Annotated in this window: 51 protein-coding genes, 3 pseudogenes and 1 riboswitch (2 of these 55 running past the window's edge); of the genes and pseudogenes, 26 read left to right on the top strand and 28 right to left on the bottom strand. The window is 67.8% G+C overall.

Annotation, left to right across the window (positions count from 1 at the left end):
• The 4 genes from AC5ZH6_RS09115 to AC5ZH6_RS09130 form a co-directional block, all read right to left on the bottom strand.
• Positions 1–133 carry the start of an FAD binding domain-containing protein gene (locus AC5ZH6_RS09115; RefSeq protein WP_094602282.1) on the bottom strand. It extends 692 nt beyond the left edge of the window, so the window shows 133 of its 825 coding nt (coding positions 1–133); its start codon is at positions 131–133; its stop codon lies off the left edge, out of view.
• A gap of 8 nt (positions 134–141) precedes the next feature.
• Positions 142–1,506 (bottom strand): 8-oxoguanine deaminase, encoded by a 1,365-nt coding sequence (locus AC5ZH6_RS09120; RefSeq protein ID WP_271355435.1) that lies wholly within the window; start codon positions 1,504–1,506, stop codon positions 142–144.
• 17 nt (positions 1,507–1,523) lie between these two features.
• Complete coding sequence (locus AC5ZH6_RS09125) at positions 1,524–3,128, bottom strand: MFS transporter (protein WP_271355436.1); 1,605 nt, start codon at positions 3,126–3,128, stop codon at positions 1,524–1,526.
• A gap of 64 nt (positions 3,129–3,192) precedes the next feature.
• Positions 3,193–4,617, bottom strand: a complete 1,425-nt coding sequence (locus tag AC5ZH6_RS09130) for a short-chain fatty acyl-CoA regulator family protein (RefSeq protein ID WP_006367469.1) — start codon at positions 4,615–4,617, stop codon at positions 3,193–3,195.
• A gap of 119 nt (positions 4,618–4,736) precedes the next feature.
• On the opposite strand from AC5ZH6_RS09130, the gene prpD reads away from it, so the two are divergent.
• From prpD to AC5ZH6_RS09150, 4 genes are all read left to right on the top strand, one after another.
• Positions 4,737–6,248 carry a 2-methylcitrate dehydratase PrpD gene (prpD, locus tag AC5ZH6_RS09135; protein ID WP_006367468.1) on the top strand — a complete coding sequence of 504 codons (1,512 nt, stop codon included), beginning with the start codon at positions 4,737–4,739 and terminating at the stop codon, positions 6,246–6,248.
• Positions 6,248–7,177, top strand: a complete 930-nt coding sequence (gene prpB, locus AC5ZH6_RS09140; RefSeq protein ID WP_271355437.1) for a methylisocitrate lyase — start codon at positions 6,248–6,250, stop codon at positions 7,175–7,177. The genes prpD and prpB overlap by 1 nt, the downstream gene beginning before the upstream one ends.
• Complete coding sequence (locus tag AC5ZH6_RS09145) at positions 7,174–8,400, top strand: bifunctional 2-methylcitrate synthase/citrate synthase (RefSeq protein WP_496168954.1); 1,227 nt, start codon at positions 7,174–7,176, stop codon at positions 8,398–8,400. Before prpB ends, AC5ZH6_RS09145 begins: the two co-directional genes overlap by 4 nt.
• Positions 8,401–8,502: 102 nt before the next feature.
• Positions 8,503–11,892 (top strand): pyruvate carboxylase, encoded by a 3,390-nt coding sequence (locus AC5ZH6_RS09150; RefSeq protein WP_014359563.1) that lies wholly within the window; start codon positions 8,503–8,505, stop codon positions 11,890–11,892.
• Here the strand turns inward: AC5ZH6_RS09150 and AC5ZH6_RS09155 are convergent.
• Positions 11,889–13,163: a threonine/serine exporter family protein gene (locus tag AC5ZH6_RS09155; RefSeq protein WP_020171701.1), complete on the bottom strand. Its 1,275-nt coding sequence runs from the start codon at positions 13,161–13,163 to the stop codon at positions 11,889–11,891. The genes AC5ZH6_RS09150 and AC5ZH6_RS09155 overlap by 4 nt on opposite strands.
• A gap of 34 nt (positions 13,164–13,197) precedes the next feature.
• Positions 13,198–13,755 (bottom strand): helix-turn-helix domain-containing protein, encoded by a 558-nt coding sequence (locus tag AC5ZH6_RS09160; protein ID WP_020171700.1) that lies wholly within the window; start codon positions 13,753–13,755, stop codon positions 13,198–13,200.
• 45 nt (positions 13,756–13,800) lie between these two features.
• Here AC5ZH6_RS09160 and AC5ZH6_RS09165 point away from each other — a divergent pair.
• Positions 13,801–14,631: pseudogene (locus tag AC5ZH6_RS09165) on the top strand (DMT family transporter); the annotation flags it as partial.
• A 30-nt stretch (positions 14,632–14,661) separates the two neighbouring features.
• Here the strand turns inward: AC5ZH6_RS09165 and AC5ZH6_RS09170 are convergent.
• From AC5ZH6_RS09170 to AC5ZH6_RS09180, 3 genes are all read right to left on the bottom strand, one after another.
• Positions 14,662–15,294, bottom strand: coding sequence for a nucleoside/nucleotide kinase family protein (locus AC5ZH6_RS09170; protein WP_020171698.1), 633 nt, complete (start codon positions 15,292–15,294; stop codon positions 14,662–14,664).
• Positions 15,295–15,398: 104 nt separating this feature from the next.
• Positions 15,399–17,024: a 4-hydroxyphenylacetate 3-hydroxylase family protein gene (locus tag AC5ZH6_RS09175; protein ID WP_006367460.1), complete on the bottom strand. Its 1,626-nt coding sequence runs from the start codon at positions 17,022–17,024 to the stop codon at positions 15,399–15,401.
• Between the two features lie 44 nt (positions 17,025–17,068).
• Positions 17,069–17,656 (bottom strand): flavin reductase family protein, encoded by a 588-nt coding sequence (locus AC5ZH6_RS09180; RefSeq protein WP_006367459.1) that lies wholly within the window; start codon positions 17,654–17,656, stop codon positions 17,069–17,071.
• 122 nt (positions 17,657–17,778) lie between these two features.
• Here AC5ZH6_RS09180 and AC5ZH6_RS09185 point away from each other — a divergent pair, with 122 nt between their 5' ends.
• The 7 genes and pseudogenes from AC5ZH6_RS09185 to AC5ZH6_RS09215 form a co-directional block, all read left to right on the top strand.
• Positions 17,779–18,729: an AraC family transcriptional regulator gene (locus AC5ZH6_RS09185; RefSeq protein WP_496168958.1), complete on the top strand. Its 951-nt coding sequence runs from the start codon at positions 17,779–17,781 to the stop codon at positions 18,727–18,729.
• A gap of 61 nt (positions 18,730–18,790) precedes the next feature.
• Positions 18,791–19,323: pseudogene (locus tag AC5ZH6_RS09190) on the top strand (Uma2 family endonuclease).
• Between the two features lie 128 nt (positions 19,324–19,451).
• Entirely contained in the window at positions 19,452–20,966 is a 1,515-nt protein-coding gene (locus AC5ZH6_RS09195; RefSeq protein WP_496168959.1) for a SulP family inorganic anion transporter, read from the top strand.
• Between the two features lie 362 nt (positions 20,967–21,328).
• The gene (locus AC5ZH6_RS09200; protein ID WP_014359570.1) at positions 21,329–22,282 is read left to right on the top strand and encodes a LysR family transcriptional regulator; all 954 of its coding nucleotides are present in this window, start codon (positions 21,329–21,331) and stop codon (positions 22,280–22,282) included.
• Positions 22,283–22,510: 228 nt separating this feature from the next.
• On the top strand, positions 22,511–23,482 hold the full coding sequence (locus tag AC5ZH6_RS09205) for a putative oxygenase MesX (RefSeq protein WP_026920212.1): 972 nt from the start codon (positions 22,511–22,513) through the stop codon (positions 23,480–23,482).
• A gap of 26 nt (positions 23,483–23,508) precedes the next feature.
• The gene (locus tag AC5ZH6_RS09210; RefSeq protein ID WP_496168961.1) at positions 23,509–24,534 is read left to right on the top strand and encodes a methionine synthase; all 1,026 of its coding nucleotides are present in this window, start codon (positions 23,509–23,511) and stop codon (positions 24,532–24,534) included.
• Between the two features lie 7 nt (positions 24,535–24,541).
• Positions 24,542–24,625 (top strand): annotated as a pseudogene (locus AC5ZH6_RS09215) (DJ-1/PfpI family protein); the annotation flags it as partial.
• A 108-nt stretch (positions 24,626–24,733) separates the two neighbouring features.
• On the opposite strand, the gene metE reads toward AC5ZH6_RS09215, so the two are convergent.
• From metE to AC5ZH6_RS09235, 4 genes are all read right to left on the bottom strand, one after another.
• Entirely contained in the window at positions 24,734–27,022 is a 2,289-nt protein-coding gene (metE, locus tag AC5ZH6_RS09220; protein ID WP_496168962.1) for a 5-methyltetrahydropteroyltriglutamate--homocysteine S-methyltransferase, read from the bottom strand.
• A gap of 153 nt (positions 27,023–27,175) precedes the next feature.
• A riboswitch (cobalamin riboswitch) is annotated at positions 27,176–27,386 on the bottom strand.
• A 75-nt stretch (positions 27,387–27,461) separates the two neighbouring features.
• A complete protein-coding gene (uraH, locus tag AC5ZH6_RS09225; RefSeq protein WP_006367451.1) occupies positions 27,462–27,788 on the bottom strand; it encodes a hydroxyisourate hydrolase in 327 nt (108 codons plus the stop codon).
• A 36-nt stretch (positions 27,789–27,824) separates the two neighbouring features.
• The gene (gene uraD, locus AC5ZH6_RS09230; protein WP_014359575.1) at positions 27,825–28,346 is read right to left on the bottom strand and encodes a 2-oxo-4-hydroxy-4-carboxy-5-ureidoimidazoline decarboxylase; all 522 of its coding nucleotides are present in this window, start codon (positions 28,344–28,346) and stop codon (positions 27,825–27,827) included.
• A gap of 10 nt (positions 28,347–28,356) precedes the next feature.
• Positions 28,357–30,345: a solute carrier family 23 protein gene (locus tag AC5ZH6_RS09235; protein ID WP_006367449.1), complete on the bottom strand. Its 1,989-nt coding sequence runs from the start codon at positions 30,343–30,345 to the stop codon at positions 28,357–28,359.
• Between the two features lie 213 nt (positions 30,346–30,558).
• Here AC5ZH6_RS09235 and AC5ZH6_RS09240 point away from each other — a divergent pair, with 213 nt between their 5' ends.
• A complete protein-coding gene (locus AC5ZH6_RS09240) occupies positions 30,559–31,119 on the top strand; it encodes a nucleotidyltransferase family protein (RefSeq protein ID WP_006367448.1) in 561 nt (186 codons plus the stop codon).
• A gap of 5 nt (positions 31,120–31,124) precedes the next feature.
• On the opposite strand, the gene AC5ZH6_RS09245 is transcribed toward AC5ZH6_RS09240, so the two are convergent.
• From AC5ZH6_RS09245 to AC5ZH6_RS09265, 5 genes are all read right to left on the bottom strand, one after another.
• On the bottom strand, positions 31,125–31,526 hold the full coding sequence (locus tag AC5ZH6_RS09245) for a hypothetical protein (RefSeq protein WP_006367447.1): 402 nt from the start codon (positions 31,524–31,526) through the stop codon (positions 31,125–31,127).
• 13 nt (positions 31,527–31,539) lie between these two features.
• Complete coding sequence (locus AC5ZH6_RS09250; RefSeq protein ID WP_006367446.1) at positions 31,540–33,333, bottom strand: acetyl/propionyl/methylcrotonyl-CoA carboxylase subunit alpha; 1,794 nt, start codon at positions 33,331–33,333, stop codon at positions 31,540–31,542.
• Positions 33,334–33,547: 214 nt separating this feature from the next.
• A complete protein-coding gene (locus tag AC5ZH6_RS09255) occupies positions 33,548–35,041 on the bottom strand; it encodes a condensation domain-containing protein (protein ID WP_094602295.1) in 1,494 nt (497 codons plus the stop codon).
• A complete protein-coding gene (locus AC5ZH6_RS09260) occupies positions 35,038–35,493 on the bottom strand; it encodes a SufE family protein (RefSeq protein ID WP_006367444.1) in 456 nt (151 codons plus the stop codon). Before AC5ZH6_RS09260 ends, AC5ZH6_RS09255 begins: the two co-directional genes overlap by 4 nt.
• A 28-nt stretch (positions 35,494–35,521) precedes the next feature.
• Entirely contained in the window at positions 35,522–36,418 is an 897-nt protein-coding gene (locus AC5ZH6_RS09265) for a sulfurtransferase (protein WP_006367443.1), read from the bottom strand.
• Positions 36,419–36,603: 185 nt separating this feature from the next.
• Here AC5ZH6_RS09265 and AC5ZH6_RS09270 point away from each other — a divergent pair, with 185 nt between their 5' ends.
• Complete coding sequence (locus AC5ZH6_RS09270) at positions 36,604–37,599, top strand: neutral zinc metallopeptidase (RefSeq protein WP_496168964.1); 996 nt, start codon at positions 36,604–36,606, stop codon at positions 37,597–37,599.
• 28 nt (positions 37,600–37,627) lie between these two features.
• On the opposite strand, the gene AC5ZH6_RS09275 is transcribed toward AC5ZH6_RS09270, so the two are convergent.
• From AC5ZH6_RS09275 to AC5ZH6_RS09285, 3 genes are read right to left on the bottom strand one after another with little or no spacing between them, the layout of a single operon-like run.
• Positions 37,628–38,308 carry a Maf family protein gene (locus tag AC5ZH6_RS09275; RefSeq protein WP_006367440.1) on the bottom strand — a complete coding sequence of 227 codons (681 nt, stop codon included), beginning with the start codon at positions 38,306–38,308 and terminating at the stop codon, positions 37,628–37,630.
• A 4-nt stretch (positions 38,309–38,312) separates the two neighbouring features.
• Entirely contained in the window at positions 38,313–38,558 is a 246-nt protein-coding gene (locus tag AC5ZH6_RS09280) for an acyl-CoA carboxylase subunit epsilon (protein WP_006367439.1), read from the bottom strand.
• Complete coding sequence (locus AC5ZH6_RS09285) at positions 38,555–40,183, bottom strand: acyl-CoA carboxylase subunit beta (RefSeq protein WP_014359583.1); 1,629 nt, start codon at positions 40,181–40,183, stop codon at positions 38,555–38,557. The genes AC5ZH6_RS09280 and AC5ZH6_RS09285 overlap by 4 nt, the downstream gene beginning before the upstream one ends.
• A 121-nt stretch (positions 40,184–40,304) precedes the next feature.
• Here AC5ZH6_RS09285 and AC5ZH6_RS09290 point away from each other — a divergent pair, with 121 nt between their 5' ends.
• Positions 40,305–41,132: a biotin--[acetyl-CoA-carboxylase] ligase gene (locus tag AC5ZH6_RS09290; RefSeq protein ID WP_014359584.1), complete on the top strand. Its 828-nt coding sequence runs from the start codon at positions 40,305–40,307 to the stop codon at positions 41,130–41,132.
• A 25-nt stretch (positions 41,133–41,157) separates the two neighbouring features.
• On the opposite strand, the gene AC5ZH6_RS09295 is transcribed toward AC5ZH6_RS09290, so the two are convergent.
• Positions 41,158–41,784, bottom strand: coding sequence for a hypothetical protein (locus AC5ZH6_RS09295; RefSeq protein ID WP_094602296.1), 627 nt, complete (start codon positions 41,782–41,784; stop codon positions 41,158–41,160).
• A gap of 158 nt (positions 41,785–41,942) precedes the next feature.
• On the opposite strand from AC5ZH6_RS09295, the gene AC5ZH6_RS09300 reads away from it, so the two are divergent.
• Genes AC5ZH6_RS09300 through AC5ZH6_RS09310 form a run of 3 tightly spaced genes read left to right on the top strand, consistent with a single transcriptional unit; the run spans position 41,943 to position 44,583 of the window.
• Entirely contained in the window at positions 41,943–42,554 is a 612-nt protein-coding gene (locus AC5ZH6_RS09300) for a PH domain-containing protein (protein WP_014359586.1), read from the top strand.
• Positions 42,551–43,228 carry a response regulator transcription factor gene (locus AC5ZH6_RS09305; RefSeq protein ID WP_026920209.1) on the top strand — a complete coding sequence of 226 codons (678 nt, stop codon included), beginning with the start codon at positions 42,551–42,553 and terminating at the stop codon, positions 43,226–43,228. Before AC5ZH6_RS09300 ends, AC5ZH6_RS09305 begins: the two co-directional genes overlap by 4 nt.
• Before the next feature lie 14 nt (positions 43,229–43,242).
• A complete protein-coding gene (locus AC5ZH6_RS09310; protein WP_006367433.1) occupies positions 43,243–44,583 on the top strand; it encodes a sensor histidine kinase in 1,341 nt (446 codons plus the stop codon).
• Here AC5ZH6_RS09310 and AC5ZH6_RS09315 read toward each other — a convergent pair.
• The gene (locus tag AC5ZH6_RS09315; protein WP_006367432.1) at positions 44,555–45,115 is read right to left on the bottom strand and encodes a GtrA family protein; all 561 of its coding nucleotides are present in this window, start codon (positions 45,113–45,115) and stop codon (positions 44,555–44,557) included. The genes AC5ZH6_RS09310 and AC5ZH6_RS09315 overlap by 29 nt on opposite strands.
• A 78-nt stretch (positions 45,116–45,193) precedes the next feature.
• Between AC5ZH6_RS09315 and AC5ZH6_RS09320 the strand changes: the two genes are divergently transcribed.
• Complete coding sequence (locus AC5ZH6_RS09320) at positions 45,194–46,492, top strand: 5-(carboxyamino)imidazole ribonucleotide synthase (RefSeq protein WP_020171683.1); 1,299 nt, start codon at positions 45,194–45,196, stop codon at positions 46,490–46,492.
• On the top strand, positions 46,492–47,061 hold the full coding sequence (gene purE, locus AC5ZH6_RS09325) for a 5-(carboxyamino)imidazole ribonucleotide mutase (protein WP_006367430.1): 570 nt from the start codon (positions 46,492–46,494) through the stop codon (positions 47,059–47,061). Before AC5ZH6_RS09320 ends, purE begins: the two co-directional genes overlap by 1 nt.
• A 19-nt stretch (positions 47,062–47,080) precedes the next feature.
• Here purE and AC5ZH6_RS09330 read toward each other — a convergent pair whose 3' ends face one another.
• The 4 genes from AC5ZH6_RS09330 to AC5ZH6_RS09345 all read right to left on the bottom strand — a co-directional run bounded on the left by AC5ZH6_RS09330 (position 47,081) and on the right by AC5ZH6_RS09345 (position 51,202).
• Entirely contained in the window at positions 47,081–47,923 is an 843-nt protein-coding gene (locus tag AC5ZH6_RS09330; protein ID WP_006367429.1) for a dienelactone hydrolase family protein, read from the bottom strand.
• The gene (locus tag AC5ZH6_RS09335; RefSeq protein ID WP_496168965.1) at positions 47,920–48,294 is read right to left on the bottom strand and encodes a nitroreductase family deazaflavin-dependent oxidoreductase; all 375 of its coding nucleotides are present in this window, start codon (positions 48,292–48,294) and stop codon (positions 47,920–47,922) included. Before AC5ZH6_RS09335 ends, AC5ZH6_RS09330 begins: the two co-directional genes overlap by 4 nt.
• Before the next feature lie 80 nt (positions 48,295–48,374).
• Complete coding sequence (locus tag AC5ZH6_RS09340; RefSeq protein ID WP_020171680.1) at positions 48,375–49,088, bottom strand: TIGR03089 family protein; 714 nt, start codon at positions 49,086–49,088, stop codon at positions 48,375–48,377.
• Positions 49,089–49,144: 56 nt separating this feature from the next.
• Positions 49,145–51,202 carry an LCP family protein gene (locus AC5ZH6_RS09345; RefSeq protein WP_240524189.1) on the bottom strand — a complete coding sequence of 686 codons (2,058 nt, stop codon included), beginning with the start codon at positions 51,200–51,202 and terminating at the stop codon, positions 49,145–49,147.
• 253 nt (positions 51,203–51,455) lie between these two features.
• On the opposite strand from AC5ZH6_RS09345, the gene rfbD reads away from it, so the two are divergent.
• The 3 genes from rfbD to manB all read left to right on the top strand — a co-directional run bounded on the left by rfbD (position 51,456) and on the right by manB (position 54,552).
• A complete protein-coding gene (rfbD, locus tag AC5ZH6_RS09350) occupies positions 51,456–52,454 on the top strand; it encodes a dTDP-4-dehydrorhamnose reductase (RefSeq protein ID WP_496168966.1) in 999 nt (332 codons plus the stop codon).
• A gap of 71 nt (positions 52,455–52,525) precedes the next feature.
• Positions 52,526–53,425, top strand: a complete 900-nt coding sequence (locus AC5ZH6_RS09355) for a glycosyltransferase family 2 protein (RefSeq protein ID WP_170320156.1) — start codon at positions 52,526–52,528, stop codon at positions 53,423–53,425.
• Positions 53,426–53,481: 56 nt separating this feature from the next.
• On the top strand, positions 53,482–54,552 hold the full coding sequence (gene manB / locus AC5ZH6_RS09360; RefSeq protein WP_231387033.1) for a mannose-1-phosphate guanylyltransferase: 1,071 nt from the start codon (positions 53,482–53,484) through the stop codon (positions 54,550–54,552).
• Positions 54,553–54,646: 94 nt separating this feature from the next.
• Here the strand turns inward: manB and AC5ZH6_RS09365 are convergent, their stop codons facing one another.
• Complete coding sequence (locus AC5ZH6_RS09365) at positions 54,647–55,297, bottom strand: O-methyltransferase (protein WP_014359594.1); 651 nt, start codon at positions 55,295–55,297, stop codon at positions 54,647–54,649.
• 250 nt (positions 55,298–55,547) lie between these two features.
• Between AC5ZH6_RS09365 and sigE the strand changes: the two genes are divergently transcribed.
• From sigE to AC5ZH6_RS09380, 3 genes are all read left to right on the top strand, one after another.
• Positions 55,548–56,153 carry an RNA polymerase sigma factor SigE gene (gene sigE / locus AC5ZH6_RS09370; protein WP_006367420.1) on the top strand — a complete coding sequence of 202 codons (606 nt, stop codon included), beginning with the start codon at positions 55,548–55,550 and terminating at the stop codon, positions 56,151–56,153.
• 157 nt (positions 56,154–56,310) lie between these two features.
• Entirely contained in the window at positions 56,311–56,886 is a 576-nt protein-coding gene (locus tag AC5ZH6_RS09375) for a hypothetical protein (RefSeq protein WP_006367419.1), read from the top strand.
• Positions 56,887–56,889: 3 nt separating this feature from the next.
• Positions 56,890–57,303, top strand: the start of a protein-coding gene (locus AC5ZH6_RS09380; protein ID WP_094602298.1) for a S1C family serine protease. The gene runs 1,212 nt beyond the window's last position; only the first 414 of its 1,626 coding nucleotides appear in the window; its start codon is at positions 56,890–56,892; the stop codon falls past the right edge of the window.

The following is a 57,303-nucleotide window of genomic DNA, read 5'->3' on the forward strand; positions in this document are numbered from 1 at the left end:
CGACGCCGGTCGCGTCCACCTGCGGCTCGCTGAAGAACCATGTTCCGCCCGCGACGATCCGCTCGCCCGGCGCGAGCGCCAGGTCGTCGCGTGTGTGCGCGTGGCGATACGAGCTGATGGTGTTGAGGTCCACGACTCCTCCTATCCGGCCTTGTCCAGCAGGCGACGATGCTCGGCGGCGCAGTCGGCGGCCACCGCGTCGAGGTCGGCGGTCACCAGGTCGTTGTCGGTGACGATACGGCGCCCGCCCACCCAGGTGCCGCGAATCGGTGGGATGGCGCCCAGTACCAGGGCGGCGACCGGATCGTCGATGCCCGCGTGCGCTGGTCCACTCAGATCCCACAGCACGAGATCGGCGAGTTTGCCGACCTCGATCGACCCGATCTCCTTGTCGCGCCCGAGGACCCGGGCACCACCGAGGGTGGCCAACTCGATCGCGGTGCGGGTGGTCAGAGCGGTCGGACCACCACGGGCGCGCGCCATCAGCACCGCTTGATGCGCCTCCTCGAGCAGTCGCGCCGACTCGTTGGAGGCCGCGCCGTCGACACCGAGTCCGACGGGTACACCGGCATCGACGAGCTCGCGGGTGCGGCAGATCCGGTTGCCCAGACGGGCATTGGAGGTCGGGCAGTGCGCGACCCCGGTCGAGGTGGCGGCCAGACGTGCGATCTCGTCGTCGGCGAATTCGATGCCGTGGGCGAACCACACGTCGTCGCCGACCCATCCCACCGACTCCATGTACTGCAGCGGCGTGCAGCCGAAATGCTGGTCGCAGTAGGTGTTCTCGTCCGGCGACTCGGCCAGATGGGTGTGCATCCGCACGCCGAGTTCGCGTGCCAGCGAGGCGGACTCGCGGAGCAGGTCGGTGGTGACCGAGAACGGGGAGCACGGAGCGAGAGCGATCTGCAGCAGGGAACCGGGGCGCGGGTCGTGCCAGCGCGCGACGGCGTCGGAGCAGGCTTCGAGGATCTCGTCGATGCCCTGCACCACCGAATCGGGTGGCAGGCCACCGTCCTTCTCCGAGAGGTCCATCGACCCGCGGGTCGGATGGAATCGGACGCCGATGGTGGCCGCGGCACCGATCTCGGCGCCGAGGAGATCGCCGCCCTCACGGGGAAAGACGTAGTGGTGGTCGGTGGTGGTCGTACAGCCCGACATCACCAGCTGGCCGATCCCGCCCAGCGCGGCGGTGTGGACTGCGGTCTCGTCGATCCCGGCCCAGATCGGGTAGAGCGTCGTCAGCCACTGGAACAGCGTGTGATCGGCGGCGAGTCCCCGGGTGATCCATTGGTAGAGGTGGTGATGGGTGTTCACCAGGCCCGGGGTCAGCACACAGCCCCTGCCGTCGACGTGGGTCACCTCGGTGGGAAGGTCGTCGATCGGGTCGGCGGATACCGCGGCGATGGTGGCGCCGTCGATCAGCACCCACGCCGACGACAGCTCGCGGCGGTGCTCGTCAACGGTGATGACCTGTGCGTCGTGAATGAGGGTTCCAGCCACCGCCACACGCTACGACGATTCCGTTACGGCGATATTTCGCCGCGGATCTCATGGGCACGGTCGGTCTCATCGGTGCCAATGGTGCCTTCCGGGTCATCACGGCTCGACGGATCGCGACCACCGAGCGTGTCGATCGTTTCGATCTCGAGTCGACGCGATGCGGGGATGGCCATCGCCAGCGCTGCGGCGACGACACAGGCGACCAGCGAGACGATCGACGCGATGAGGTAGCCGTTGGTGTCGGGGACGACGATCGCGCCACCGGGTACCGAGATCTGCACCGCCGACCAGGTCAGCACCATGCCCACCACCGCGGCCGAGGTGGACGTACCGACCACACGCATGAGTGCGTTGACCCCGTTGGCCTCGCCGGTCTGTGCGACCGGTACCGCGCGCATGATCAGCGCGGGCATCGCCGAGTAGGCGATGCCGAGGCCCGCTCCGGTGAGGCAGGCGACGATGAGCATGATCCACCACGTGAATCCGCCGGTGAGCAGCAGGACGAGGAACACGACGTAGCCGAGGCCGATCACCAGGCCGCCGACGGCCAGCGAGACCCGCGGGCCCGCGCGGTCGGTCAGCCAGGCGCTGACATGGGAGAACACGAACATGAGGATGCCGCTGGGGGCGAGGACGAGGCTGGCCATCAGCATGTCGAAGCCCAGACCGATGGGTGCGCCGGCTGGGGCCATGAGGAGTTGGATGGGCATCAACTGCATGGAGTAGAACGCGAAACCGGTGGCCACCGACGCGGTATTGGTCAGCAGGACCGGCCTGTCGAGAGCGACCCGCAGGTCGATCAGCGGGGTGTTGCGGCGCCGCTCCCAGCGCCACCAGGTGGCGGCGACGAGCAGGAAGGTGATCAACACGCCGAGCGTCGTCGGCGAGGCCCAGCCCCAGCTCGCGCCCTTGGAGAGCGGAAGGAGCAGACACACGAGCATCGCCGCCAGACCGACGGCGCCGAGGAGATCGAAACGGCCACCGGCCCGGCCGCGACTCTCCGGGACGGTCAGGGCTATCCCGACCGCGGCCATGCCCGCGGCGCCGGCGCACAACCAGAACAGAGCGTGCCACCCGATGCTCTGGGCGATGAACGCACTCACCGGCAGTCCCAGCGCCCCGCCGATGCCCAACGATGCGCTCATCGTGCCGACCGAGGAGCCGAGGTGGCGGGCCGGCACGATATCGCGCATCACGCTGATACCCAGTGCGATGGTGCCGAATCCGAGTCCCTGCAGGCCGCGTCCGATGAGGAAGGGCAGCAGTGCACTCGACAGTGCGCACAGGATCGATCCGGCGGCAACGCATCCCATGCTGGCGAGCAGCATTCGCCGCTTGCCGTACATGTCACCGAGTCGTCCGCCGATGGGGGTGATGACCGCCCCGGCCAGCAATGTCATCGTGAGCGCCCAGGTGGTGTCCGACGGCGCGGCGTGTAAGAGGTCGGGCAATTGCGGGATCAGCGGCACGATGATCGTCTGCATCAACGCCACCACGATCCCGGCCGCGCACAGCACCGCGACGGCTGCGCGCGGGTGGGTCTGCGGATGGCCCGCGGACTCAGGACCCGCTGACCCAGATCTTCCTGACTCGTATCCCCCTGCGCGATTCGTCGCCGACACCAGCATCAACCTCCGCCGCTCACGCTATCCGACGCCGCCGAGCGAGCGATCGGTGGCATCGCCGGAGGAGTCACATGGGCGCCGGGCGGTAGGGGACGGCATCGCCGATGGTGGCATCGACGTGGATGGCCCGGCCGAGCTGTGGGAAGGCCCGCTGCGGGCAGGCCGGGCGGTCGCAGACCTTGCATCCCGCGCCGATCGGCACGGTCATCCGGGTGTCGGTCACATCGACGCCGGTCGAGTACACCAGTCGATCGGCGTGGGCGAGGTCGCAGCCCAGGCCGATCGAGAAGCCGGTGCGCGGGGCGAGGAAGCCGTGATGGTCGCCCGTGGTACGGGCGAGCCAGAAGTACGAACGGCCGTCGGGCATCTGCGACACCTGGGTCACGATGCGCCCCGGCGTGGCGAAGGCGTCATGCACCACCCACAGCGGGCAGCTCCCGCCGACGCGGGAGAAGTGAAACGCCGTGGCCGACTGCCGTTTCGAGATGTTTCCGGCCCGGTCGGTACGGACAAAGATGAACGGTATGCCGCGGCTGCCGGGGCGCTGCAGGGTCGAGAGCCGATGACAGATCGTCTCGAAGCCGACCTCGAAGCCCAGGCTCAGCAGTTCGATGTCGTAGCGGGCGTTCTCCGCGGCGGAGCGGAAGCGCTCGTAGGGCAGCAGTAGCGCTCCGGCGAAGTAGTTGGCGAGACCGATGCGTGCGACCGGAATCGTTGCAGTACTGAGGTTCTCGGCGCCGGCGAGGATGTCGTCGATGGTGGCGCCCTGATCCAGCAGCGCCAGCTGGGTGGCGAGCTGGAATGCGCGTTGCCCGGCGCTCAGGCGGCCGGCGAGATGAATCACCTTCTCGCCCGCGTCGAATCGGCGTTTGGGTACCGTGACGGCCGAATGCGGGTCGGCGTCATGGGTGATCGACACGCGGATGTCGAAGCGCCGCCGCATCACCTGCGCCAGTTGCAGATCGAGCCCGCCGATGTGCAGGTCCTCGTCGTCGAAGAGTCGCTCGGCGGCCTCGTCGAGTGCGCCGATGTAGTTCTTGCGGTCGTAGAAGAAGTCGCGCACCTCCTCGAACGGCATGGGCTCGTTCGCGATTCCCGGGTCGGTGATCCGGCCGCCGTAGGTTTCGAGTTCGGTTGTCGCGGCGGTGAGTCTGCGGTGCAGCGCCACCAGTGTTCGTCCGACCGCGGGCATGCGTCCGACGAGTTCGGTGATCTCCGCTCGCGTCACCTCGGCGGAATCGCTGTGCGCGCCGAGCGCCTCGGCGAGGTCGGCGACGAGCCGCGCATCGGTGTCGGTGGCGAAGTAGTCGGCGTCGAGTTCGAACTCGCGGGTGAGTGCGAGCAGGACGGGCACGGTGATGGGGCGCTGGTCGTTCTCGAGTTGGTTCACGTAGCTCGTCGATATCTCGATGCGCCGGGCCAGCGCGGCCTGCGAGAGGCCGCGCTCGTCGCGTAGTCGGCGCAGTCGTGCGCCCACGAACATCTTCGCCATGGCAGGCACAGTACCCGCCGTGGCGTTCACAACATTCGCAAGAACCCACGGAGATATCCACCTAATTACACATCTGCCAGGTCTTTCGCGTACCTGTCCCGTCTGCGTACGGTGCGAACATGATCAATCACGACGTGCGGACCCACCGCAGCTCCGAGGACTTCCCGCAAGCCGAGCATCTCGCGCAGAAGATCGCCGAGGTCGCCACCGACCCGGTCGCGGTGCCCGCCGAGACCGCGGAGATGGTCGTGAACCGCATCATCGACAATGCCGCGGTCAGCGCCGCCTCGGTGATCCGCCGCCCGGTCACCAGTGCTCGTGCACAGGCGTTGGCACACCCGCCTGCCGAAGGCGCCGCGGGTGCGGCCGTCTTCGGCGTCGACGGCCGGTATTCGCCGGAGTGGGCGGCCTGGGCCAATGGTGTGGCGGTGCGCGAACTCGACTTCCACGACACCTTCCTCGCCGCGGAGTATTCGCATCCCGGTGACAACATCCCGGCGCTGGTCGCGGTGGCCCAACACGTGGGTGCCTCGGGTGCCGATCTCATTCGAGGATTGGCCACGGCCTACGAGATCCAGATCGACCTGGTCCGCGGAATGTGCTTGCACGAGCACAAGATCGACCACGTCGCCCATCTCGGACCGTCCGTCGCGGCAGGTCTGGGCACCATGCTCGAGCTCGACGAGGAGACGATCTACCAGGCGATCGGACAGGCACTACATCTCACCACCGCGACGCGTCAGTCCCGCAAGGGCCTGATCTCCAGTTGGAAGGCGTATGCACCGGCACACGCCGGAAAGATCGCCATCGAGGCGGTGGACCGCGCGATGCGCGGCGAGGGTGCACCGGCGCCGATCTGGGAAGGTGAGGACGGCGTCATCGCGTGGCTGCTGGGCGGTCCCGACAAGACCTACCGGATCCCGCTTCCCGGCCCGGGGGAACCCAAGCGCGCCATTCTGGACAGCTACACCAAGGAGCATTCCGCGGAATATCAGAGCCAGGCTCCGATCGACCTGGCGCGGCGTATGCGTGAGCGCATCGGCAACCTCGACGACATCGAGTCGATCGTCCTGCACACCAGCCATCACACGCACTACGTGATCGGTACGGGCTCGGGGGATCCCCAGAAATTCGATCCGGCTGCCAGCCGGGAGACCCTCGATCACTCGGTGATGTACATCTTCGCGGTCGCATTGCAGGACGGCACGTGGCATCACGAGGCGTCCTACGCTCCCGAACGCGCCGCCCGCCCGGACACGGTTGCGCTGTGGCGCAAGATCTCCACGGTCGAGGACCCCGAGTGGACTCGCCGATACCATTCCACCGATCCGGCCGAGAAGGCGTTCGGCGCCAAGGCTGTGATCACTCTGACCAACGGTGAGGTGATCACCGATGAACTCGCGGTCGCCGACGCCCACCCGCTCGGCGCTGCGCCGTTCGCGCGAGCTGCCTACGAGGCGAAGTTCGCGGCGATGGCGCAGGGGGTGGTCGACGCGGAGGAGCAGCAGCGATTCCTGGTGGCTGCTGCCGGGCTCGGCGACCTCGGGGCGGGCGAGCTCGGCGCGCTGAATGTGCGCGTCGAGCCGACCGTTCTGGACAAGGCGCCGACCATCGGTTCGGGGATCTTCTGATGAGCGAGTCGACATCGGGACTGTTCTCGGCCCGCACGTGCGCGGGGGACAAGCGCAAGGCCCTGCGTGCCGCCCTGGCATCCGGCGAGTTGCAGCGCTGGCCCGGTGCCTTCTCGCCACTGGTGGCGAAACTGATCGCCGACATCGGCTTCGAGGGCATCTACATCTCCGGGGCGGTCCTCTCGGCGGACCTCGGTCTCCCCGACATCGGACTCACCACCCTGACGGAGGTCGCGGGGCGCGGTGCGCAGATCGCGCGTTCCACCGACCTGCCGAGTCTGATCGACGCCGACACCGGATTCGGTGAGCCCATGAGCGCGGCCCGCACCATCGCCACGCTCGAGGACGCCGGGCTGGCCGGGTGCCATCTCGAGGACCAGGTCAACCCCAAACGGTGCGGTCACCTCGACGGCAAGGATGTGGTGCCCACCGGCGAGATGCTGCGTCGGCTGCGCGCGGCGGTGTCGGCGCGTCGCGACGACGACTTCGTCATCTGTGCCCGCACCGACGCCGCGGGCATCGAGGGTCTCGACGCCGCGATCGAGCGGGCCAAGGCCTACGCCGACGCCGGCGCCGATCTGATCTTCACCGAGGCGCTGACCGATCTCGCTGAATTCGAGAAGTTCCGTGCCGCCGTCGACGTGCCGCTCCTGGCGAACATGACCGAGTTCGGCAAGTCCCGGTTGCTCACCACCGAGCAGTTGCGCGACGTCGGCTACAACGCGGTGATCTACCCGGTGACCACCTTGCGGATCGCGATGGGCGCAGTCGAGCGCGGACTCCGGGAGATCGACTCCGCGGGAACGCAATCCGGGCTGCTCGACGACATGCAACATCGCAGCCGACTCTACGGGTTGCTTCGTTACGCCGACTACAACGCCTTCGACTCCGAACTGTTCAACTTCACCTTGGAAGGAACCCGGCCGTGAGCCCGACCAGCAAGACCGCTTCCGCGTCTCCCCAGTCCACGTCCACCCAGTCCACGTCCACCCAGCCCACGTCCACTCAGTCCACTTCGACTCGGTCCGCCCCCGATCGATCAGCCCCGACGATCCACAAGGGCCTCGCCGGCGTCGTCGTCGACACCACCGCCATCTCGAAGGTGGTGCCCGAGACCAATTCCCTGACCTACCGTGGCTACGCGGTCCAGGAGCTCGCACAGCACTGTTCGTTCGAGCAGGTCGCTTATCTGCTCTGGCACGGTGAGTTGCCGACCGACGCCGAACTGGCGGCCTTCACCCAGCGGGAGCGAGCGCTCCGTCGGCTCGACCGTTCGACACAGGCTGTGCTGGCCCGCATTCCGGAGAACTGCCATCCGATGGATGTGGTGCGCACCGCGATCAGCTTCCTGGGCACCGAGGACCCCGACGAGGACAACGCGTCGCCGTCGGCGAATCTCGAGAAGGCACAACGCATGTTCGCGGTCCTGCCGACCATCGTCGCCGCCGACATGCGACGTCGCCGCGGCCTCGATCCGATTGCGCCGCATCACGGACTGGGCTATTCGGAGAACTTCCTGAATATGTGCTTCGGCGAGGTGCCCGATCCCGTGATCGTCCGGGCATTCGAGAAGTCGATGGTGCTCTACGCCGAACACAGCTTCAATGCTTCCACATTCGCCGCGCGTGTGGTCACCTCCACGCAGTCCGACATCTACAGCGCGGTCACCGCGGCGATCGGAGCACTCAAGGGATCGCTGCACGGCGGGGCGAATGAGGCGGTCATGTACGACATGATCGAGATCGATCGTCCCGAACGTGCACGGGAATGGTTGGAGGCCAAACTGTCTCGAAAAGAGAAAATCATGGGATTCGGCCATCGGGTGTACAAGAATGGTGATTCCCGCGTGCCGACGATGCAGGCTGCGTTCGAGGAGATCTCGCACCATCTCGGCGACACCCGGTGGCTCGCGATCTATCACGAGCTCGCCGACGAGATGTCGAGTCGCACCGGCATCAAGCCCAATCTCGACTTCCCGACCGGTCCGGCCTATCACCTGATGGGCTTCGACATCGCCTCGTTCACACCGATCTTCGTGATGAGCCGGATCACCGGGTGGACCGCACATATCGTCGAGCAGACCGCTGCCAATGCCCTGATCCGTCCGCTGTCCTCCTACGACGGACCGCCGCAGCGGGTTCTCATTGCTTAGGACTGGTTGCCCTGCTGGTGGGCTCCGCGGGATAAGGTCACCGTGGGGGCATGTGCATCGGGTCCATATGTGGCGGGACAACGACAGAAACGGATGAGCAGCATGTTCGACAAGGTTTTGGTGGCCAACCGCGGTGAGATCGCGATTCGGGCGTTTCGCGCGGCGTATGAGCTCGGTGCCCGCACCGTCGCGATCTTCCCGTACGAGGATCGCAATTCGCTGCATCGGTTGAAGGCGGACGAGTCCTATCAGATCGGTGTCCCCGGGCATCCGGTGCGCGCGTATCTCTCGGTGGATGAGGTGGTCGGCGCGGCCCAGCGATGCGGCGCGGATGCGGTGTATCCGGGCTACGGGTTCCTTTCGGAGAACGCCGATCTCGCGCGGGCATGTGCGGCGGCCGGCATCACCTTCGTCGGCCCCAGCGCCGAGGTGCTCGATCTCACCGGCAACAAGGCGCAGGCGATCGCGGCGGCCAAGGCCGCGGGTCTGCCGGTGTTGTCCTCCTCGGAGCCGTCGTCGGATGTCGAGGAGTTGGTGACGGCGTCGGAGCGGATGCAGTTCCCGGTGTTCGTCAAGGCGGTGGCCGGTGGCGGTGGCCGCGGTATGCGGCGCGTCGATGACCCGTCGACCTTGCGGGAATCGATCGAGGCTGCCTCGCGTGAGGCGGAGGCGGCGTTCGGTGATGCGACGGTGTTTCTCGAGCAGGCCGTCATCAATCCACGCCATATCGAGGTGCAGATCCTCGCCGACACCCACGGTGAGGTCATCCATCTGTTCGAGCGGGACTGCAGTGTGCAGCGCCGTCATCAGAAGGTGGTGGAGCTGGCCCCGGCGCCCAATCTCGATCCGGTGCTGCGCGAACGGATCTGCGCCGACGCGGTGGCCTTCGCACGGCAGATCGGTTACTCGTGTGCGGGTACGGTCGAGTTCCTCGTCGATGAGCAGGGCAGACATGTCTTCATCGAGATGAATCCGCGAATCCAGGTGGAGCACACGGTGACCGAGGAGATCACCGATGTGGATCTGGTGGGTGCGCAGCTGCGGGTGGCCTCGGGTGAATCGTTGGCCGACCTCGGTCTGAGGCAGGACGCGATCGCGGTGCACGGAGCGGCGATGCAGTGCCGGATCACCACCGAGGACCCGGCCGCCGGTTTCCGGCCCGACGTCGGGCGGATCACCGCCTACCGCACGCCCGGTGGTGCTGGTATCCGCCTGGACGGTGGAGCCAACCTCGGCGGTGAGGTCAGCGGCCACTTCGACTCCATGCTGGTCAAATTGACCTGCCGCGGGCGGGACTTCGCCACCGCCGCGCGCCGGGCCCGACGGGCCCTGGCGGAGTTCCGGATTCGTGGCGTCGCCACCAATATCCCGTTCCTGCAGGCGGTTCTCGACGACCCGGATTTCCGGGCCGGGCGGGTGACGACGTCGTTCATCGACGAGCGGCCCTGGTTGCTGACCACCGGTGGATCGGCCGACCGCGGCACCCGCATCCTGGAGTACCTGGCCGACGTGACCGTCAACAAGCCGCACGGTGAGCGGCCGTCGACGGTGTACCCGCGGGACAAGCTGCCCACCGTGGAGCGCTCGGTGCTCGGTGCGCCGCCCGCCGGTTCCAAGCAGCGGCTGACCGAGCTGGGGCCGGAGGGATTCGCCCGGGCACTGCGTGATTCGCCGGCCGTCGGGGTCACCGACACGACTTTCCGTGACGCCCACCAGTCGTTGCTGGCGACACGGTTGCGGACCTCGGCGCTGATCACCGTGGCCCCGTATGTGGCGGCGCTGACCCCGCAGCTGCTGTCGGTGGAGTGCTGGGGTGGTGCGACCTACGATGTGGCGCTGCGCTTTCTGAAGGAGGATCCGTGGGATCGGTTGGCGCAGCTGCGCGAAGCGATGCCCAACATCTGCCTGCAAATGCTGTTGCGGGGTGCGAACACCGTCGGGTACACCCCGTATCCGACGAAGGTGACCACCGCCTTCGTCGCCGAGGCGACCGCCACCGGTGTGGATATCTTCCGGATCTTCGACGCGCTCAACAACATCGAGCAGATGCGCCCGGCGATCGACGCGGTCCGCGAGACCGGCACCGCGATCGCCGAGGTGGCGATGAGTTACACCGGTGACCTGGCGAACCCGGCCGAGGATCTCTACACCCTGGACTACTACCTGCGGCTGGCCGAGCAGATCGTCGAGGCCGGTGCGCACGTCCTGGCCATCAAGGACATGGCCGGCCTGCTGCGTGCGCCCGCGGCGACCAAGCTGATCACGGCCCTGCGCCAGGAATTCGATCTCCCGATCCACGTGCACACCCACGACACCCCCGGCGGTCAGCTGGCGACCTATCTGGCGGCGGTCACTGCCGGTGCCGACGCGGTCGACGGGGCATCGGCGGCGTTGGCCGGTACGACCAGTCAGCCCCCGCTGTCGGCGATCGTCGCCGCCTTCGCGCATTCCGAGCACGACACCGGTCTGGATCTGGCGGCGGTGTGCGACCTCGAGCCCTACTGGGAGGCGATCCGAAAGGTCTACGCGCCCTTTGAGTCCGGGATTCCCGGGCCCACCGGGCGGGTGTACTCGCATGAGATCCCGGGCGGTCAGCTCAGCAACCTGCGGCAGCAGGCGATCGCCCTCGGTCTCGGTAATCGCTTCGAGGCCGTGGAGGAGGCCTACGCGTCGGCCGATGCGATGCTGGGCCGTCTGGTGAAGGTGACGCCGTCCTCGAAGGTGGTCGGTGACCTCGCCCTGGCACTGGTCGGCCAGGGCATCGAACCGCGTGACTTCGCGAACGATCCGGCCGCCTACGACATTCCGGATTCGGTGATCGGGTTCTTGCGCGGCGAGTTGGGCGACCCGCCCGGTGGATGGCCGGAACCGTTGCGCACCAAGGCACTCGAGGGTCGCCGCCCCGCCGAGCCGGTGGTCGAACTCGCCGCCGAGGACTCCGCGGCGCTCGACGTCGCGGGGCGGACACGGCAGGAAACGTTGAACCGCTTGCTGTTCCCCGGCCCCACCAAGGAGTTCACCGAACACCAGGAGGCCTACGGTGACACCTCACGGCTCTCGGCGAACCAGTTCTTCTACGGGTTGCGGTACGGCGAAGAACACCACGTCGAACTCGAACCCGGTGTGGTGCTGCTCATCGGCCTCGAGGCGATCAGCGACGCCGACGAGCGCGGCATGCGGACCGTGATGTGTGTGATCAACGGCCAGCTCCGCCCGATCGCGGTGCGAGACCGTTCGATCGACTCCGCGGTGGAGGCTGCCGAGAAGGCCGACCGGGCCAATCCGGGTTCGGTCGGGGCGCCGTTCGCAGGTGTGGTGTCGATCTCGGTGGAGGTCGGCGACGAGGTGGCCGCCGGTGCGGCGATCGGCACCATCGAGGCCATGAAGATGGAGGCCACCATCACCGCGCCCGTCGGTGGCAAGGTCACCCGCGTGGCCGTCGGGTCGGTCACCTCCGTGGCGCCCGGGGACCTGCTCATCGAGATCGGTTAGGCCCGCCGGCCGCGGTCGCCGGGTGTTCCGATCTCGGCGACCAGCGCGCCGATCTTGATGCCGATGCACAGGCTCGCGAAGGTGGCGGGCGTGGTCTGCAATGCGTGCGTGTCGAAGGAGGCGAGGGCGACCAGACCGACGGTGCCGGGCACGAGCAGTAGGAATGCGGGCTGAAAGGAGATGGTCGCGGGTACGGCGACGGTGAGTCGTTCGATCATCCGGGCCGCGACGAACAGCACCGCGGCGCTCACCCCGGTGGCCACCACATTGCCGACCCAGGCGGACGCCGCGGTGAGCACCGCGTAGGTGCACACCATCACGCCGACACTGAGCACGGTGAGCTTCATTCCGGAGCCGAAGGCGCAGCCGACACCGACGGCGAGTGCGACGACGCCGATCCACGACAGCCACAGCGGTGGTAGCGCTTGCCACCCCTCACTGCCCGCCACCGAGGAGATCTGCCCGACCAGCGCTGCGGAATCCGGATCGATCCGAAGGCCGGTCACCGCGGCGCCCGCGGCGATCCCGCCGGCCATGAACCCGAGCATGATCAGCCCGTAGAGCAGCCGCGCAGAACCGGTCACGATGTCGGTGGCCGTCAGTTCCAGCAAGGCGTTGGTGATCAGTGCGCCGGGCACGAGGATCGCGATCGGTGCACACACCCCGAACAACGGCACCGAGCCGGCACCCACCGCCGATGCGACGGAGGCGACGACGAGGGTCGAGACGAAGGCGGCGACGAACGGCACGATGGCGGCACCACTCTCGATCCGATCGAGGATCGTCTTGAGGATCCCGACCAGTCCACCCGCGGCCATCGCGATGAGGATCGCCCACCACGGGCAGCGGAACACCGTGGCCAGCCCGCCGGCGACCAGTGCGCTGCCGAGGATCCAGGACAGCTGCGGATGGGTGCGCGGCATCGCACGAATCCGGTCGATTCGTTCGGGCAGACCGTCGAGCGGCACCGCCGCCGAGGTCGTCTCGTGGACCAGTCTGCTCGCGTGGGCCGACTGCCGGAAGGAGAGTTCGGTGGCGTCGGAGTGGAACATTCGGACCGTGCCGGTCTCGGGCTTGGTGACGAGAACGGCTTCGGGCAGAACCGAGAATGTCAACGCCCGGGCCGTGCGGGGGTGCGTGTCGGCCGCCTGCTCGAGTGCGGCGCGGACGTCGGTGACCGACAGACCCGCGTCGAGCAGCAGTGCACCGAGGTGGCCCAGATGGCGTGCTGCGGCGGTCTCGTCCTGATCGGACGGCTGTGGGTCGGTCACCCGGGATCGGCCTCCTGATGTCGGCGGTGTGGTCTCAGCGCACGACGCTGCGCGCGAATCGGGTGACCTCGTCGGCGGCATTGAGATAGCGGTACGGCTGCGAACTCGGGAAGCTGATGCTCTCGCCGGGGCCGAGTTCGGTTGCCGAGGAATCGAATTCGATCCGTAGTCGGCCGGTGGCCACGATGATGATCTCCCACCAGCCGGGTGGATCGGGTTCGGCGTCGTACCGATCACCGGGGCCGAGGGTCCACGCCCACAACTGTGATTCCTGGGAGGCGGGGACGCTGGCGAGCAGCCGGCCGACGCTCGCCTCGTGGTCGCCGCGCCAGGCGAGGACGTCGAGGTCGGTCGGGCCGTCGCCGAGGGTGTCGGGGTCGCGCACCATGTCGACGAAGGTGACCTCGAGTGCCTCGGCGAGCCGGTCGAGGCTGGCCAGACTGATGTTGGTGTCCCCGCCCTCGACCTTGACGATCATCCGGCGACTGATGCCCGATGCGTCGGCGAGCGCCGCCTGGCTCAGGCCCGACTCCTGACGGAAGTGTCGAAGGTTGTGAGACACATGCGCCAACACGTCCGCCCGATTTGCCATGCGCACTATAGTACCGATAGCTTGTCGACCATGGTCAGGTGCACTATGTTGCGCAAGCCGGAGCTGGTGCTCCGGCCGGAGTCGGCGCTGCTCGCGGTCACCGCGGTGTGGGGAGGAACCTTCCTCGTCGTCCACACCGCTGTTGCGCACAGCGGGCCGTTGTTCTTCGTCGGACTCCGGTTCGTGCTCGCCGGGCTCCTCGGCCTGGTGGTGTTCGGGCGGAGGTTGCGGGGGATCACCCGCGCGGATATGGGGGCGGGGCTGGCCATCGGGGCGATGATGGCCGTCGCCTACAGTCTGCAGACCTTCGGCCTGCAAACCATCAGCTCGAGTGCCTCGGCGTTCATCACCGCGCTGTACGTCCCGCTGGTGCCGGTGGCGCAATGGGCGATCTTCCGCAAGGCCCCGGGCGTGATGAGTTGGGTGGGGGTGGTGCTGGCCTTCGTCGGATTGATGCTGCTCGCCGGTGGGACCGGTGGCGGGATCGGCTTCGGCACTGGAGAACTGGCGACCGTGATCGGAGCGGTGGCGTGTGCCGGTGAGATCGTGCTGATCGGGTTCTTCGCGGGCAGGGTCGACATCGCCCGCGTCACCATCATCCAGTTGCTCGCCGGTGGCGTCTTCTGCTTTGCCGCCATGCCCGTTGCCGGAGAAGCTGTTCCGTCGTTCTCCTGGGTCTGGCTGGGTGCGGCGCTGGCGATGGCGTCGGCGAGCATCGTCATCCAGTTGACCATGAACTGGGCCCAGCGCCACGTCAGCCCGACGCGGGCGACCGTGATCTATGCCGGAGAACCGGTGTGGGCGGGGATCTTCGGGCGTCTCGCAGGCGATCGGCTCCCGCCGGCGGCTTTGCTCGGCGGCGTGTTGATCGTTCTCGGCGTGCTGGTCAGTGAATGGCGACCGCGGTCACGACGTGCCGTCGAGAAGGGCGTCACACCGGTCACGGCAGCTGCGAATGAGCCTGGCATTGGGGTCGTCGACCGACTCGATCCACCGCCGGGCGTTCTCGGCGCTGCGGCCGGCTGCGATGTGGCGAACCGATAGCCGTTCCCGCCGAACATCATCGGGGACATCGACGAACCACAGGCGGTCGATGAGGTCGCGTACCGGCGACCACTCACCGTCGAGGGCGAGGTAATTGCCCTCGACGACAAGCACCTTCGCGGTGGCCGGGATGATCAGCGCCGCCGCGATGGGCTCGGCGGCGCCGCCAATGACCCCCCGATGATCGAAATCCGGTGCGTAGATGTCTTTTCCGGGGACGGCCGCGCGGCGGAGCAGCGAGACGAATCCGTCGACGTCGAAGGTGTCGGGGGCACCGCGACGATCGGTCCGGCCCAGACGCTGCAGCACGGTGGTCGACAGATGGAACCCGTCCATCGGCAGATATCCGACCGCGTCGTCGCCGAGCCTCTCGGTGAGGTCGGCGACGACGCGGCGGGCGATGGTGGTCTTGCCCGCGCCCGGGGCCCCGGTGAAGCCGGCCACGAATCGTGGTGTGTCCGCGGCCGCCTCGATGATCTCCGTCGTCGGCGTCATGTGCCGCGACTCTAGACCATCGAGAACGGAGTGGTCACCGGGACGGCCGCGGGGGCACCGGGCACGGGGCGATCAGTGCACGGGGCGATCAGGGCACGGGGCGATCAGTGACCCGGGCCGAAGAAGCTGACGTCGTCATTGCCGATGAGATCGGGCACGGTCCAGCCGTCGAGGTCGTATTCGGCCAGGCAGGCCTCGGCGAGCCCCTTCATCTGATCGACCCCGCCGCGGTTCTGTGCGGCGAAGAGCAACTCGGCCTTGACGTTCTCGTGGTTGCCCGAGTAGTTGCGCTCGTAGAGCTCGTGGCGGCCGCCGAATTCGGAGCCGATCGAATCCCACAGTGCCTTCATGACCTTCACGCGGTCCACGGCGGTGATGCCGTTGGAGCCGCGGACGTACTTGTCGAGGTAGGGCCGCACGGTGGGGCTCTTGAAGTCGGCGGCGCTCGAGGGCAGATAGATCAGCCCCGATGCGACGTCCTGTTCGATGATCTCCTTGATGCGCGGATAGCCCTGCATCATGAACATGCGGTAGGTCAGGCCGTACTCCAGGCGTGGGATGACGGTGTCGCCGATCCAGGGTTCCGGGTTGTGGGCCATCGCGTCGGTGAGGGTCCAGAAGAGATTGCGCCAGCCGATCACCTCGCCGACGCGGGTCTGCACGCCGCGGAACCCGCCCGAGCCGGTGCAGTCGAGGGCCTTCATCAGCAGGCCTGCGATGAAGTCGAGCTTCACCGCGAGACGGGTGCAGCCCTGGAAGGTGAAGCGCGGCAGGAAACCCGACTGCGGGAAGAACGCGTTGATGCGTTCGACGTCGCCGTACATGAAGACGTTCTCCCACGGCACGAGCACCTTGTCGAAGACGAAGATGGTGTCGTTCTCGTCCATCCGGCTCGAGAGCGGGTAGTCGAACGGCGAGCCCATCACCGCGGCCTGCTGGGTGTAGGACGAGCGGCAGATCAGTTTGATGCCGGGCGAGTCCATCGGCACCGTGCAGATGAGTGCGAATTCCTTCTTCTTGATCGGCAGGCCGTAGTGGGCGATGAAGTTGTAGTTGGTGATCGCCGAGCCGGTCGCGACCACCTTCGCGCCGGACACCACGAGCCCGGCGTCGGTTTCCTTTTCCACCTTCATGAACACGTCACCGACCTCGTCGGGTGGCAACTGACGATCGACGGGCGGGTTGATGATCGCGTGATTCCAGTAGAGAACCTTCTCCTGCGACTCGCGGTACCAGCGCTCGGCGTTGGCCTCGAACGGTGCGTAGAGATCCTTGTTGGCGTGCAAGGTGCCGAGGAAGCTGGCCTTGTAGTCGGGGGAGCGGCCCATCCAGCCGTAGGTCATGCGTGCCCACTCGGCGATCGCGTCGCGTTCCTTGATGAGATCGGCCGAGCTGGTGGAGGCCTTGAAGAACGGCATCGTCACGCCGCCGTTGCCGGTGTCGGTCGGTGCGGTCACCTTGTCGCGGGTGGCCGGGTCGTGCATCGAGTCGTAGAGGCGCGCGGTCATGCGGATGGGGTTGCGGAACGCCGGATGGGTGGTGACGTCCTCCACGCGCTCACCGTGCAACCAGATCTCCCGACCGTCCTTGAGCGACTCGATGTATTCGTCACCGGTCATCGGCCGGGTCGCGAAATTCTTCGTGTTGTTGGCGGGGGCGTCGGCAGCCGGGTTGGTCTGCGGGGTGCCGGTGGCGGCCGGGTCGCCTGCGGGACGTTCGATCGTGGTCATGATTGATACCTCTTTCTGATGGATGGGTCGAAAACCGTGATGAATCAGGCGGATGCGGTGGTGTGCTCGGGATCGTCGGTGTGGGCCAGGTGAAATGGGGTGAACGTGGTCGTCGAGTCGAACCAGCCCGAGTGCGGGTCGTCGGCGCACAGCGTCCACAGCGAATTCACGCTCGGCTCACCGAGATCATGAAAAGTGCTGCGGTAGTACAGCAGTGGGGGCTTCCCCGAGGTATGGGCATCGACGATCTCGCCGATGTAGATGATGTGGTCGCCGCCGTCGTAGCTGCGCCACGGCACGCAGCTGAGTACCGCGGCGCTGCCGGACAGGATGGGGGCCGTCGGGCCGTCGACCCAGGTGGGGCCGGGTTGCGCCGGACGCCCGGCGAAGTGCATCGCGATGTCGAGCTGGTCGGCGGCCATGATGTTGACCGCGAACGGCGCATCGGTCAAGTAGTTGCACGCCTTGGACTTTCGCGTCAACGTCACCTGACACAGGCGCGGTTCGAGGGACACCGCGGTGAAGGCCGTGACCGTTGCACCGTGCGGCTCGCCGTCGGAATTCGCACACGTGATGACGGTGACGCCACTCGCGAACTGGCCGAAGACATTCTGTAGGGCTTTGCGTTCCACGTGACCTCTCCTTTCGATGAGGCAAGATGTGAGGTAGAATATAAGGCGACGGCCGCGGTGTCCACGATCCGCTGAACGCGATGACGATCCACATTGCGCGGCGAAGTCGTGAGGAGTGTCCGATGAGCCAGATCGAGCGGCTTCGCATCCCGGGGGATCCCGAGTGGGAAGCGGCGTCGGCGGCGGTGTCCGACGCGTATTTCCCGCATGAATTGAGTCCACGGGACGCGGGTGGAAACGCACTCGACGTCGACGTCGCGGTCACCGTGCTCGGACCGTTGCGTATCGCGCGGATCGGGTGGGGAGCCGAGGTGGCCATCCACTCCGACCATCCCGGCGCCTACGGCATCAACGTGCCGCTCGGAGGGGTCCTGGAAACCAGCGTCGCCGGGACCTCGGTGGTTTCCACGAGTGGTCTCGCCACGATCAACCCGCCCGACACGCCCGCCGAGATCACCCGCTGGTCGAGTACCTGCACGATCGTCGGGGTCAAGATCGACCGTGACTTCCTGCAGCGCGAGGCCTGCCGGGTGACCGGGCGTCCGGACACGGCGATCCCCGAACAGCTCGACCTGCACTCGCCGGAGGGGGCGAGCTGGTTCCGTCTGGTCCGGTCGATCGCCGGCCAACCCGCCGACGACCCGCTGCTGGCGAACCCGCTCATCGCCGAGCAACTCGCCGGCTCGTTGACCGACGCCTTCTTGTTGGCCGCGGTTCCCGACGACCCCGCCGAGCACACGCGACCGCAACCGCGGATCGTCACCCGGGTGCTCGATGCGATGCGGGCCGATCCCGCCCGGCCGTGGACGGCCGCCGACATGGCGGAGGTGGCCGGGATCAGCGTGCGCCGCCTGCAGGAAGGGTTTCGTGACTACGTCGGCAAGTCGCCGCGAGAATGCCTCACCGACATCCGATTACACCGTGTGCACGACGAATTGTGTTGCGAGGACGCGGATTCGGTGACCACCGTCGCGATGCGCTGGGGATTCACCCACACCGGCCGGTTCGCGACGGCATTTCGCAAGAGGTACGGCGTGGCACCGTCCGATGTCGCCCGCACGCGCGGGCGGTAGTTACCAGCCGAGGTCGGTCGTTCAGGGCGCCGGGGCGCGGCATCGTCGTACCATGTGATGCATGACCGCTGCACACGCCCAGTTCGGCTTGATGTCGCTGGATCAGTGGCGTGCGTTGCCCGAGGAACCCGAGTATCGGGTCGAACTCCAGGAGGGTGTGCGCATCGTGTCGCCACGACCGACGAAGGCACACGCGCGCGCCGTCTTCCGGCTGTGTGCCCAGGTCGACGAGGCGCTTCCGACTGGCTGGGAAGCGCTCCCGGAGGTCGAGGTGGTCATCGATCCTGCGACGCCGGCTACGGTCTGAGTGCCCGATATCGTCGTGTGTCGTAGCGACGCACCCGAACCTCTGGCCGCGGCGGACGTGGCGATCGCCATCGACATCGTGTCGCCAGGCTCTCGACGGACTGATCACGTCACCAAGCGCAGCGAGTACGCCGATGCCGGGATCGCCCACTACTGGATCGTCGACCTGGGGCGGCCGACCACGCTCTCCCCACTCACCCTCACCGACCACGGCTACTCCGGCGTTCCGGTGACCGGGCATCACACGTCGACCACGCCCTTTCCCTGACCATCTCGCTCACCTTCTGACGTCGAATCGCGAGCGTGCGAGCCGCTCCGCACTCTCCGGTAAGGTGTGCCGGGTTGCGTGCCACCAGGTGATCCCGCGGTGACACCGGATGTCCATGTCCCGGCGCGCCGGAACGGAGTCGGAGCACATGTCCCCGCGCGTGTCACTGTCCACGACGACCTCGCCCGCGCACGACCGGTCGGTATGGGCGGCCTTGCGTTCACCGCGACGGCTGCGCACCGAGGTTCTGGCCGGGCTGGTGGTTGCGCTCGCGCTCATCCCGGAGGCGATCTCGTTCTCGATCATCGCCGGTGTCGATCCGCGCGTCGGTCTGTTCGCCTCGTTCACCATGGCGGTCACGATCGCGATCGTCGGCGGCCGCCCGGCGATGATCTCCGCGGCCACCGGTGCGGTGGCCCTCGTCGTGGCACCACTGGTGAAAAGCCATGGGCTGCACTACCTCATCGCCGCCGTCATCCTGGCCGGGGTGTTCCAGCTCATCCTCGGCGGCCTCGGCGTCGCCCGGCTGATGCGGTTCATTCCGCGCAGCGTCATGGTGGGATTCGTCAACGCGCTGGCCATCTTGATCTTCGCTGCCCAGTTGCCCCATCTGATCGGCGTGCCGTGGCTGGTGTATCCGCTTGTCGCCGTGGGTGTTCTGATCATCGTCGGGTTGCCGAGACTGACGAGCGTCATCCCGGCGCCGCTCGTCGCGATCGTGGCGCTGACCGCGGTGACGCTCGCGGTCGGCTGGTCGGTGCCCGATGTCGGCGACGAGGGCAAACTGCCCGAGCACCTACCCTCACTGGTCCTGCCGGACGTGCCACTGACCTGGCACACGTTGTCGGTGATCGCGCCGTACGCGTTCACCATGGCGCTGGTCGGGTTGCTCGAATCGTTGATGACCGCGAAATTCGTCGACGACCTCACCGACACCCACTCCAACAAGTCACGCGAGGCGATGGGGCAGGGCGTGGCGAACGTGGTCACCGGATTCTTCGGCGGCATGGGCGGCTGCGCGATGATCGGACAGACCATGATCAACGTCAAGGGTTCCGGTGCGCGCACCCGGATCTCGACCTTTCTCGCCGGTGTCTTCCTGCTGATCCTGGTCGTCGGTCTCGGCGATATCGTCGCGCTGATCCCGATGGCCGCACTCGTCGCCGTGATGATCATGGTGTCGGTCGGCACCATGGACTGGCACAGCATCAACCCGACGACGTTGCGGCGCATGCCCAAGAGCGAAACCGCGGTCATGCTCGTCACCGTCGTCGTCACGGTGGCCACGCACAACCTGGCCTACGGCGTCGTCGTCGGTGTGCTCACCGCGATGGTGCTCTTCGCGCGACGGGTCGCCCACGTCACCGAGGTCGTCGTGGTGGATCACCCGGATCCCGAAACGCGCGTCTATCAGGTGCGCGGAGAACTCTTCTTCGCGTCCAGCAACGACCTGGTCTACCAGTTCGATTACGCGGACGACCCGACGACCGTGATCATCGACATGAGCGAATCGCATATCTGGGATGCGTCCACCGTTGCGGCACTCGACGCGATCGTCACCAAGTACGCGGCAAAGGGTAAGAGCGCCACCATCATCGGGCTGAACCCCGACAGCGCCGAGCGGCTCGAGCGCCTCAGCGGGCACCTCGCGGGCGCCCACTGAGGCAGGCAAGCAGGGCGCGGGGAGCTCACTGGTGTCTCCTTGTGGTGTGGTCTGCCGGGGTGGCGGACGTCGAAGGGCTGGGGACCGGGCGAGGGTGGGGTGTCCGCCCCGTAGGGGCGGGCGTCGCCGGAGGCCAATTGTGCTGCGAGCGTGGCGAGTACAGGTTGCAGGACACGCGGCAGCCGCCCGGTGTGGGTGGACGCCTCGGGCCCTCGGTCGGTCACCATCGGTCGACGTGCGCGCGTAGAAGGCGAGTGGGCTGCTGACCAGATGAGGAATTGAGGCGCCGAAGTGAACCGTCCTGGGTCTGGTGGAGACCGTGTGGACTTCGGATCTCCACGGCGGTTCGTTAGTCTTCTGGTATGGCACGGCACGCCGCAGGAGCGCTGCGTGGAATCACGCTGCAGCAGTTGCGCTACTTCGTGGAGGTGGCAGCGGAGGGATCGATCAGTGCCGCGGCGGACATGCTCTATGTGGCTCAACCGACCATGTCCGCCGCGCTCAAGGACCTCGAAAGCCGGCTCGAACGTTCACTGTTCGTCCGCTCGAACCGGGGAGTCACCCTCACCGACGACGGGGCGGAGTTCCTCAGCTACGCGCGCCAGGTCGTCGAGCAAGCGGAACTACTGGAACAGCGGTACCTCGGGCGCGGCCCCTCGCGCCGACTCCTCGCCGTTTCCACTCAGCACTACTCCTTCGTCGTCGACGCCTTTGCTCGTATGGTGAAAGCCTCTGAGGCTGCCGAATACGCGTTCAGTCTTCGCGAGACCCGGACTTGGGACATCATCGAAGATGTCCGCACTCTGCGAAGTGAGGTCGGCGTGCTCTATCGCAACGGTTTCAACGCAAACGTGATCAACAAGCTGCTCCGCGAAGCGGGGCTGACCTTTACGCCGCTGTTCTTCACGACACCGCACATTTTCATCGCCCGCACGAACCACCTCGCAGGCAAGAAGAGTGTCACGCTGAAGGATCTCGACGACCTCCCGCGGCTCACGTTCGACCAGGGCGGGAACAACTCGTTCTATCTCGCCGAAGAGATCCTCTCCACGCGTTCATCCAAGCAAGACATCCGAGTGAGCGACCGAGCAACCATCTTCAACCTGATGATCGGTCTCGGCGGGTACACCATCTCGACCGGCATCATCTCCGACGATCTGGATCCGTCGATAGTCGCTGTTCCGCTCGAGGTGGACGAGCGCATCGAGATCGGCTGGATCGGACATGCCTCGGTCTCGTTGACCGCCCAGGCCGAGCGATTCGTGGCGGAGATGCGCGATGTGGTATCGAGTTTCGGAGTCGATCTGCTGGCATAGCTGATTCCTATCCCCAGGTATCGTGAAGTGTAATTAGGCTATGGAGAGGCGCCTGCATACACTGCTGTCAACGCCGCTTCGGGCCACCGGCTCCCGAGTGCCATCGGTCGCGCCGATGGGCCCTCGACCATGGGAAGTCAGATCGAAGTGCTGCGTAACTCAGGCAGTGAATCGCGCGATGGCGACCGTCGTTGAGCGCGGTGCAAGTGAATGGGGCATCTGATCACCATGACAAACGAATGTGTCTTCAGCATCGGTACGACGCGCTTCGACGAGGGCTACACCCCGTCGAGCAGCTCACGTGGAACGACGAACTTCGCGAATCTCGCACGCGGCGACGACCGTGAGCAGAATCTTCGCAACGCCGTGACGATGATGAACACCCGGGTCAATGAACTGCTCCACTGGGACAATCCGCGCGGTGACCGCTACGAACTCGAACTCGACATCGTCTCGGTGGACCTACATCTCGCCTCGGTAGGGGACGACGCCGCATTTCCGGTGATCGAGGTGCTCGACGTGGACATCGTCGAGACCGCCACGGGGACCCGTACCAAGGGCATCGTCGGAAACAACTTCTCCTCCTACATTCGCGACTACGACTTCAGCGTTCGGCTCCCCGGACACCAGGCGACGGGTGTCCCCAGCGACTTCGGCGATCTGCACGGGCAGGTCTTTCAGCGCTTCCTCGAATCGGACGAGTACCGCCAACGGTTCTCCCAGCCGCCGGTCATCTGCATCAGCGTCTCGACGTCGCGGACCTACACCCGCCTCACGAACCACCACCCGATTCTGGGGGTGGAGTATGTGTCGGACGCGCTGTCGCTCACCGATGAGTACTTTGGCAAGATGGGGCTCACGGTCCGCTACTTCATGCCTCCGGGTTCCGTTGCCCCGCTGGCCTTCTACCACCGCGGCGACCTACTCAACGACTACTCGTTCATCGCGCTTGCGGGAACGGTCGCGACGATGGAGACGTTCCAGAAGATCTACCGTCCCGAGATCTACAGCGCGAACACAGCGGCGGCACAGGTGTACCGGCCGAGTCTCGACTACGGCAACTACTCACTCCCGCAGGTGACTTACGACCGGGTCGAACGCACCCAGCTCGCGGCCACCCAGGGAAAATTCACCGAGGTGAGGCTCATGAAACCGTACGGCGATGTCCTTGCGCGTTGGGCGACAAAGCAATCGGCCTGATCGGCGCGAGAACTGAGGTATCCGAGATGAATGAACTCCTGCCCGCCACGATCGTCGGCAGCCTGCCCAAGCCCGCGTGGCTCTCCGAGCCGGAGAAGCTCTGGTCCCCGTGGAAGTTACACGACGACGAACTGCGGCAGGGGAAGCTCGACGCCCAGACACTCGCGGCACACGATCAGAGTCGAGCCGGGCTCGACATCATCAGCGATGGTGAACAGACACGTCAGCACTTCGTGACCACGTTCATCGAGCACCTCAGTGGCGTCGATTTCGACCGCCGTGAGACCGTGCGCATTCGTGACCGCTATGACGCGAGTGTCCCGACGGTTGTCGGCGCGGTGAGTCGCGAAGAGTCGGTCTTCGCAGAGGATGCGAAGCGTCTTCGGGTCGAAACCGATCAGCCGATCAAATGGGCCCTCCCCGGCCCGATGACAATGATCGACACCCTCTACGACGACCACTACCGGAGCCGCGAGCAGCTCGCGTGGGAGTTCGCAACCATACTGAACCAAGAAGCAAAGGACTTGCAGGCGGCCGGCGTCGACATCATCCAGATCGACGAGCCCGCATTCAACGTGTTCTTCGACGAACTCAAGGACTGGGGTATCGCGGCACTCGAGCGGGCCACCGAAGGACTGAGCTGCCGAACCGCCGTCCACATCTGTTACGGCTACGGCATCAAGGCCAACACCGACTGGAAGGCAACGCTGGGGCCCGAATGGCGCCAGTACGAAGAGTCGTTCCCACTATTGCAACAATCATCGATCGACATCGTGTCCCTGGAGAGCCACAACTCGCGGGTTCCTGTCGAGGTGATCGAACTACTCCGTGGCAAGACGGTCATGCTGGGAGCGATCGACGTGGCCAGCGACACCATCGAGACGCCGGCGGAAGTGGCAGCGACACTGCGCAAAGCACTCCCCTTCGTCGACAAGGACAAGCTCTACGCCAGCGGGAACTGCGGCATGGCACCGCTCGCACGTGGTGTCGCATGGCAGAAGATGGTCGCGCTCGCCCAGGGCGCCGCCATTCTTCGCAGCGAGCTCTCCTAACCTCGGGCGTTCCGCGCAGTACGTGACCAGCGTCTGCACGGGATCGATCGCACTCGCCGCCGCGGGACTCCTCGACGGCCGACAAGCGACCCTCACACTGGTCGGTGCGAGATCTGCCGACCGACCACGGAGCGAACCCGGGGTCGCACACCCGGGTCCTCCCGACCGGCCTCCGCAATCGGCTCAGCTGACTGTCGGCTCAGTTGGCCAGTGCGCGTGCCGCTTTGGCCGCCGAGACCAGATTCGTCAGCGCCGCGGTCACCTCGGTGGTGCCGCGAGTCTTCAGACCGCAGTCCGGATTCACCCACAGGCGCTGCGGCCCGACGGCATCGAGCGCCGCGCGCAACGACGATTCGATCTCGGTGACGTCGGGGACACGCGGTGAGTGGATGTCGTACACACCCGGCCCGACGCCGTTGGCGAATCCGATGGCGTTGAGGTCGTCGAGGACCTCCATGCTCGACCGTGCCGCCTCGATCGAGGTGACATCGGCGTCGAGTTCGGCGATCGCACCGATGACCTCGCCGAACTCCGAGTAGCACAGATGGGTGTGGACCTGCGTGGCGTCGGCGACGCCCGAGGTGGCCAGCCGGAATGCCCGGACCGCCCAGTCGAGGTACGCGGGCTTGTCGGCGTCCCGCAGCGGGAGCAGCTCACGCAGGGCCGGCTCGTCGACCTGGATGATGCCGATGCCGATCCGCTCGAGATCGATCGTCTCGTCCCGGATCGCGAGGGCGATCTGGTCGGCCGAGTCGGACAGGGGTTGATCGTCACGCACGAATGACCACGCGAGGATCGTGACGGGCCCGGTGAGCATGCCCTTGACCGGCTTGCCGGTCAGCGATTGGGCGTAGGCGATCCAGTCGACGGTCATCGGCGCCGGGCGGGAGACGTCGCCGAACAGAATCGGCGGACGCACGCACCGGGTCCCGTAGGACTGCACCCAGGCATGGGCGGTGGCGAAGAAGCCGTCGAGTTGCTCGGCGAAATACTGCACCATGTCGTTGCGCTCCGGCTCGCCGTGGACGAGTACATCGAGTCCGATCTCCTCTTGCAGCGCAACCACATCGGCGATTTCTGCCTGCATCCGACGGACGTACTCGGCGTCATCGATCTCACCGGAGCGCAGCGCGGCGCGGGCCAGCCGGATCGCCGAGGTCTGCGGATAGGAGCCGATCGTCGTGGTGGGCAACGGCGGGAGATTCAGTCGCTCGGATTGCGCAGCCGAGCGGGTCGCGGCATCGCCTCGCTTGCGGTCGGCGTCGGTGATGGCGGCCAGACGCTCACGCACGGCCGGGTTGTGCACTCGCGGATCGGATTCGCGGGTGGCCAACGCGGCGGCGGCGGCGTCGAACGCGTCGGCCTGGGACTCCCGACCGTGGCGCAACGCCTCGGACAGGATCGCGACCTCGCGGTACTTCTCCGCGGCAAAGGCCAGCCAACCGCGCAGGTTGTCGTCGAGCCCGGTTTCGGGTTCGACGGAATACGGCACGTGCAGCGTCGAACACGAGGTGGACACCGCCAACGACCCCGCCGACCCGAGCAGGGTGCCCAGGGTGGCCAGGGCTTTCTCGAGATCGGTACGCCAGATGTTGCGCCCATTGACCACGCCGGCCACGACGAGCATGTCGGCCAGTTCGGGTACGTCGGCCACCGACTCGAGGGAGCCCTCGATCACATCGACGGCCACCGCCTCGATGCCGGTGCGCGCAAGGGCTCGCACACTGTCCCGGGCGTCGCCGAAGTACGTGGCGACACAAAGTGCCGGTCGCGAGCTCGCTTGCGCGAGGGTCGAGTACACCGAGCCGGCCAGCGCGGGGAGGCGCTCTGCGGCATCGGTGACCAGGATCGGTTCGTCGATCTGTACCCACTCGACTCCGGTGTCGGCCAGGCGGGCCAGCAGATCCAGATACAGCGGCAGCAACTCGTTGAGGCGATCGAGCGGGGAGCCCCCGCCTGCGGTGTCATGAGCGGATTTCGACAACGCCAGAAAGGTGATCGGCCCGATGACGACCGGACGTGCGCTCACACCGGCGGCCTGCGCCTCGGCCACCTCCGCGAGCACCTTCTCCGGGTGCAGGGAGAAGGCTGTCGCGTCGCCGATCTCGGGCACGAGGTAGTGGTAGTTGGTGTCGAACCACTTGGTCATCTCCAGCGGCGTGACGTCGGCGGTGCCGCGGGCCGCTGCGAAGTAGCGGTCGAGGGGATCGGTGATGTGTGCGACCCGCTCGGGCAGGGCGCCGAGCAGCACGGCGGTGTCGAGCATCTGATCGTAATAGGAGAAGGTGTTGACCGGGATCGAGTCGAGGCCGGCCGCCGCCAGCGTCGCGATGGTGTCGCGCCGCAGCCCGGCGGCCACGGTCTCGAGGCCGGCGGCGTCGATGCGCCCCGCCCAGTAGCTCTCGATCGCGCGCTTGAGCTCACGGCGTGGGCCGATGCGGGGCGTGCCGAGCACGGTGGCGGAAAACGGGGTCGTCCGTTTGGACATGGGTGGTGCACTCCTGCAATGGTTTCCGACGGTCCGTCGCCGTTGCAGGGCGTGCCGAAGGGACGCCGGAGAGAACGTGCACGGCATCCGCGCATCACCTGGCACTCGCTTCGACCTGCGCCCATTCCACGAGGCGACGAGCCACCGGCCGCGGCGCGGCCGGTACAGCAGGCAGGTCTTCGGACTCGTCGGCGGGCGACCATCAGGTCGCGGTCCTAGTGGCCGTCGCTTCCCGGACGCGTGCGTCCAGTGCTCGATGACGGCGGTCGTTCCGACATACCGCTGCGGGACAGTTCCGGATTCGCACCGGATTCCCTCTTACGACGCCGGACCCGGACGCGGGGCCTCCATGACATCGGAGGCCACGACGGACGGGGCGGCGAACCAACTGCACCGCCGAGCATAGAGGATGCCCCCGGATACCCGTGTGCGCGCCCGGTCAGCTACCGCGATAGGTGGAATACGAGTACGGGCTCAGTAACAGCGGGACGTGGTGATGCCGTTCGGGATCGTCGACGGTGAAGCAGATGTCGACCTCCGGATAGAACCCCCGGATGTCGTTGTCGGCGAACCACTCTCCGGTGTCGAACACCAGATGGTAGATGCCGGGCACGAGCGGGTCGGTGTTCACCTGCGCGATGCGACCGTCGGAATCGGTGACGCCGGAGGCGACTTCGCCGCCCGCGGCATCCTGCAGGGAGACCCCGACGCCCACCGCGGGTGCACCGGAGACCGCGTCGAGGACATGGGTGGACAGACCGGTCATCTCGGTGGTTCGCTCCTCGTGGATCGACTGCGCTGCTCAGTCGTCAACATACTCGATCGCCGGGGTGAGCATGCGCTGCAGTCGACTTCGGTTGATCTTGGCCAACTCCATCCGCAGCACTCGCCGCTCGGTCGCCGGGTCGTTGCGCATCCGCTCCTTGAGGATGGCCAGCAACTCCGCCGCGGGCCGCCCATTGGCGAAGACGAGGTACACGTGCCCGAACTTCTCGTCGTAGGCCTTGTTGAGCTCCTTGAGTTCGGCCAACACTGCCGGATCGGCGCCGGTCACCCCGGACTGCTCACGCGTGGAGGACGCGTTGTCCGGGCGATCGCCGATCCGGGGGTGACCGGCCAGGGCCTCGTCGAGGTCGGCGTCGGTGAGCTCGGCCAGGATGAGATCGGCATAGGAGAGCAATGCCTCGTCGTCGGAGAACGGTCGGGCCTTGGCCACACGCAGCGCCCAGATCGACGAACTACAACACTCGTAGAGCGTGCCGATGGCCTGCCGTTCGGTCAGCTCGTTGAAACTGGGCAACCCTCGCCAGTCGACTCGTCGCACGCCGATCAGCCTAGGAGAGTTCGGGCTGACGGCCGAATCGCACCGACGTCAGCGGGTTGGCGTCGGCAACCAGATCGTCGAAGCGATGGTTGACGATCTTGGCGATCTCGATGAGCGCGAACGACTTCTCGGAGGTCTCCGAGTTGTCCATGCGGGACCAGCCGTTGCGCAGCACGCGGTCGTAGCGTTCGGTCTCACGGGCGCAGATCACCAACGGGAACCCGAAGTGCTCCCGATAGGCGGCAGCGAGATTCACGACGTTCTCGTGCTCGGTCTCCTCGAGGTGCGACAGACCCTTGTGGTCGACCGCGATCAGCTCGCCGGTTTCCTCGTCCTCGGCGCCGAGGTCGGGGAAGGCCCGGATCAGGTCGAGCTGCTGGGTGTCGCTGCCGGTCAGCATCGCCTCCTGGAAGGCGCTGCGCAGATCGTGTACGTCGTCGAAAGGCCGCTGCTCCCAAGCTCTGTCGAGAACCCAGTCGACGCCCTGCACAACCTCGCCGAAGGTCTCGCGGAACTTCTCCTTGCTCATGGTGTTCACCTCGTCGAGCGTGATTGAACCGCCTCCGGCGACGGCCGGTCCCTTGCTGCCGATGTGGAAGAACAGGATGTTCATCAGGATGGCGGTGATCGCGCCCATGGTGATGCCGGTGGAGAAGGGGATCTGCAGGATGCCCGGCACGGCGATGTCGACGCCGGGCAGTTCCGGGACCTTCACCTCCGCGCCCTTGTCCAGGATGGTCGTCGGAGCCGACGACTGTGAGAACTGGACGTAGAGGGCCACGGCGATGGAGGTCGCGGCGATCGACAGGTTGCGGTGGTCGGTGAAGTCGACGGTCGTCAGCGTCTGGATGCCGACGATGGCGACCGTCGCGAACATGATGAGTGCGGCACCGCCGAGAACCGGGGAGGGAATCGACCCGACGATGTTCGCGGTCTTGGGCAGGACGCCCAGGATGATCATGATGCCGCCGGCGCAGGCGACGACGAACCGGCTCTTGACCCCGGTCATCCGGACCAGGCCGACATTCTCGGAGAACGCCGTGTACGGGAACGAGTTGAAGCTGCCGCCGATGATGGTGGCGATGCCGTCGGCGCGGACGGTGGCGGCGATGTCCTCCTTGCGGATGCGTTTGCCGACGATCTCTCCGGTCGCGAAGACCGAGCCCGTCGATTCCACCGCGGTCACCATGAGCACCACGATCAGCGACACGATCGCGATGAGATCGAATCGGGGCCATCCGAAGGCGAACGGCGGGGTGAAGCCGACCCAGCTCGCCTCGGCGACCCGGTCGAAGTGGGCGTCGCCGAAACACCATGCGACGAAGGTCATGACGCCGAGGCCGAGCAGGATCGAGATGGTCGCCCAGAAGCCTCGGAAGAATCGCTGCATCAGCACGATCAGCGCGATGGTGCAGATGCAGTAGACAACCCACCGGCCGTTCCCGGCGTCGTGCGCGCCGGTGGCGCTGTTGGGGTCGGTGACCGCGTCGCCCGCACCGACCGGGATCAGGCTGATGCCGATGATCGTGATGACGGTGCCGGTGACCACCGGTGGGAAGAATCGGATCAGTTTGGCGAAGAACGGTGCGATCAGGAAGGTGAACACGCCGGCCGAGATCACCGCGCCGTACACCGTCAGCAGGCCGACCCGACCGCCACCGTGATCGTTGGCGATCTTGATGACAGGAGCGAGCGTCGCGAAGGTGATGCCCTGCAGCAGTGGTAGGCGGACGCCGATCTTCCAGATGCCGACCGCCTGCAGCAGCGAGGCGATGCCGCAGGTGAACAGGTCGGCGGTGATGAGCATGGTGAGTGCCTGATCGTCGAGCCCGATGGCGTTCGCGATCAGCAGCGGGACGAGGACGGCTCCGGCGTAGAAGGCGACCACGTGCTGGAACCCGAGGGTGACGAGTTTGCCGAACGGTGGCACCTGATCGACCGGGTGAACGCGCTTGCGGCGTCCCTGTGGGGCGGCGGCCGGAGCCGAATCCGTGGCCATCGACATACTCCTCGTGACGGTGAGATCATGGCTGCCGGTGGGCCGACGGCATAGCGCACGTCAGGCCCACCGGCAGCTAAATAGTGGACCCCCACAACCGATTCGGCGACCGCGAGATCGTATATTGCGGCGGGGTAAATCGGGCATGGCCGACACCGGGACCTCGTTGGTTCGCCCGGACGACGACAGCGGTGGGCGGGTGTATGGAGCCGAGTGGCGGAGGTGGATGCGATGGTGGTGGGAGCAGTGCTCGCCGCCGGATCCGGCCGGCGGTACGGAAAGCCGAAAATACTTGCCGAACAAGGTCTTTGGCTCGACAACGCTGTGCATGCACTGAGTGAGGGAGGGTGCCGGGAGGTGGTCGTCGCGATGGGTGCGGCGATCGTCACGCCGCCGAGTGGGGCGAAGGCGATTGTCGTCGAGGACTGGGTCGTCGGTCTGTCGGCAAGCGTGCGCGCGGTGCTGTGCGCGCCGGTGGTTCGCGAGGATTCGGGCGGTGTGGTTTTACATGTTGTTGACATGCCCGATGTCACCGCGGCAGTGGTTTCCCGGATCGTGAAAACCGCGGCGGGCGCACCGGGGAAGATCGTGCGCGCGGTCTACCACGGCCGGCCGGGCCATCCGGTCCATCTCGACGCCGGTCACCTCGACGGCGTCCTCGCCTCGCTCGACGGGGACGTCGGTGCCGCACGCTATCTCCGCGCGCATCCCGAGATCGTGGAATCGGTCGAATGCGGTGATCTGGCCTCCGGCGTCGACCGGGACGAACCGTAGCGGGCTCAGGGGGTCGGAATGGCGTCGGTGATCACCCCGTCGGCGACCGGATCGTCGTCGGAGGCGAGATCATCGACGACGAGATCCAGTGCGCCGCGCGCGAATCGGGCAACCGGTCCGACTGCGGCACCCAACACCGCACGATGACCGGTGCGGCAGCGGCCGACGATCGACGCCGACCCCGCCGTCGGGAGGACGCCGATGACGGCCAGGAGTTCACCGGTGGTCGGTTCGCATACCGCCCACACGAAACCGGTGTCGTCGCGCCACGCGGCATCGGTGGCGGCGACATAGGCCGCGGGATCGGCGATCCCCAGATCGGACAACGCCGGGACGTCGGTGATCCGCTCGTCGGCACGAAGCCCACGCAGATACCACGCCCCGGCGTTGATCTCGACGGGTTCCATTCGGAGGAGGTGACTACTTCAGTTCGAGCAGCACGGTGCCCTGGGTGACGGCGGCACCCGGCTCGATGCTCAAACCGGTCACCACGCCGTCCTTGTGGGCGGTGACCGGGTTCTCCATCTTCATCGCCTCGAGAACGACGACGAGTTCGCCCGCGGCGACCGTCTGACCCTCCTCGACGGCGACCTTGACCACGGTGCCCTGCATCGGCGCGGCCACGGCGTCACCGGAGACGGCGGCGCCGCCGCCCTTCTTGCGCGAGCGGGCCTTGGGCTTGCGGCGGATGACGCCGTTGGCCGAACCACCACCGCCGCCGAGGGCCAGATCGCCGGGCAGCGCGACCTCGACGCGGCGTCCGCCGACCTCGACGACCACCTTCTGGCGGGGAGTGGCCTCGTCGTCCTCGATCGGCTCGCCACCGGTGTACGGCTCGATCGGGTTCTCCCAATCGGTTTCGATCCACTTGGTGTAGACATCGAAGGTCTCCACGCCGTTGTCGTCGGTGTGCCCGATGAACGCCGGATTGCTCACGATGTGCCGGTGGAACGGCAGCACCGTGGCCAGACCCTCGACCTCGTATTCGGCGAGTGCACGGCGAGCACGCTCGAGCGCTTGCTCGCGGTTCTCGCCGACGACGATCAGCTTGGCCAGCATCGAGTCGAACTGGCCGCCGATCACATCACCTTCGACGACGCCGGAATCGACGCGGACGCCCGGCCCCGCGGGCTCACGGTACTTGGTGATCGGCCCGGGTGCGGGCAGGAAATTACGGCCCGGATCCTCGCCGTTGATCCGGAACTCGAAGGCGTGTCCGCGCGGGGTGGGGTCCTCGGAGAATTCCAGCTTCTCGCCGTTGGCGATGCGGAACTGCTGACGGACGAGGTCGATCCCCGCGGTCTCCTCGGTCACCGGGTGCTCGACCTGCAGTCGGGTGTTGACCTCGAGGAAGGAGACGAGGCCGTCGGCGCCGACGAGGAACTCCACGGTGCCTGCGCCGTAGTAGCCGGCCTCGCGGCAGATCGCCTTGGCCGATTCGTGGATCTTGGTGCGCTGTTCGTCGGTCAGGAACGGCGCGGGGGCCTCCTCGACCAGCTTCTGGAAGCGGCGCTGCAGCGAGCAGTCGCGCGTACCGGCGACCACGACGTTGCCATGGGTGTCGGCGATGACCTGGGCCTCGACGTGGCGGGCCTTGTCGAGGTAGCGCTCGACGAAGCACTCGCCACGGCCGAAGGCGGCGACGGCCTCGCGGGTCGCCGACTCGAACAGGTGCGGGATCTCCTCGATGGTGTAGGCGACCTTCATGCCGCGACCACCACCGCCGAAGGCGGCCTTGATCGCGACCGGCACACCGTACTCCTTCGCGAAGGCTACGACCTCGTCGGCGTCCTTCACCGGATCCTTGGTGCCCGGTGCCATCGGCGCGTCGGCCTTGAGGGCGATGTGGCGTGCGGTGACCTTGTCGCCCAGATCGCGGATGGACTGCGGCGACGGGCCGATCCAGATGAGCCCGGCGTCGAGGACGGCCTGGGCGAAGTCGGCGTTCTCCGAGAGGAAGCCGTAGCCGGGGTGCACGGCGTTGGCGCCGGACTTGGCGGCCGCGTCGAGGATCTTGTCGAACACCAGATAGGACTCGGCGGAGGTCTGTCCACCGAGGGCGAAGGCCTCATCGGCGAGCTTCACGAACAGCGCGTCGGCGTCGGGCTCGGCGTAGACGGCGACACTGGGGATGCCGGCGTCACGGGCTGCGCGAATGACACGTACCGCGATCTCGCCACGATTGGCGATGAGGACCTTGCTGATAGTGGGCACTGTTGTTCTCCTGGGCCATACATCGAGGTGCACCGCGCCCCCCGGGGTGCGGCACACACGGTGTTCGTCGGCGACCGTGTGCGGCGCCGTGGGGATTGAACTGCCACTCGCGGGGGGTGGTTCCGCGGGCGACATCGCGCACCCCCTGGAGGTTAGGGGGCGTGCTCCGGGCTTCACACTAACGCACCGAGCAATCGTTCGGTGGAGGTGGTTGTCACATCCGCGCGTTGAATGTGCTCTCGTCGGCAAGAGCATGCACGATACGGGCGAAACCGCGAAGCAACTCGGGCACCGGCCCGCTGCGGTCGAGGGGGTCCCGGTCCGGGTGGGCGCCGTCGAATCGTGTGCCGTCGGGCCCGGCCGGCTCCTGATCGGCCGGATCGGCCGGGAAGCGGGCCGAATACCGCAATCCCGACGGGGTCCGGTTGATCCAGATGAGGACTTCCTCCGCGGAGTAGGAATGGCTGCGCAGCACCGTGGCCCGGCCCGCGTCGGCCTCGGCGGCACCCGGCGCGTACCGGGTGTCGATGAAGGAGATCACGAAGCGCGGTTCGCCACGGTAGCCGATCAGATCGGCCACTCGTAGGAAGGGCAGAGACGCGCCCTGTCGCGAGCGCTTGAGCTCGCTGGTCGCGCGGGCGACGGTCTGGTCGAAGGTCGGTGAGCCCGTCATGTCGAGCCAGAAGGGGGCGACCGCGACGTACCAGCCCAGCGAGGTCAGCCAGCGGGCCTCGTCGCGGGTGTGTCGCGGCAGGACGCACCGGAACTCGGGGTCGCCGGTCAGGCTGTGATGGACCATCGCGAACGCCGCCAGCACCCCCGCGGTCAGCGAGCCGCCCGCCTCCGAACACACCGCGGTGAACTTGTTGGCGGTGGCGTCGTCGGCGATCACGCCCGACACAGACTCCTGGGGTAGCAACGGTGACTGGTCATCTGTCTCCCCGGACTCCGGGGTGGGCGCCGGGGCCATGCGCAGCGCACGCGGCATGTCGCCGGGCCCGGCCTGGAGAAAACCGTGCCAGGTGGCCACCGCCGGATGATCGGCCCCGGTCTGATCTGCCTGTCGCCGCTCGGCGGCACTGAAATCGACGTAACTGCCGACCTCGGGCAGCACGAGCTCGGTGTGATCGCGCGCCGAGCGATAGAACGCGGTCAACTCGTGCTGGGCCATGATCAGCGAATAGCCGTCGACGAGCGAATGGTCGGCGGCGAACAGCAGCGTGAACGACGACTCCCGTCCGACGGTGGCGAACATGTACGCCGGCCAGTGCAGTGGCGCGGTCGCGCGGTCGAAGGAGCCCGCGATCTGTTCGACGAGTGGCCCGGACTCGTTGTACCAGCCGATGCGACCCATCTTGAGTTGGACGGTGCCCGGCGGCGTCGACAGGCGCGCCAGCCCGTCGTGCTTGATGACCACGTGGCTGCGCAGCACCTCGTGACGATCGATCCAGCGCCGCAACGCCGTTCGCAACGCCGGGATCGACAGGGGCTCGTCGAAGTGGATCTGCAGACCCAGCCACGACTCGCGCCCGCCCTCCCGCCGGGTGCGGACGCGATACTCGAAGGCCCCCCGCAGGTGTTGCTCGTGGTTGTGCGAGGTCAGCCGTGGGTCGCGATTCCAACTGCCCAGGCCGCCGGGCACATAGGGGGTCCACTCCACGAGGCCACCTGGTTCGATCGGCTCCTCGAGGATCTGGATGAACTTCATCCCGTCGGCCCGGCCGGGGCTTGCGGCCCCGTTCCGGTCTGGCGGCGGACCTGGGCCTTGATACGTCCGAGCATTCCGGCCATGCCGCGTAATCGCAACGGACTCACCGCTTTACCGAGGCCGAGGTCGTAGTAGAAGTCGCCCGGGACGTCGAGGATCGTCTGCGCCGACTCGCCGTCGAGCCCCTGATGCAGGATCGAGGCGAAACCGCGCGTCGTCGGCGCCTCGCGGGGTGCACTGAAATACAGTCGGACGGCGTCGGGATCGTGGGCATCGACCGACAAGAAGACCGGGGATTGGCACTCCGGTACCGGTTCCATCGCCTCGGTCGTCAGTTCGGCGGGCAGCTCCGGCAACTCTCCCGCGAACTCCAGGAGCAAGGTGACTTTGTCCGAATCACCCAGTGCGGCAAAGTCATCGACGATCTCGGCGAGGGACGCGGGCACGCTCATGACAGTTCGGGCCGCTCGCCGGGAGTCGTCATGCGCTCGCCGGCGGGTCGCCGGGTTCCTCGCCGACAGAGATCGGGACCCGCACCGCGTTGCCCCACTCGGTCCACGAGCCGTCGTAATTGCGGACGTGATCGAAACCGAGCAGATGGGTCAGCACGAACCAGGTGTGGCTGGAGCGCTCGCCGATGCGGCAGTAGGCGATCGTCGGGGTGTGCGGGTCGAGCCCGCCGTAGATCTCGTCGAGTTCGGCGCGACTGCGGAACCGCCCGTCCGAAGCGGCGGCCTTGGCCCACGGAATGGAGCGCGCGGTGGGGATGTGACCGCCGCGCAATGCCCCTTCTTCGGGATAGTCGGGCATGTGGGTGCGCTCGCCGGTGTACTCCTGCGGCGACCGCACGTCGATGAGCGGCTCGGTGCCCAGCGCCGCGCGCACCTGGTCGGCGAAGGCACGGATGCGGGTGTCGTCACGCTCGACGACCGGATAGTCCGACCGCGGGTACTCCGGGACATCGAAGGAGGTGTCGCGGTCCTCCGACATCCACGCGTCGCGGCCGCCGTCGAGCAACCGCACGTCCTCATGGCCGAACAGGGTGAACACCCACAGCGCGTAGGCGGCCCACCAGTTGCTCTTGTCGCCGTATATGACGATCGTGTCATCGCGTTCGATTCCCTTGCTGCGCATCAATTCTGCGAACTGCTCGCCGTTGATGTAGTCGCGGGTCACCGGATCGTTGAGATGCAGGTGCCAGTCGACCTTCTGCGCGGTGGGGATGTGGCCGATGTCGTAGAGCAGGACGTCCTCGTCGCTCTCGATGATCTTGAGCCCCTTGGTACCCAGGTGGGCCGACAGCCACTGCGTGCTGACGAGCCGTTCGGGGTGGGCGTAGCCGGCGAACTTGGGATTCGGGTCGGTCTCGACGCTCAACTGAAGAACCCCTCCCAGGGTGGTGGCTGATCAGGGCGTGTCCACACCAGACACATCCCGGAGGCCTGCGCGGTCTCCGTGGAGAGCCTACCCAGTGGCGACGACACGCGTGCGCACAAGCCGGGTGTCATTCGTCTGGTGACAAGAACGTGGCGTCCCACGCCGGAATTGCTACGTTCGTCGCCATGATCCGCCCTGGGGTGTCACGGAGCCGGCTGCGCGCCATCGTGACCGTGTTGCTCGTCGCCGCGTCGATCGTCGCCTTCGCTTCCTACTCGGGGGACCGGGGTCCACGGGGCACGACGACCTCGACCCCGGAGTCGTCGAGGTCCGGCAATCCCACGGCCTCGTCGCCGGCGAGTACCCCGTCGGCGAGCGGAGCCGTCCCCGGGCGCTGCACGCCGAGCCGGTGTCCGGGTCTGCCGGTGCCCACGGCTGAGCTGATGACCGGTGCCATCACCCGCGACAACGCGCCACAGAAGGTCTCCGGCTACCTGACCTCGGTCCTCGACGATCTCGACAGCACGTGGACACCGTGGTTCCGCGAACTCGGGTGGGGTGACCCCGCACCGGGGCGCGTGCTGGTCGAGGCCGGTGACACCTACCGGTCCGGCTGCGAGGACGCCGACGGCGCGATCGTCGTGACCTCCGATACGCCCAACGCATTCTTCTGTGGTGTGGACAAGGCCCGTGACGGCGGCGGAACGCGGGTCGAGGGATCGGTGATCCTGCCCGTCGAGGCGTTCGTCGGGATCTGGACCGGCACGTTCCTGGTCCAGGGGCCGCTGGATTCGATCGGTGGGTTCCAGGGTGAGTTCACCGCGGCGACGGTGGTCGCACACGAGTACGGACATACGGTCGTCGATCGGATCGTTCGCGCCGGTCACCTGCCGGACTCGCGGGGGCCGCGGGGGGAGAACTCCGAACTCATCGCCGACTGTCTCGCCGGGAACTGGGCGGCGACGGTACTGCGGCGAGATGAGCTGTCGGTCACCGACATCGTGCAGGCGGTGACCCTGATCCAGAAGATCGGCGATCCCGAACCGGGACAGGGTCACGGCACCTCGACGCAGCGGATCGCGGCGATCTCGCGAGGGTTCTTCGGTCGGTCGGTCAACGGTGGCGGTCAGGGACAACCGATCGGGTGCCTGACCGAGTACTGGCCGGAGGAGTTCGGCTGAGGCCTCGGCGAGAGCCGGTCGCCGGTACTCACCAGAGTTCCGCGACGCCGATCCCGACCCGTCGTAACAGTCGGCGCACCGTGGGCAGTCCGATTCCGATCACCGAGGACGGATCGCCGTCGATGGCGTCGACAAACCAGCCGCCGAGGCCGTCGAGGGTGAAACCACCGGCGACCTCCAGCGGCTCGCCGGTGGCCACATAGGAGTCGATCTCCGCGTCGTCGACATCGGCGAAATCGATGGTGGTCGAGGCGGTTTCCGACGCCGATGCGACGACGTCGAGTCCGCTCACCACGGCGAGGTGGTGTCCGGTGAGCAACTGCGCGGATTGGCCGCGGACCCGCTTCCACTGGTCGATCGCCACGTCGGGCGTATGCGGTTTGCCGGTGAGCGCACCTCGGAACAGCAGCATCGAGTCGCAGGTCAGCACCACCGTGTCGGGTATTGAACCATCCTGTGCCGCAGCCGATTCCGGGCCGCCGCGTTCGGCGATCAGGGTGGCGACGACCGCGTCGGACTTGGCCATCGCCAGACGTGCGACGACGTCGGTCGGCGGTACCCCGGCCAGGTCCTCGAGTACGGCGTCCTCGTCGACGTCGGAGACCAGCACGCGCGGATGCACTCCGGCGCGGGTCAGGACCGCCAGGCGGGCAGGAGAGGCCGAACCGAGGACGACGTCGAATCGACGAGTGCTACCGGCGGGGTTCACCCGATCAGTATCGCAAGTTGGTGAAGCTGCCCGGCCCACCCCACTGCGGGCGGAGCCGATCGATCGCGCTGCCCCAGTCGTCGCGGATCGCGGGGGTCTGCTCCCCGCCGCCACTGCCGGAGGCCGCGGCGGCGAGAACGGCGACCAACGCGGCCACGTCCTCGTCGGTCGGGTTGCCGCGCACGACGGTGAGGAACGGCTTCGCCGGGGCTCCCGCGTTCTGTGCTCCGGTCTGCTCTGCGCCGCTCACAGCGGGATGTTCCCGTGCTTCTTGGGCGGCAGGGTGACCATCTTGCGCTCGAGCAGGCGCAGTGCGGTGGCGATCTGACCGCGGGTGTGGCTCGGCGGGATCACCGCGTCGACGTAGCCGCGTTCGGCCGCGACGTACGGGTTCACCAGGGTGTCCTCGTATTCCTGCTGGAGTTCGAGGCGCAACGCGTCGACGTCCTCGCCGTTGGCCTCGGCCTCCTTGAGGCGGCCGCGATAGACGAAGCCGACGGCGCCGGAGGCACCCATCACGGCGATCTGCGCGGTGGGCCAGGCGAGATTGACGTCAGCGCCCATGTGCTTGGACCCCATCACGTCGTAGGCGCCGCCGTAGGCCTTGCGGGTGATGATCGTGATCTTGCCGACGGTGGCCTCACCGTAGGCGTAGAGCAGTTTGGCGCCGCGGCGGATGATGCCGTTGTATTCCTGATCGGTGCCGGGCAGGAAGCCCGGAACGTCGACGAGGGTGACGATCGGGATGTTGAAGGCGTCGCAGGTCCGCACGAACCGGGCGGCCTTCTCCGAGGCATTGATGTCGAGGCAGCCGGCGAACTGGGTCGGCTGGTTGGCCACGATGCCGACGCTGCGTCCGTCGACGCGTCCGAAACCGATGATGATGTTCGTCGCGCGCTCGGCCTGGACCTCGAGGAACTCGTCGTCGTCGAGGATGCGGCGGATGACCTCGTGCATGTCGTAGGGCTGATTCGGCGAATCCGGGATCAGCGTGTCGAGTTCGAGGTCCTCGTCGGTGAGGGTGTCCTCGATGGACCCGGCGGCCGGCGCGGCGACCGGCAGTCGGGGTGCGTCGGCCCGGTTGTTGCTCGGCAGGTAGCCCAGCAACTCCTTGACGTAATCGAGCGCGTCCTCCTCGTCGGAGGCGACGTAGTGGGCCACACCGGATTTCGTCATGTGGGTGTTGGCGCCACCGAGATCCTCCATGGTGACGTCCTCGCCGGTGACGGTCTTGATGACGTCGGGGCCGGTGACGAACATCTGGCTGGTCTGGTCGACCATCACCACGAAGTCGGTCAGCGCCGGGGAGTACACGTGGCCGCCCGCCGCGGCGCCCATGATCAGTGAGATCTGCGGGATGACCCCCGAGGCACGCACGTTGCGGTGGAAGATCTCGCCGTAGAGACCGAGTGAGACCACGCCCTCCTGGATGCGGGCGCCCGCGCCCTCGTTGATGCCGATCAGCGGACGACCGGTCTTGATCGCGAGATCCATCACCTTGACGATCTTCTCGCCGTACACCTCGCCGAGGCTCCCGCCGAAAACGGTGACGTCCTGGGAGAACACGCAGACCTCGCGGCCGTCGATGGTGCCGTAACCGGTGACCACGCCGTCGCCGAGCGGTCGGCGTTCGGCGAGCCCGAAGTTGGTGCTGCGGTGGCGGGCGAGTGCGTCGAGTTCGACGAACGAGCCGTCGTCGAGCAGATGGGTGATGCGCTCGCGGGCGGTGAGCTTGCCCCGCGAGTGGATCTTCTCGACCGCGGCCTCGCCGACCGGATGCTGGGTCTCGGAGAGTCGCTGACGCAGATCGGCGAGCTTTCCGGCCGTCGTGTGAATGTCTGGCGCGGCGCCGGAATCGGACGAAGCAGTGGTCATGAACGTCGATGCTAGCCAGATCGTGGCGCGCCCCGTCAACTGCCCCAATGTGAGAGATTCCTCATGTTTCCGAGCGATCGGTCGGCTACCTGCGGTGATGTGCGTCTCAGTCGTAGGCTCAGTGGTCATGAACACTCCAGCGACGTCTCCCGTGCACGGTCTGCAGTCGGCCATCGACGCCCGGACCCCCGATCTCGCCCACACCATCTGGCGACGGGTCGAGGTGGTCGATTCGACCGGTTCGACCAATGCCGACCTCGCCGCGCGCGCCGACGAGTCCGATCTCGTGGGCACGGTGCGCATCACCACCGACCAGACCGCCGGGCGCGGACGTCGGGCGCGGACCTGGTCGGCGCCCGCCGGTGCTCAGCTCGCGATCTCGGCGGTGGTGCCGGTGGGTGCGCACACCGAACAGTTGGGCTGGCTGTCGCTGACGACCGGGATCGCGACCGCAACCGCGATCGAGCGGCACAGCGGTCTGCGACCGGTGCTCAAGTGGCCCAACGACGTCCTGATCGACGACCGCAAGATCGCGGGCATCCTCGCCGAGTATGTGACCTCCACCGACGGTGGGGTGGTCGTCGTGGGCACCGGACTCAACACCAACCTGACCTCCGATGACCTGCCCGTTCCGACGGCGACCAGCCTGCGGATCGAAACCGGACGCGAACTCGCCGCCGACGACCTGGCCGGTCTGGCCATCGAGTACCTGCGCGCCCTGGACGAGCAGGGGTGGCCCGACCGACTCGACGCGATCGCCGAGACCTACCGGCAGCGCTGCGACACCCTGGGGCGTCGGGTGCGGCTTCTGCTACCCGGCGACACCGAGATCGTCGGTCAGGCCGTCGACGTCGACGACAACGGGCGCATCGTGATCGAACGCGATGGGGGAGAACGCTTCACCGCGGCGGCGGGCGACGTGGTGCATCTGCGGCCCGTCGCGGACTGAGCTGCGTGCGCCGGCGTACACGCAGTCAGCGGGTACTACGGGATTTGTGGCCCATCGCCGGTACGAGCGAGAAGATCGGCAACCCGATCACCAGGTGCATCACCGCGGTTCCCAGGCCCACCGAGAACTGTGCCGAGAGCACGAGCGGAATGATCACCGCGGCGGCGATCAGCAGGCCGACCACCCACCGGAAGAACTGGTCCGGCGACGGCGTGATGACCTGCAGTACGTACCACAGGGCGCCGGCGGCCAGAGCGGTGAGGAAGCCGACGATCGCGAACCAGAACTCGTCCTGCGCGACCGGATTCCACACCCCGAACTTGCCCGCGGCATTCACCCGCTCGACGATCGCCCGAATGATCCAGGCGACCAGCCAGGCGGCCAGGCCGGTGACGACGCCGGTCATCACGATGCCGCCGACGAACATCCCGACGTTGATGTCGGGGCCGATGGTGCGGCGCGGGCGCGCGGGCCGGCCCGGGGGCTGCTGCGCGTAGCCGGGGTCCTGGTAGCCGCTGGTCTGATAGCCCGGCCCCGCATGGCCCGGGTCCTGGTAGTACGTCGGATCCTGTTGGCTGTAGGCACGCGACTCCGGCGCGTATCCGGGTTCGTACTTCGCGGTGCGGGGATCCCGGGGATCGCGATAGGTCATGAAAGCTCCTGAACCTCTCGTCGCTGTGGTCTGCGTCATTCTACCGAGATCGGACAGGGCTCGAGCATGACCGCGTCGAGCGGGCCGGGTCAACAGGCGGCGCCGGGAGCGCCGGCGAGCGGGCCGGGTCAACAGCCGCTCGGCCTATGCTTGCTGCCATGGCATATCCGCGGGAGAACCTCGCACCCGGTGAGCGGATCGTCCTGCACCGACATCCGCACTGGAAGTGTCTGCTCGGTCCGTTCCTGTTGTTCATCCTCGCGACCGCGATCGGCGGCCTGCTCGCCGGGCTGGTGAGTGCGTCGTCGTTGACCGGGACCGGTGCCCTGATCGCCTACGTCGCCGTGGCGGTGCTCTGGGCGGCCGCGACGATCTGGTTCTTCCTGCGGCCCTTGATCTCCTGGAAGACCACGCATTTCGTGCTGACCGACCGCCGGGTGATCTTCCGGCACGGCATCCTCACACGATCGGGGATCGACATCCCGATCCGACGGATCAACACCGTCGAGTTCCGGCACGGGCCGATCGACCGGTTGTTGCGCACCGGGACATTGCTCATCGAATCGGCCTCCGACGAGCCGTTGGCGTTCGACGACATCCCCCAGGTCGAGCGTGTGCACGCGCTGCTCTACCACGAGGTGCTCGAGGTGACCGACGATCCGGATCCCGACGACGAACGCTTCGATCACGACGATCGGGTGGGCGCCGCCGATGCGGGCGCGACCCACGGCAACGAGGCCGGACATGGCAGATGGGGGCGACGGCGATGACCGATGTGTTGTTGGCCGAGGACGATGCGGCCATCGCCGAACCGTTGGCCCGGGCGCTGGCGCGCGAGGGATACGGCTGCGAGGTCGTGGGCACCGGAACGCAGGCTCTCGAACGGGTCGCCGACGGCCGGTTCGAACTACTCATCCTCGATCTCGGTCTGCCCGAGATCGACGGACTCGAGGTGTGCCGGCGGGTGCGGGTCGAACAGCCCGAACTCGCGGTACTGATGTTGACCGCCCGGACCGACGAGGTGGACTTCGTGGTGGGGCTCGACGCCGGCGCCGACGACTACGTCGGCAAACCCTTCCGGCTCGCCGAGTTGCTCGCGAGGGTGCGAGCACTGTTGCGCCGCAGCCAGACTCCCGACGACGTCGTCCTCGAGGGTGGCGATCTACGGTTGGATGCCCGGGCGCGTCGGGCGACGCTCAACGGCACCGACCTGGTGTTGGCGAACCGCGAGTTCGACCTGCTTCGGTTCCTGATGGAACGAGCCGGTCAGGTCGTCGGCCGCGACGAGATCCTCACGGAGGTATGGGGTTCGGCGGATCTGCGGTCGTCGAAGACCCTCGACATGCACATCTCCTGGCTGCGTCGCAAGATCGGCGACGACCGGCACGACCGCCCGCGCCACATCGTCACCGTGCGTGGTGTCGGTTTCCGTTTCGATCCCTAGCCCGCGATCGATCCATGCGCCGTCGCATCCTGTACACGATGATCGCCATGTTGTTGGCGGTCGGTGCCGCACTGGGCATTCCGCTGTCGGTGATCGCGTGGTGGTGGGTCGCCGACAGCGCCCACCAGACCCTCGACAGCCGGCTCAAGTCGATCTCGGATCAACTCATCCGGACCGACGACGGGCGCGACGCGACGCTCGATCCCGCGCTGCTGGATTCGCCGCCGCTGCGGTCGCTGATCCCCGATCAGGGCCGTCTGATCCTGACCTATGTGGCTCCCGACGGGCACTCGGCCACCCGCGCCGTGGGGGCCGAGATCGACGGTGCGACGATCTCGGACTCCATCGGGCTCGGTGATGCCGGATCGCTGATCCTGGAGATCCCCCGCAACGACGTCCGCGGTGATCAGCTCGCCGCGGTCGGCATCGTCACGATCGTGGTGGCCTCGTCGCTGGCCGCGGGTACCGTCGTCGCGGCGGTCACCGCGGGACGAATCGCCGACCCGGTCATCGACCTCGCCCATCGGGCCACGGCGATGGCGCGCGGCGATTTCCGCTCGGAATGGCGGACGTACGGGATCGTCGAACTCGACCGGGTCTCGCGAGCGCTCGGCGACGCGAACACCGAGATCGCGTTGCGTCTCGAACGCGAGGGCGAGATCGTCGGCGACGTGTCCCATCAGCTGCGCAGCCGGCTCACCGCGATCCAATTGCGTCTCGACGAGCTGTCGTTGCACGACGATCCGGCGGTCGTCGGGGAGGCCGAGGCCGCCCTCGATCAGGTCGAGCGGCTCTCCGGTGAGCTCGACGAGATGGTCGCGGCATCCCGTGACGACCCGGCCCCGATGCAGTCGATCGATGTCACCGAGTTGCTGACGCGGCTCGTCGGTGACTTCGAGAATGCCTTCGCCGCCCAGGGCCGCGAGGTGACCGTCGCCTTCAGCGGGCCGGTGTGCGCGTTGAGCGCCCAGCCCGGGCGGCTGCGTGAGGCGGTCAGCGTCCTGGTCGACAATGCCCTGCAGCACGGCGCCGGGCAATGCCGGATCGACGTCGGAGAGCTCGCCGGCGACATGGTGCGCATCACGGTCGCCGACGAGGGCAAGGGCGTCGCCGACGACATCGCCCAGTCGATCTTCCGACGCGGTTTCTCCGCGGGCAGCGGCACCGGCCGGGCGGGAACGGGCGTGGGGCTGTCGCTGGCGCGGGCGTTGGTCGAGGCCGACGGCGGACGCCTCGAACTCGCGCATCGCCGTCCGCCGGTGTTCTCGATCGTGGTGCCCTCGGCGGCACAGGGGTCGGAGACCGCCGACGGATCAGGCGGTCACCTCAGGCATGACCGAGTTCCTCATCGTTGAGTTCCTCGGCGTTCGGATGCAGGTCGGTGGATCCGGCGTCGCCGCCGCGGAGGTTCTCCTCGGGAAAGGCGAATCGTCGCAGCGCCCAGAAGCGGAACGCCATCTGCAGCACGTTGCCGATGAGGAAGCCGAGGACGAAGTCGACGACGACGAGTTCGGTGGTCGACAGATTGGCCCGGATGTCGAAGAGGTTGTTGGCCACCCACAGTGGCGCGGCCTGCAGGACGACGCCGATGCCGCTGATGACGAAGAACAGGAAGGCCTCGTGCGCGCGTTCACGCCCGCCGCGGTTCTTGAATGCCCATTCACGGTTGAGGATGTAGCTGAGGATGGTGGCGAGTACGCCCGAGATGATCTTGGCGATGACGGGCTTGGTCTCGAGGATGGTGAGCGTCAGGGTGTAGAAGATGGCCGCATCGAACACGAAGGTGGTGCCACCGACGAGCGCGAACTTGATGAGTTCGTGGTGTCGCATGAGCTGGTGCCGGACGGGCTCGGGCAGGCGGGCCACCACGTCATCGATGAACGGCACAAGAGTCGAGTGTAGGACTCGGGGCGGCCGGTGACTTCTCCCGGTCGGTCATGCATCGGACATGGCAGGCGTGCCACGATGGACCGCGTGAGCTCATCCGACGGTGGCGCTGCCGACGATCTCGGCGCGCCGAGGACCCCTCCCGCTCCTGGTTCCGCGCGTGCCGGCGGCACCTTCGCCGGTATGCCGACGGTCACCATGATCGGCGGTGGACAGCTGGCACGGATGACCCATCAGGCGGCCATCGCGCTCGGTCAGTGCCTGCGTGTCCTCGCGGCCGGTCCCGACGATCCGGCCGCGCAGGTCAGTGCCGACGTGGTGCTGGGATCGCACGACGACCTCGACGATCTGCGCCGCGCCGCCGCGGGTGCGGTGGCGTTGACCTTCGACCACGAGGGCGTCCCGCTGGCACACCTGCAGGCGCTCGAGGCCGATGGCGTGTCGGTGCTGCCGCCGTCGAAGGCGCTGCATTTCGCCCAGGACAAGCAGGCGATGCGCGTCCGGCTGTCGGAGCTGGGACTGCCGGTACCCGACTTCGCGGATCTGGCAGGCGATCTCGGGTTGGCGCGTGGCCGTCTCATCGACTTCGGTGACCGGCACGACTGGTCGATCGTGCTCAAGGCGGTCCGTGGTGGATACGACGGTCGCGGGGTGTGGATTCTCGACGACCGGGACGCCGCGTTGGCGGTCTTCGACGAGCAGTTCGATGCCGGGGTGGATCTGATCGCCGAGCAGAAGGTGGCCATGCGTCGCGAGTTGTCGGCGATGATCGCCCGATCGCCGTTCGGCCAGGGCGCTGCGTGGCCGGTGGTGGAGACCATCCAGCGCAAGGGGCAGTGCGCGGTGGTGCTGGCGCCCGCACCAGATCTCGACCCCGACCTCGCCGCGGCGGCGCAGGAGATGGCGCTGCGGCTGGCACGCGAACTCGGGGTGGTCGGGGTGATGGCGATGGAGTTGTTCGAGACCACCGAAGGCACGCTGCTGGTCAACGAACTCGCGATGCGTCCGCACAACAGCGGCCACTGGACCATGGACGGGGCGGTCACCTCGCAGTTCGAACAGCATCTGCGCGCGGTGTGTGACTATCCGCTCGGCGACACCGCCCCGAGCGCGCCGTTGACCGTGATGGCCAACATTCTCGGCGCGCCGGATGCGCCGTCGATGTCGATGGACGAGCGGCTTCATCACCTGATGGCGCGGATGCCGGACGCGAAGGTGCACCTGTACGGCAAGGGGGAGCGGGCGGATCGCAAGATCGGGCATGTGAATATCGTCGGGGCACGCGACGACGACCTCGCGACGGTTCGGGAGCGTGCCGAGCGGGCGGCGCACTGGATGTCGCACGCGGTGTGGACCGACGGATGGGAAGGGCACTGATGAGCGAGCAGACCGAGAGCGGGGCGCAGGTCGACGACACCCGGGCCGACGACGCCCGGGCGGATGTGCACCGCGCCCGGGTGGGCCTGATCATGGGCAGCGACTCCGATTGGCCGACAATGCAACTCGCTGCCGAAGCGCTCGCCGAGTTCGACGTGCCGTTCGAGGTGGGCGTGGTCTCGGCGCACCGCACCCCGCAGCGGATGCTCGACTATGCGACCGGTGCCGCCGACGCCGGCATCGAGGTGATCATCGCCGGCGCCGGTGGTGCCGCGCACCTGCCGGGCATGGTCGCCGCCGCGACCCCGCTGCCGGTGATCGGTGTGCCGGTGCCGCTGCGTCATCTCGACGGACTCGATTCGTTGCTGTCGATCGTGCAGATGCCGGCGGGTGTGCCGGTGGCGACGGTGTCGATCGGCGGCGCCCGTAATGCGGGGCTGCTCGCGGTCCGCATCCTCGGGGCCGCCGATGCCGCCCTGCGCGCACGGATGTCGGCGTTCCAGTCCGGTCTCGAGCAAATGGTCCTCGACAAGGACGCCGCCCTGCGTCAGAAGCTGCTGGGCGACTGATACGCGGGGTCCGGGCGTCTCAGCCCGGGGATTCCGGACCCCGCTCGAGTTGCAGTCGGCGGGTGAGGAAGTCGAGAACCTGGTCGAGGGCATCGCGGGTCGGCGCTCCGGGTTCGTCGACGAGATCGATGGTGAGTGCCGCGTGCGGCGTCGGCATCGGCGACTCCGGGTTGGCCGCGGAGTCCGGCAATTCGATCGAGATGAACGCATCGCCGAGTAGGCGTCGCAGGTTCTCGAATCGTGATGGTGGGGACATCCGGTCGCCCTCGAAACGCACCCCCATCACCTGTAGTCCGGCCGCACAGCGGGTGGCGACGGTGGCGAGGTCGGCGTCGGAGACGTCGATCGAGCGAGCCCGGCGGGGCGTGATCGCGAACGGCAGTGACGGTTGGGCCAGCACCGGGGCGAGCAGTCGCTCGTCGGTGGCCATGCCGAGGGCGAATCCGCCGGTGAAACACATCCCGATCGCGCCGACCCCGACGCCGCCGCAGCGCCGGTGCTCGTCGGCGGCGAGCGCGCGGAGCCAGTCGACGATCGGTGAGGTCTTTCCGGTCGCGAGGACCGAGAACTCCCGGGAGATGCACGCCTTGGCGATGGTCCCGACCATTTCCGTTGCGGCCCTGAGGGTTCCGCGTGCGTCGGGGGAGGGGTCCCGACCGTCGACGCCGTACACCGACGGCATCACCGCGGTCGCACCGATGTTGGCGACGCGCCGCGCGAAATCTGCCACATCCGGGGAGATGCCCGGGATCTCGGCGATGATGATCACCGCCGGACCGGTGCCCTTGCGATACACCCGCCGCGTCGTGCCGAGGTAGGTCTCGTCGGCTACCGAGAAGTCGTCGAGCGAATCGTCGGTCATGCCGGCTCCAGGGTGCCGATGAGGACCCACGCGAACGCCGACGCGAACGGACGCGCACCACGGACGACGTCGGGGGAATCCGCCGGGATGATCCGGGGCCGCACCAGATGGAAATGCTTCCCGCGCCGGGTCATGTCGCAGCCGCCGGCGGCGAGGACGTTACGCACCCAGTCGGTATCGCGTCCGTAGGCCAGCACGACGGCGAGGGTGTCGCCGCCGGCCCAGGCAAGCACCGGCGTTCGATAGCGACGCCCGGAGCTCCGTCCGGTGTGCTCGACCATTGCCCACGGCGCCAGGTGCGGCGCCCACAGGCGCTGGATCGGGTTGGTGAGGCGTTTGTTGACACGGGCCAGGGTGGCGGGCAGCTCCATGAGACCACTGTGCCGTATGGCATGAGAACGCTGTGCCGTATGGCATGAGAACGCTGTGCCGTATGGCGGGCACGCGTGTGTCAGGTCAGGAAGACCCCGGCGCGTTCGGTGGTGGCGCGCGCAGACTGGTCGCCGTCCGGGTTGGCCACCCACACGAGCCCGGCGCCCACCGACAGCGGTGCCAGGAAATGGTCGACGATGCCGGTGGCGCTGGCCCATTCGAGGGTGGAGAGCACCCGGCCGCCGGGCGTGATGCCGGCGCCGGCGGCGGCCGCGTGCGCGGCGTCGAGCACCTCGGTTGTGGTGCGGCCGTCCAGGGCGCCACCGGCATGAGCCGGTCCGGCGAACTGATCGCCGTGGATGCGTACGCGGGTGCCGTAGTCGGACACACCGGGCGGGAGGCCGGGGACCGGCATGGCGAACGGGTCGAGTGGCGCGACGATCAGGTCTTCGACATCGGGATGGGCGTCGACGTGGTCTCGATCGGTGAAGCCGACCGTGGCATCGCCGAACAGGTCGGCCTCGGCGCGGGTGTGCACCTCGGCGCCGGCCCACCAGCAGCCGAGCAGGATGCCCGCGGTCTGCCAATGTTCGGGAAGGTCGACGATGACGGGATCGCCGGGCTCGAGCAGCACTTCGTCGACGAGGAGGTTGGCGGTCTTGGCCGCCCAGTTACCCAGGGTCGCCCAGCTGAGCTCGGTGCGTTCGCCGGTGGCGTCGTCGTAGAAGGTCAGTGCGGGACGCGAGTGGTCGTCGATACCACCGAAGACGGCGGCGGTGATGGTGGCGGTCATCGGTTCATTGTCTCGTCGGGCGCGGCCGACGAGATCGACGGGTCACCGACGGCCGGTCAGTTGACACACATCGGGCCGTCGGAGCCGGCGGTGATCGCCGAACTCGGTGCCGGCGTCGCGGTGCCGCCACCCGCGGATCCGCCGGAGTCGTCGCCGCCCGAGCCGCCGCCGATGTCGGAGACCGAGCCGGGACCGCTGTAGGTGTTGGTGAGCACGGCCCGCAACTCGTGGTCGCCGAGCGTCGGATCGGCTGCGACGGTCAGTCCGCCGAGATCCTTGGCGAGCAGACGCGCACCGGGATCGTCGGCCGACTTCGCGAAGATCACCGAATCGCGCTCGTTGCCCGGATCGCTGAGGAGCTTGCCCGCCTGATAACCCTTGGCGGTCAGGATGCCCGAGACGTTCTTGGCCAGTCCGTCCACCGTGCCGGCGTTGTTGACGTCGACGGTGTACTCGGGGCGTCCGGTATTGCGGGAGGGATCGAGCAGAGAACTGGTGTAGGCCCGGACCTTCGCCGGGTCGACGGTGACCACACTCTGCTGCCCGTCGTCGCTCCACCCGTGGTCGTCGACGATGGGGATCGTCGCGAACTTCACCCGACCGCCGCTGAGATCCTTGAGTTGCTCGGCGAAGGTCAGGACATCCCAGTCATCGTCGATGACCACCGACCGCGATACCGCGGCCTGCAACTGGTTGAGCTTGGTCGGGTCGGTCAGGGTGCCGGCCGACAAGATCTTCTGGGTCAGTGAGGCCATGTACGCCTGCTGGCGGGTGATCCGGTCGAGGTCGCCGCGCGGGAGGTCGTGGCGCTGCCGGACGAAGCTCAATGCCTGTGGGCCGTTGAGGGTTTGGCGTCCGGCGGGGAAGTGGGCGCCCGAGAACGGTTCGTTCACCGGGTTCTTGAGGCAGACGTCCACGCCGCCGACGGCGTTGGTGAGCAGCACGAAGCCGAGCAGGCCGACCTCGGCGTAGTGGTCGACGTGCACGCCGGTGAGATTTGCGACGGTGTCGATCAGTGCCTCACGGCCGGCCTGGGTGCCCTCCCGTTCGGCCTGCGCCTCGCTCTGCCCGGCCTCGACGGCCTTGCGCCGCACGCCTTCTCGGGTGGTGCCGTAGGCCGCGTTGATCTTGCTCATCCCGATTCCCGGGACGTCGACGTAGGAGTCGCGGGGAATGGAGATCGCCGTTGCCGACGACCCGTCGTTGGGGACCCGGATCAGCAGGATGGTGTCGGTGTTGGTGGAGATGTCGTCGCCCGAGCGCAGCCACCGTAATTCCTGGGCCGAGAGCGGGTTGCCCTTGGCGTCGGTGCGCGAGTCGGTGCCGACCAGCAGGATGTCGGTGGCGCCGTCGTCGGCGCCACCGAGCGCGAGGCCGCCGAGTCGGGTGATGTCGGACTCGAGGTTGTTGATGCTGCTCCAGGCGTATCCGGTGCACACCAGCACGATCACCGAGAGCACCGCGATCAGCCCGCGGGCCGCCGCGCGTCCACCCCGCCAGCCCGACAGCACCCCGCCCCCGCGCGGAGGCGCCGGCGGCGGCCCGGGTGTCTCCGGTTCGACCAATGCGTCGGGTGCGGCAGCGGCGGTTGTCCTCGCGGACGGCTTGGGGGCGGGTCGGTCGGCACCGGTCGGGCGGGGCTTGCGTCGGACCGGTTGCTTGGGTGCGGATCCCTTGTTGTGAGCGGAGTCCTTCTTGGGTGCGGGGTTCCCGGGTGCCGCGGCCGCCGACGCATCACCGGCCGCGCGTTGCGCGTTCGGCTTCGGCTGTGCATTCGGCTTCGCCGCCGGGCGCCCCTGCGCCGGGCGCTGTCCCGGTGGACGCCGCCGACGCGGCCGTTCAGCGGACCCGCTGTGGTTGCCGTCGACCGAATCGTTTGCGCGCGTGTGGATCTCGCCGGATGACCGTTGCTGCGGGCCCCGTACGCGATCCGGATCCGCCGGGCGCCTGCGTCGCGTGCCCTCGGCTCGCGGTGCGCGTTCGGCGTGCTCGCCACGCGGAGGTCGGGGACGTTCGGACGCCGACTCGTCGGTCCGGGGGCGGCGCGCGCGGGCCTCGTCGCCACGCGTGTGACCGGCCGGTCGTCTACGCGCACCATCGGGGCGGGAGTCCACGAGTGGGCAGTCCTTTACGGTCGTGGCTGCCGTCGTGCGGGGCAGCAGTTGCCTGAGTGCCAGGCGTTTCTGATGTGGTTTACGTCCGCCAAGGCTACTGAAGGTGGTGGTGAACTCGGCGTCGCACACGCCGAGCGATCGCGGACGGTCGAGCGTTCTCGCCGGACACCGAACGAGTGGTGATCGCCACACTCACCGCCGGTGCGCGTGCGCCGGAGTGGTGGCACGAGCGCGAGCCGGGCACACTGACCGCGTGCGCAGCGATTCCGGGATAGATCCGCGGCCGGCCGAACCGATCGGTACGGTCTGGCTGCTCGGCGCCGCGGGACAACTCGGCACCGCGCTGCGCGCGCAGGCCGGTGCGGACATCGCGCTTGTGCCGCTCACCTCCGCCGACGTCGACCTCGCGGATGCCTCCTCGATCCGCTCCGCACTCGCCGGGGTTCGCGAAGGTGACGTCGTCCTCAATACCGCGGCCTACACCGCCGTCGATCAGGCCGAATCCGAACCCGAGAAGGCCGCAGCGGTCAACGCCGTCGCACCCGGGATCCTCGCCGAGATCACCGCGGCCTCCTCTGCGTGGCTCATCCACGTCTCCACCGACTACGTGTTCGCCGGCACCGGCATGCGTGCGCAACCCCTCGAGCCCGACGACACCGAGCCCGACGACACCGAGCCCGACGACACCGAGCCCGACGACACCGGCCCCGAGTCCACGCCGCCGAGCGTGTACGGCGCCACCAAACTCGCCGGTGAACGCGCCGTGCTCGCTGCCGACCCGTCGTCGACGATCGTGCGGACCGCGTGGGTCTACACCGGCGGCCCCGACAGCCCGGACTTCGTCGGCACGATGCGTCGCCTTGAGCAGAGCCGCGACACGGTCTCCGTCGTCGACGATCAGGTCGGCTCGCCCACCTACGCTCCCGACCTCGCCGCCGGACTCTGGGAGCTGACACGCCACGGCCACCGCACGCCCGTCGCCGGGGCGATCCTGCACGCCACCAATGCCGGCGCCGTCACCTGGTACGCGGTGGCGCGCGCGGTGTTCGCAGGTGTCGGCGCCGACCCGGACCGGGTCCGGCCGTGCACCACCGCCGAATTCCCGCGGCCCGCACCGCGCCCCGCCTACTCGGTGCTCTCACCGCGCTCGTGGCGCCACGCCGGGCTCACCCCGCTGCGCGAGTGGTCGGTCGCCCTGGCCGATGCCCTGGACGTCGACGCCGCTCGAACCGGCACTGTGCAGGCGCGGTGACCTCGACCACAGCGGGCGCCGCACAGCCCGGACGAATGGGACGGACCCCGACGGTTGGCTACGCTGACCCGGTGACCTCGAAGCTGGCCGTGGTGACGGTGACCTATTGGTCGGGCGACCACCTGCAGACCTTCCTGCGGAGTCTGGCGCACGCCACCTCCTCTTCGCCGCGGGTGGTGATCGCCGACAACGGGTCCGGCGACGGCGCCCCCGAGGCCGCCGAGCGCGAGCACGCCAACGTCACCCTGATCCACAGCGGCGGCAACGTCGGGTACGGGGGAGGCATCAACCGAGCGGTCGCCGAACTCGACGACGACGTCGAATTCGTGATGATCGCCAACCCGGACGTCGAATGGTCACCGGGATCGATCGACGAGCTCGTCGCCGCGGCGGCGCGGTGGCCGCGCGCGGGTGCACTCGGTCCCCTCATCCGTGAGCCCGACGGCTCGGTTTACCCGTCCGCGCGGCGCGTCCCCGACCTCGTCTCGGGCACCGGGCACGCACTCCTCGGTGGCATCTGGAAGTCCAACCCGTGGACCGCTGCCTATCGCGCCGACGACATCGAGCCCAGTGAACGTCCGGTCGGCTGGCTGTCCGGATCGTGCCTACTGGTGCGCCGCACCGCTTTCGACGAGATCTCCGGATTCGACGAGCGCTATTTCATGTACATGGAAGACGTCGACCTCGGCGACCGACTCGGTCGCGCCGGCTGGCTCAACGTCTACGTGCCCGGGGCAGAGGTCGTCCACACCAAGGGCCACAGCGCCGACAAACGTCCCGAGGCGATGCTGCCCGCCCACCATCGCAGTGCCTACCGCTTCCAGGCCGACCGTCATCCAGGGGTGTTGCAGGCGCCGCTGCGATGGGCATTACGGGCCGGGCTGGCGGTGCGGTCACGTCTGGCCGTACGCGCCGCAGCGCGCACCACGTCGTCCCACGATCATCCACATTCGGAGAGGAACACCCCGTGATGCAGTTCTCGGTGAACAACCCCGCGGTCAGCGCCGACGATGTGCCCGACATCGACATGTCCGATGTGCAGGCTGTCGTACTCGTCGGCGGCAAGGGCACACGCCTGCGTCCGCTCACCCTCTCGGCGCCCAAGCCGATGCTGCCGACGGCGGGACTGCCGTTCCTCACCCACCTGCTCTCGCGCATCCGCAAGGCCGGCATCCGCGACGTCGTGCTCGGGACGTCGTTCAAGGCCCACGTGTTCTCCGAGTACTACGGTGACGGCTCCAAACTCGACCTCAACATGCGGTACGTCACCGAAGAGGAGCCGCTGGGCACCGGTGGCGGTATCCGCAACGTGCTCCCCGAACTGACGGCGTCGACGATCGTGGTGTTCAACGGTGACGTCCTCGGCGGCACCGACGTCCGCCACGTCGTGGCCACCCACCGCGAGTCCGACGCCGACGTCACCCTGCACCTCGTGCGGGTCTCCGACCCCCGCGCCTTCGGATCCGTGCCCACCGACGAGACCGGCCGCGTCACCGCCTTCCTGGAGAAGACCCAGGACCCGCCGACCGACCAGATCAACGCGGGCACCTACGTTTTCCGCCGCTCGGTCATCGAGGACATCCCCGCCGGTCGCGAGGTGTCGGTCGAACGCGAGGTGTTTCCCGGCCTGCTCGCCGAGGGCCGGCACATCCACGCCTACGTCGACCACGCCTACTGGCGCGACATGGGAACCCCCGAGGACTTCGTCCGCGGCTCGGCCGACCTCGTCCGCGGCATCGCGCCGTCACCGGCCCTCGGTGATCGCCACGGCGAATCCCTGGTCCACGAGGGTGCCGGCGTCGCGCCGGGAGCAGTGCTCATCGGCGGAACGGTCGTCGGCCGCGGCGCCGAGATCGGTCCCCGCGCCCGACTCGACGGTGCCGTCGTCTTCGACGGAGCCGTCATCGAGGCCGGCGCGGTCGTCGAACGCAGCATCGTCGGCTTCGGTGCCCGCATCGGCCCCCGCGCCCTCATCCGCGACACCGTCATCGGCGACGGCGCCGAGGTCGGCGCCCGCTGCGAATTGCTGCGCGGAGCGCGGGTATGGCCCGGCGTCCAGATCCCCGACGGCGGTCTGCGCTTCTCGACCGACGTCTGACAACCCGCCGCGGTCATCTCATCGCGACTTCGCCGCGGTCATGTCATCGCGACTTCGCCGCGGTCATGTCATCGCGACTTCGCCGCGGTCACATTCATCGCGACTTCGCCGCGGCGAGCACCCCGGGGCCCAACGGGATCACCACCGGCAACAACCGGTCGTCGTCGGCCACCAACATCGCGGCCTCGCGGGCCGCAGCGGTCATCGGGTCGGTGCGCGCCGGATCGGCGACCGCACCCTGGGCTGCCGCGTCGTGGATGACCAGCATCCCGCCGGGCCGCAGCATCCGCACCGACTCGGTCACGAACCGGGGCATGTCCAGCCGCGGTCCGTCGATGAACACCAGGTCGTAAGAGCTGTCCGACAGTCGCGGCAACACATCACGCGGCGTGCCGTTGATCAGCCGCGTCCGACCCGGCGCGATGTCGGCGCCGGCGAACGACGCCCGCGCGGCCTGATGGTGTTCGAGCTCGGGGTCGATCGTGGTCAGCACCCCGTCGGTGGCCATTCCGGCCAACAACCACAGCCCGCTCACCCCGGTACCGGTGCCGATCTCGGCGACCGCATGCGCATCGACTGCTCGGGCGAGTACCGCAAGCAATGCGCCGACCGACGGACTCACCGGAATCGCGCCGAGTTCGATCCCGCGGGCACGCGCGGCGACCAGTGCGTCGTCCTCCACGATCGCCGACTCGGCGTAGTCGATCAGTGCCACCCGCGGGTCGCTCGGCTGGGTATCGGTCATGCTCGCAAGGTTAGACATGCCCGGTGCAAAGAGCCGACGGCACGCCCGGATTGCCGTATCGCACCTCGGGGTTTGCTTCCTCAGACAACACTCAGGGCCCTCATACGGCGACCACACCACGATGGGAGAGGGTGAGGGCATCGAATCGGATACAGGGGGGAATACCACCACCCGGTGTCCGGTTCAGTATGGTGAATCCATCCGGCGTCACCGCGATGATGGTTTGTGAGAAGGGAACCGGCCACCCACGATGAGCGACCACGAGGCGTCCGCAGACATTGCCCCCGGCGGAACCGCGGGATTCGATGCCACCGGAAACGACATGCTCATGCCGTCCTGGGACGAGTTGGTCCGCGAGCATGCCGACCGCGTCTACCGGCTCGCCTACCGGCTGTCCGGTAATCAGCACGACGCCGAGGACCTCACCCAGGAGACCTTCATCCGGGTCTTCCGGTCGCTGTCGAACTATCGCCCGGGAACGTTCGAGGGCTGGCTGCACCGCATCACCACCAATCTCTTCCTCGACATGGTGCGCCGGCGCAACAAGATCCGCATGGAGGCACTGCCCGAGGAATACGATCGCGTGCCCGCCGACACACCCGACCCGCAGCAGATCTACGCGGATGCGAACCTCGACGGCGATCTGCAGGCCGCCCTGGACTCGTTGAGTCCCGAGTTCCGTGCCGCCGTCGTCCTGTGTGACATCGAAGGGTTGTCGTACGAGGAGATCGCCGCGACCCTCGGGGTCAAGCTCGGCACCGTGCGCAGTCGCATCCACCGCGGACGTCAGACCATCCGCGACTTCCTCCTCGCCCGTGGCCACAGCGACCGCCGCTCGGTCGCGGTCGGTCACTGAGTCCAACGTCGACATCGGCCGCACCGAGGACCATCGAGGACCCACATCGACGTGACGTCCGCCGGGAACCCCACCGACCGCGCAATCGTTGGGACTTTCGGTAGGCTGGGGCGTCGTCCCCGCCGAAAGCCGGGGTCACGACGGGGGAGAAGGGGTGATGAACACGATGATGGACGGCTCACAACGACGGCCGGACGCGAGTGCCGCGACCGATCGGCTCGAGCACCCGGACAATCTCCGCCGACGCCGCGCCTGGAATCCGGCGGCCTGGACGCCCGCGCGATCCTCCTTCACCCCGAACCGCCGGCCGAGCGCTCCGCGGGACCGGCGATTCGCCCCCACCGAGCACCTCGCACCCGAGGCGGTCGCCGCCTACGTCGACGAAGAACTCGGTATGACCGCCCACATGCGTGCCACCCACCACCTGGCCCTGTGCCCGGAATGCGTCGCCGCCGTCGAGGCCCAGACCGCAGCCCGTACCCGCTTGCGCTCCTCGGGCACCATGCCCATCCCGACCGGTTTGTTGGGCCAACTCAGTCAGATCCCGACTCGCGAGTTCGACATGACCGATCATCGCGACCCGACACGACCGGTCGACGGCGCCGAGCGCGGCGCTTCCCGCCGCACTCAACCCGGCCGCGTGCCCACCGGTGAGCCGACGCCCATGCCCGGCCACAACTCGCCCGGTCACGACTCGAACCGGGGTCGCATGCAGCGCTGGCGGGGCCGCTGACACGTGGATTCCGACGCCTCTCAGCCAGACGCCTCCCAGCCCAAGTCCTCCCAGCCCGACTCCTCCCCGACACCCGAATCCCCGACACCCGCAGCCCCGAGAACCGAAGCACGTCCGAGCACGCCCGCCACGCAGTGGTCGGCGCCGGCGGCCGACGAGGCCGGTGGCGCGCCCGGTAGCGGCCCCGGGAGTGACAAGGCCTCGCGCGTTGTCCGGCATGCACCGGTCTCACCGGCGACGGCCCAGGTCTTCGGTCGCCCCTCCGGCGTAGCAGGCTCCTTCGCGCCCGGCGCGGCGGTACCCGACCGTCCCGCACCCGCCGTCGGTCCGCCGGATCCGGTTCTCGCCGAGGCCTTCGGACGTCCTGACGGTAGTGACGAGACCTTGCAGCGCGACCCGCTGGCCACCTACGGCACT

It is taken from the genome of Gordonia sp. YC-XJ4, from assembly GCF_059511865.1.

What these genes read in the sequence shown, in the direction of transcription:
- AC5ZH6_RS09310 (WP_006367433.1), top strand. Translation starts at nt 43,243, where the DNA reads ATGCGCCGTCGCATCCTGTACACGATGATCGCCATGTTGTTGGCGGTC.
- AC5ZH6_RS09255 (WP_094602295.1), bottom strand. Translation starts at nt 35,041, where the DNA reads ATGAAGTTCATCCAGATCCTCGAGGAGCCGATCGAACCAGGTGGCCTC.
- uraH (WP_006367451.1), bottom strand. Translation starts at nt 27,788, where the DNA reads ATGACCGGTCTGTCCACCCATGTCCTCGACGCGGTCTCCGGTGCACCC.
- AC5ZH6_RS09295 (WP_094602296.1), bottom strand. Translation starts at nt 41,784, where the DNA reads ATGACCTATCGCGATCCCCGGGATCCCCGCACCGCGAAGTACGAACCC.
- sigE (WP_006367420.1), top strand. Translation starts at nt 55,548, where the DNA reads ATGAGCGACCACGAGGCGTCCGCAGACATTGCCCCCGGCGGAACCGCG.
- AC5ZH6_RS09260 (WP_006367444.1), bottom strand. Translation starts at nt 35,493, where the DNA reads ATGAGCGTGCCCGCGTCCCTCGCCGAGATCGTCGATGACTTTGCCGCA.
- AC5ZH6_RS09320 (WP_020171683.1), top strand. Translation starts at nt 45,194, where the DNA reads ATGGACCGCGTGAGCTCATCCGACGGTGGCGCTGCCGACGATCTCGGC.
- AC5ZH6_RS09210 (WP_496168961.1), top strand. Translation starts at nt 23,509, where the DNA reads ATGAATGAACTCCTGCCCGCCACGATCGTCGGCAGCCTGCCCAAGCCC.
- prpD (WP_006367468.1), top strand. Translation starts at nt 4,737, where the DNA reads ATGATCAATCACGACGTGCGGACCCACCGCAGCTCCGAGGACTTCCCG.
- AC5ZH6_RS09340 (WP_020171680.1), bottom strand. Translation starts at nt 49,088, where the DNA reads ATGACCGCCACCATCACCGCCGCCGTCTTCGGTGGTATCGACGACCAC.
- purE (WP_006367430.1), top strand. Translation starts at nt 46,492, where the DNA reads ATGAGCGAGCAGACCGAGAGCGGGGCGCAGGTCGACGACACCCGGGCC.
- prpB (WP_271355437.1), top strand. Translation starts at nt 6,248, where the DNA reads ATGAGCGAGTCGACATCGGGACTGTTCTCGGCCCGCACGTGCGCGGGG.
- AC5ZH6_RS09170 (WP_020171698.1), bottom strand. Translation starts at nt 15,294, where the DNA reads ATGACGCCGACGACGGAGATCATCGAGGCGGCCGCGGACACACCACGA.
- AC5ZH6_RS09185 (WP_496168958.1), top strand. Translation starts at nt 17,779, where the DNA reads ATGAGCCAGATCGAGCGGCTTCGCATCCCGGGGGATCCCGAGTGGGAA.
- AC5ZH6_RS09365 (WP_014359594.1), bottom strand. Translation starts at nt 55,297, where the DNA reads ATGACCGATACCCAGCCGAGCGACCCGCGGGTGGCACTGATCGACTAC.
- metE (WP_496168962.1), bottom strand. Translation starts at nt 27,022, where the DNA reads ATGTCCAAACGGACGACCCCGTTTTCCGCCACCGTGCTCGGCACGCCC.
- AC5ZH6_RS09205 (WP_026920212.1), top strand. Translation starts at nt 22,511, where the DNA reads ATGACAAACGAATGTGTCTTCAGCATCGGTACGACGCGCTTCGACGAG.
- AC5ZH6_RS09175 (WP_006367460.1), bottom strand. Translation starts at nt 17,024, where the DNA reads ATGACCACGATCGAACGTCCCGCAGGCGACCCGGCCGCCACCGGCACC.
- AC5ZH6_RS09330 (WP_006367429.1), bottom strand. Translation starts at nt 47,923, where the DNA reads ATGACCGACGATTCGCTCGACGACTTCTCGGTAGCCGACGAGACCTAC.
- AC5ZH6_RS09200 (WP_014359570.1), top strand. Translation starts at nt 21,329, where the DNA reads ATGGCACGGCACGCCGCAGGAGCGCTGCGTGGAATCACGCTGCAGCAG.
- AC5ZH6_RS09285 (WP_014359583.1), bottom strand. Translation starts at nt 40,183, where the DNA reads ATGACCACTGCTTCGTCCGATTCCGGCGCCGCGCCAGACATTCACACG.
- AC5ZH6_RS09300 (WP_014359586.1), top strand. Translation starts at nt 41,943, where the DNA reads ATGGCATATCCGCGGGAGAACCTCGCACCCGGTGAGCGGATCGTCCTG.
- AC5ZH6_RS09245 (WP_006367447.1), bottom strand. Translation starts at nt 31,526, where the DNA reads ATGGAACCCGTCGAGATCAACGCCGGGGCGTGGTATCTGCGTGGGCTT.
- AC5ZH6_RS09305 (WP_026920209.1), top strand. Translation starts at nt 42,551, where the DNA reads ATGACCGATGTGTTGTTGGCCGAGGACGATGCGGCCATCGCCGAACCG.
- AC5ZH6_RS09375 (WP_006367419.1), top strand. Translation starts at nt 56,311, where the DNA reads ATGAACACGATGATGGACGGCTCACAACGACGGCCGGACGCGAGTGCC.
- AC5ZH6_RS09235 (WP_006367449.1), bottom strand. Translation starts at nt 30,345, where the DNA reads ATGGCCACGGATTCGGCTCCGGCCGCCGCCCCACAGGGACGCCGCAAG.
- AC5ZH6_RS09195 (WP_496168959.1), top strand. Translation starts at nt 19,452, where the DNA reads ATGTCCCCGCGCGTGTCACTGTCCACGACGACCTCGCCCGCGCACGAC.
- AC5ZH6_RS09150 (WP_014359563.1), top strand. Translation starts at nt 8,503, where the DNA reads ATGTTCGACAAGGTTTTGGTGGCCAACCGCGGTGAGATCGCGATTCGG.
- manB (WP_231387033.1), top strand. Translation starts at nt 53,482, where the DNA reads ATGTCCGATGTGCAGGCTGTCGTACTCGTCGGCGGCAAGGGCACACGC.
- AC5ZH6_RS09270 (WP_496168964.1), top strand. Translation starts at nt 36,604, where the DNA reads ATGATCCGCCCTGGGGTGTCACGGAGCCGGCTGCGCGCCATCGTGACC.
- AC5ZH6_RS09160 (WP_020171700.1), bottom strand. Translation starts at nt 13,755, where the DNA reads ATGGCAAATCGGGCGGACGTGTTGGCGCATGTGTCTCACAACCTTCGA.
- AC5ZH6_RS09130 (WP_006367469.1), bottom strand. Translation starts at nt 4,617, where the DNA reads ATGGCGAAGATGTTCGTGGGCGCACGACTGCGCCGACTACGCGACGAG.
- AC5ZH6_RS09125 (WP_271355436.1), bottom strand. Translation starts at nt 3,128, where the DNA reads ATGCTGGTGTCGGCGACGAATCGCGCAGGGGGATACGAGTCAGGAAGA.
- AC5ZH6_RS09335 (WP_496168965.1), bottom strand. Translation starts at nt 48,294, where the DNA reads ATGGAGCTGCCCGCCACCCTGGCCCGTGTCAACAAACGCCTCACCAAC.